Annotated in this window: 58 protein-coding genes, 1 tRNA gene and 1 riboswitch (1 of these 60 only partly in view); of the genes, 26 read left to right on the top strand and 33 right to left on the bottom strand. The window is 44.7% G+C overall.

Going from position 1 to position 56,325, the window contains the following annotated elements; translation table 11 throughout:
• A protein-coding gene (gene cysC, locus F0229_RS16035) for an adenylyl-sulfate kinase (protein WP_171733239.1) crosses the window boundary here: on the top strand, positions 1-342 show its 3' portion. Its footprint begins 279 nt before the window's first position; the window shows 342 of its 621 coding nt (coding positions 280-621); its start codon lies beyond the left edge, outside the window; the stop codon is at positions 340-342.
• A gap of 163 nt (positions 343-505) precedes the next feature.
• Here the strand turns inward: cysC and F0229_RS16030 are convergent, their stop codons facing one another.
• The 7 genes from F0229_RS16030 to F0229_RS16000 form a co-directional block, all read right to left on the bottom strand.
• The gene (locus F0229_RS16030; protein ID WP_017069397.1) at positions 506-1,414 is read right to left on the bottom strand and encodes a TIGR03899 family protein; all 909 of its coding nucleotides are present in this window, start codon (positions 1,412-1,414) and stop codon (positions 506-508) included.
• Positions 1,415-1,928: 514 nt separating this feature from the next.
• Positions 1,929-2,444: a DUF3299 domain-containing protein gene (locus F0229_RS16025; RefSeq protein WP_017058892.1), complete on the bottom strand. Its 516-nt coding sequence runs from the start codon at positions 2,442-2,444 to the stop codon at positions 1,929-1,931.
• 14 nt (positions 2,445-2,458) lie between these two features.
• On the bottom strand, positions 2,459-3,718 hold the full coding sequence (locus F0229_RS16020; RefSeq protein ID WP_171733238.1) for an ABC transporter permease: 1,260 nt from the start codon (positions 3,716-3,718) through the stop codon (positions 2,459-2,461).
• Positions 3,715-4,431 carry an ABC transporter ATP-binding protein gene (locus tag F0229_RS16015; protein WP_017058894.1) on the bottom strand — a complete coding sequence of 239 codons (717 nt, stop codon included), beginning with the start codon at positions 4,429-4,431 and terminating at the stop codon, positions 3,715-3,717. Before F0229_RS16015 ends, F0229_RS16020 begins: the two co-directional genes overlap by 4 nt.
• A gap of 141 nt (positions 4,432-4,572) precedes the next feature.
• Positions 4,573-5,280 carry a DUF2796 domain-containing protein gene (locus F0229_RS16010; RefSeq protein ID WP_136981963.1) on the bottom strand — a complete coding sequence of 236 codons (708 nt, stop codon included), beginning with the start codon at positions 5,278-5,280 and terminating at the stop codon, positions 4,573-4,575.
• A 40-nt stretch (positions 5,281-5,320) separates the two neighbouring features.
• A complete protein-coding gene (locus tag F0229_RS16005; RefSeq protein WP_017063722.1) occupies positions 5,321-5,611 on the bottom strand; it encodes a DUF2607 family protein in 291 nt (96 codons plus the stop codon).
• Between the two features lie 92 nt (positions 5,612-5,703).
• Positions 5,704-6,255, bottom strand: a complete 552-nt coding sequence (locus tag F0229_RS16000; RefSeq protein WP_017063723.1) for a YtfJ family protein — start codon at positions 6,253-6,255, stop codon at positions 5,704-5,706.
• Positions 6,256-6,508: 253 nt separating this feature from the next.
• Here F0229_RS16000 and F0229_RS15995 point away from each other — a divergent pair, with 253 nt between their 5' ends.
• Positions 6,509-6,709: a DUF1107 family protein gene (locus tag F0229_RS15995; protein ID WP_017058898.1), complete on the top strand. Its 201-nt coding sequence runs from the start codon at positions 6,509-6,511 to the stop codon at positions 6,707-6,709.
• A 110-nt stretch (positions 6,710-6,819) separates the two neighbouring features.
• Here F0229_RS15995 and msrA read toward each other — a convergent pair whose 3' ends face one another.
• Positions 6,820-7,449, bottom strand: a complete 630-nt coding sequence (msrA, locus tag F0229_RS15990) for a peptide-methionine (S)-S-oxide reductase MsrA (RefSeq protein ID WP_017058899.1) — start codon at positions 7,447-7,449, stop codon at positions 6,820-6,822.
• 195 nt (positions 7,450-7,644) lie between these two features.
• Here msrA and F0229_RS15985 point away from each other — a divergent pair, with 195 nt between their 5' ends.
• The 3 genes from F0229_RS15985 to F0229_RS15975 are packed head-to-tail and all read left to right on the top strand — an operon-like array spanning position 7,645 to position 13,496.
• Positions 7,645-9,357: an autotransporter assembly complex family protein gene (locus tag F0229_RS15985; RefSeq protein WP_017063725.1), complete on the top strand. Its 1,713-nt coding sequence runs from the start codon at positions 7,645-7,647 to the stop codon at positions 9,355-9,357.
• A gap of 8 nt (positions 9,358-9,365) precedes the next feature.
• Positions 9,366-13,124, top strand: coding sequence for a translocation/assembly module TamB domain-containing protein (locus F0229_RS15980; RefSeq protein WP_171733245.1), 3,759 nt, complete (start codon positions 9,366-9,368; stop codon positions 13,122-13,124).
• 18 nt (positions 13,125-13,142) lie between these two features.
• Positions 13,143-13,496: a gamma-glutamylcyclotransferase gene (locus tag F0229_RS15975; RefSeq protein ID WP_017066918.1), complete on the top strand. Its 354-nt coding sequence runs from the start codon at positions 13,143-13,145 to the stop codon at positions 13,494-13,496.
• A gap of 88 nt (positions 13,497-13,584) precedes the next feature.
• On the opposite strand, the gene fbp is transcribed toward F0229_RS15975, so the two are convergent.
• Positions 13,585-14,595 (bottom strand): class 1 fructose-bisphosphatase, encoded by a 1,011-nt coding sequence (gene fbp, locus F0229_RS15970; RefSeq protein WP_017058903.1) that lies wholly within the window; start codon positions 14,593-14,595, stop codon positions 13,585-13,587.
• Positions 14,596-14,866: 271 nt separating this feature from the next.
• Here fbp and mpl point away from each other — a divergent pair, with 271 nt between their 5' ends.
• The 5 genes from mpl to thiQ all read left to right on the top strand — a co-directional run bounded on the left by mpl (position 14,867) and on the right by thiQ (position 20,506).
• Entirely contained in the window at positions 14,867-16,225 is a 1,359-nt protein-coding gene (gene mpl / locus F0229_RS15965) for a UDP-N-acetylmuramate:L-alanyl-gamma-D-glutamyl-meso-diaminopimelate ligase (protein ID WP_017071296.1), read from the top strand.
• 38 nt (positions 16,226-16,263) lie between these two features.
• Positions 16,264-16,887, top strand: a complete 624-nt coding sequence (locus F0229_RS15960; RefSeq protein WP_016787846.1) for a flavin prenyltransferase UbiX — start codon at positions 16,264-16,266, stop codon at positions 16,885-16,887.
• A gap of 43 nt (positions 16,888-16,930) precedes the next feature.
• A riboswitch (TPP riboswitch) is annotated at positions 16,931-17,050 on the top strand.
• A gap of 53 nt (positions 17,051-17,103) precedes the next feature.
• Positions 17,104-18,096 carry a thiamine ABC transporter substrate binding subunit gene (thiB, locus tag F0229_RS15955; protein ID WP_171733237.1) on the top strand — a complete coding sequence of 331 codons (993 nt, stop codon included), beginning with the start codon at positions 17,104-17,106 and terminating at the stop codon, positions 18,094-18,096.
• A gap of 92 nt (positions 18,097-18,188) precedes the next feature.
• A complete protein-coding gene (gene thiP, locus F0229_RS15950; protein WP_171733236.1) occupies positions 18,189-19,802 on the top strand; it encodes a thiamine/thiamine pyrophosphate ABC transporter permease ThiP in 1,614 nt (537 codons plus the stop codon).
• Positions 19,802-20,506 (top strand): thiamine ABC transporter ATP-binding protein, encoded by a 705-nt coding sequence (gene thiQ, locus F0229_RS15945; RefSeq protein WP_171733235.1) that lies wholly within the window; start codon positions 19,802-19,804, stop codon positions 20,504-20,506. Before thiP ends, thiQ begins: the two co-directional genes overlap by 1 nt.
• A 106-nt stretch (positions 20,507-20,612) precedes the next feature.
• Here the strand turns inward: thiQ and yjgA are convergent, their stop codons facing one another.
• Positions 20,613-21,137, bottom strand: a complete 525-nt coding sequence (yjgA, locus tag F0229_RS15940; protein WP_017069408.1) for a ribosome biogenesis factor YjgA — start codon at positions 21,135-21,137, stop codon at positions 20,613-20,615.
• Positions 21,138-21,255: 118 nt separating this feature from the next.
• Between yjgA and pmbA the strand changes: the two genes are divergently transcribed.
• Complete coding sequence (gene pmbA, locus F0229_RS15935; RefSeq protein WP_171733234.1) at positions 21,256-22,599, top strand: metalloprotease PmbA; 1,344 nt, start codon at positions 21,256-21,258, stop codon at positions 22,597-22,599.
• Between the two features lie 97 nt (positions 22,600-22,696).
• On the opposite strand, the gene mgtE is transcribed toward pmbA, so the two are convergent.
• The 12 genes from mgtE to F0229_RS15875 form a co-directional block, all read right to left on the bottom strand.
• Positions 22,697-24,052 (bottom strand): magnesium transporter, encoded by a 1,356-nt coding sequence (mgtE, locus tag F0229_RS15930; protein WP_017058911.1) that lies wholly within the window; start codon positions 24,050-24,052, stop codon positions 22,697-22,699.
• A 148-nt stretch (positions 24,053-24,200) separates the two neighbouring features.
• Positions 24,201-24,476: an HPr family phosphocarrier protein gene (locus F0229_RS15925; RefSeq protein ID WP_008220439.1), complete on the bottom strand. Its 276-nt coding sequence runs from the start codon at positions 24,474-24,476 to the stop codon at positions 24,201-24,203.
• 2 nt (positions 24,477-24,478) lie between these two features.
• Complete coding sequence (gene rapZ / locus F0229_RS15920) at positions 24,479-25,348, bottom strand: RNase adapter RapZ (RefSeq protein ID WP_171733233.1); 870 nt, start codon at positions 25,346-25,348, stop codon at positions 24,479-24,481.
• Between the two features lies 1 nt (position 25,349).
• Entirely contained in the window at positions 25,350-25,811 is a 462-nt protein-coding gene (ptsN, locus tag F0229_RS15915) for a PTS IIA-like nitrogen regulatory protein PtsN (RefSeq protein WP_004738707.1), read from the bottom strand.
• Between the two features lies 1 nt (position 25,812).
• Entirely contained in the window at positions 25,813-26,100 is a 288-nt protein-coding gene (gene hpf, locus F0229_RS15910) for a ribosome hibernation promoting factor (RefSeq protein ID WP_009847742.1), read from the bottom strand.
• A 62-nt stretch (positions 26,101-26,162) separates the two neighbouring features.
• Positions 26,163-27,623 carry an RNA polymerase factor sigma-54 gene (locus F0229_RS15905; protein ID WP_017058913.1) on the bottom strand — a complete coding sequence of 487 codons (1,461 nt, stop codon included), beginning with the start codon at positions 27,621-27,623 and terminating at the stop codon, positions 26,163-26,165.
• A gap of 54 nt (positions 27,624-27,677) precedes the next feature.
• Complete coding sequence (lptB, locus tag F0229_RS15900; protein ID WP_004735304.1) at positions 27,678-28,403, bottom strand: LPS export ABC transporter ATP-binding protein; 726 nt, start codon at positions 28,401-28,403, stop codon at positions 27,678-27,680.
• 2 nt (positions 28,404-28,405) lie between these two features.
• Complete coding sequence (gene lptA, locus F0229_RS15895) at positions 28,406-28,900, bottom strand: lipopolysaccharide transport periplasmic protein LptA (protein ID WP_004735305.1); 495 nt, start codon at positions 28,898-28,900, stop codon at positions 28,406-28,408.
• Positions 28,881-29,444, bottom strand: a complete 564-nt coding sequence (gene lptC / locus F0229_RS15890; RefSeq protein ID WP_004735306.1) for an LPS export ABC transporter periplasmic protein LptC — start codon at positions 29,442-29,444, stop codon at positions 28,881-28,883. The genes lptA and lptC overlap by 20 nt, the downstream gene beginning before the upstream one ends.
• A complete protein-coding gene (gene kdsC / locus F0229_RS15885) occupies positions 29,441-29,998 on the bottom strand; it encodes a 3-deoxy-manno-octulosonate-8-phosphatase KdsC (protein WP_017058916.1) in 558 nt (185 codons plus the stop codon). The genes lptC and kdsC overlap by 4 nt, the downstream gene beginning before the upstream one ends.
• Positions 29,998-30,969: an arabinose-5-phosphate isomerase KdsD gene (kdsD, locus tag F0229_RS15880; RefSeq protein WP_017058917.1), complete on the bottom strand. Its 972-nt coding sequence runs from the start codon at positions 30,967-30,969 to the stop codon at positions 29,998-30,000. Before kdsD ends, kdsC begins: the two co-directional genes overlap by 1 nt.
• A gap of 34 nt (positions 30,970-31,003) precedes the next feature.
• A complete protein-coding gene (locus F0229_RS15875) occupies positions 31,004-31,969 on the bottom strand; it encodes a calcium/sodium antiporter (protein ID WP_017063737.1) in 966 nt (321 codons plus the stop codon).
• Positions 31,970-32,233: 264 nt separating this feature from the next.
• On the opposite strand from F0229_RS15875, the gene mlaF reads away from it, so the two are divergent.
• From mlaF to F0229_RS15835, 8 genes are all read left to right on the top strand, one after another.
• Positions 32,234-33,028, top strand: coding sequence for a phospholipid ABC transporter ATP-binding protein MlaF (gene mlaF / locus F0229_RS15870; protein ID WP_171733232.1), 795 nt, complete (start codon positions 32,234-32,236; stop codon positions 33,026-33,028).
• A 1-nt stretch (position 33,029) separates the two neighbouring features.
• The gene (mlaE, locus tag F0229_RS15865; RefSeq protein WP_171733231.1) at positions 33,030-33,809 is read left to right on the top strand and encodes a lipid asymmetry maintenance ABC transporter permease subunit MlaE; all 780 of its coding nucleotides are present in this window, start codon (positions 33,030-33,032) and stop codon (positions 33,807-33,809) included.
• Between the two features lie 2 nt (positions 33,810-33,811).
• Positions 33,812-34,303 (top strand): outer membrane lipid asymmetry maintenance protein MlaD, encoded by a 492-nt coding sequence (gene mlaD, locus F0229_RS15860; RefSeq protein ID WP_017058921.1) that lies wholly within the window; start codon positions 33,812-33,814, stop codon positions 34,301-34,303.
• A 52-nt stretch (positions 34,304-34,355) separates the two neighbouring features.
• Positions 34,356-34,985 (top strand): phospholipid-binding protein MlaC, encoded by a 630-nt coding sequence (locus F0229_RS15855; RefSeq protein ID WP_120459707.1) that lies wholly within the window; start codon positions 34,356-34,358, stop codon positions 34,983-34,985.
• Positions 34,985-35,293: a lipid asymmetry maintenance protein MlaB gene (locus F0229_RS15850; RefSeq protein WP_171733230.1), complete on the top strand. Its 309-nt coding sequence runs from the start codon at positions 34,985-34,987 to the stop codon at positions 35,291-35,293. Before F0229_RS15855 ends, F0229_RS15850 begins: the two co-directional genes overlap by 1 nt.
• A gap of 13 nt (positions 35,294-35,306) precedes the next feature.
• Positions 35,307-35,561 carry a BolA family iron metabolism protein IbaG gene (ibaG, locus tag F0229_RS15845; protein WP_017058924.1) on the top strand — a complete coding sequence of 85 codons (255 nt, stop codon included), beginning with the start codon at positions 35,307-35,309 and terminating at the stop codon, positions 35,559-35,561.
• A gap of 8 nt (positions 35,562-35,569) precedes the next feature.
• Positions 35,570-36,835, top strand: coding sequence for a UDP-N-acetylglucosamine 1-carboxyvinyltransferase (murA, locus tag F0229_RS15840; protein ID WP_017058925.1), 1,266 nt, complete (start codon positions 35,570-35,572; stop codon positions 36,833-36,835).
• 152 nt (positions 36,836-36,987) lie between these two features.
• Positions 36,988-37,713 (top strand): 1-acylglycerol-3-phosphate O-acyltransferase, encoded by a 726-nt coding sequence (locus tag F0229_RS15835; protein WP_017058926.1) that lies wholly within the window; start codon positions 36,988-36,990, stop codon positions 37,711-37,713.
• Between the two features lie 124 nt (positions 37,714-37,837).
• Here F0229_RS15835 and F0229_RS15830 read toward each other — a convergent pair whose 3' ends face one another.
• The 5 genes from F0229_RS15830 to arcA all read right to left on the bottom strand — a co-directional run bounded on the left by F0229_RS15830 (position 37,838) and on the right by arcA (position 42,437).
• Positions 37,838-38,227: a RidA family protein gene (locus F0229_RS15830; RefSeq protein ID WP_004735319.1), complete on the bottom strand. Its 390-nt coding sequence runs from the start codon at positions 38,225-38,227 to the stop codon at positions 37,838-37,840.
• A gap of 136 nt (positions 38,228-38,363) precedes the next feature.
• Positions 38,364-38,825 carry an aspartate carbamoyltransferase regulatory subunit gene (gene pyrI, locus F0229_RS15825; protein ID WP_017058927.1) on the bottom strand — a complete coding sequence of 154 codons (462 nt, stop codon included), beginning with the start codon at positions 38,823-38,825 and terminating at the stop codon, positions 38,364-38,366.
• 12 nt (positions 38,826-38,837) lie between these two features.
• Positions 38,838-39,767, bottom strand: a complete 930-nt coding sequence (gene pyrB / locus F0229_RS15820) for an aspartate carbamoyltransferase (protein WP_012604860.1) — start codon at positions 39,765-39,767, stop codon at positions 38,838-38,840.
• A 287-nt stretch (positions 39,768-40,054) separates the two neighbouring features.
• Positions 40,055-41,059 (bottom strand): ornithine carbamoyltransferase, encoded by a 1,005-nt coding sequence (locus F0229_RS15815; RefSeq protein ID WP_017058928.1) that lies wholly within the window; start codon positions 41,057-41,059, stop codon positions 40,055-40,057.
• A gap of 157 nt (positions 41,060-41,216) precedes the next feature.
• Positions 41,217-42,437, bottom strand: a complete 1,221-nt coding sequence (gene arcA, locus F0229_RS15810) for an arginine deiminase (protein WP_017069412.1) — start codon at positions 42,435-42,437, stop codon at positions 41,217-41,219.
• 576 nt (positions 42,438-43,013) lie between these two features.
• Between arcA and rraB the strand changes: the two genes are divergently transcribed.
• Both rraB and F0229_RS15800 read left to right on the top strand, forming a co-directional pair.
• Complete coding sequence (gene rraB, locus F0229_RS15805) at positions 43,014-43,430, top strand: ribonuclease E inhibitor RraB (RefSeq protein WP_017058930.1); 417 nt, start codon at positions 43,014-43,016, stop codon at positions 43,428-43,430.
• Positions 43,431-43,555: 125 nt separating this feature from the next.
• Positions 43,556-44,350, top strand: coding sequence for a hypothetical protein (locus tag F0229_RS15800; protein WP_017058931.1), 795 nt, complete (start codon positions 43,556-43,558; stop codon positions 44,348-44,350).
• Between the two features lie 49 nt (positions 44,351-44,399).
• Here F0229_RS15800 and F0229_RS15795 read toward each other — a convergent pair whose 3' ends face one another.
• The 5 genes from F0229_RS15795 to pepA form a co-directional block, all read right to left on the bottom strand.
• Positions 44,400-44,894 carry a GNAT family N-acetyltransferase gene (locus F0229_RS15795; RefSeq protein ID WP_017066666.1) on the bottom strand — a complete coding sequence of 165 codons (495 nt, stop codon included), beginning with the start codon at positions 44,892-44,894 and terminating at the stop codon, positions 44,400-44,402.
• 47 nt (positions 44,895-44,941) lie between these two features.
• Positions 44,942-45,346, bottom strand: a complete 405-nt coding sequence (locus tag F0229_RS15790; RefSeq protein ID WP_017058933.1) for a DUF2061 domain-containing protein — start codon at positions 45,344-45,346, stop codon at positions 44,942-44,944.
• A gap of 228 nt (positions 45,347-45,574) precedes the next feature.
• The gene (locus F0229_RS15785) at positions 45,575-48,448 is read right to left on the bottom strand and encodes a valine--tRNA ligase (protein ID WP_171733229.1); all 2,874 of its coding nucleotides are present in this window, start codon (positions 48,446-48,448) and stop codon (positions 45,575-45,577) included.
• 102 nt (positions 48,449-48,550) lie between these two features.
• Positions 48,551-49,000 (bottom strand): DNA polymerase III subunit chi, encoded by a 450-nt coding sequence (locus tag F0229_RS15780; RefSeq protein WP_171733228.1) that lies wholly within the window; start codon positions 48,998-49,000, stop codon positions 48,551-48,553.
• A gap of 99 nt (positions 49,001-49,099) precedes the next feature.
• On the bottom strand, positions 49,100-50,620 hold the full coding sequence (pepA, locus tag F0229_RS15775) for a leucyl aminopeptidase (RefSeq protein ID WP_017058936.1): 1,521 nt from the start codon (positions 50,618-50,620) through the stop codon (positions 49,100-49,102).
• 192 nt (positions 50,621-50,812) lie between these two features.
• Between pepA and lptF the strand changes: the two genes are divergently transcribed.
• Entirely contained in the window at positions 50,813-51,913 is a 1,101-nt protein-coding gene (gene lptF / locus F0229_RS15770) for an LPS export ABC transporter permease LptF (protein WP_017058937.1), read from the top strand.
• 3 nt (positions 51,914-51,916) lie between these two features.
• On the top strand, positions 51,917-52,987 hold the full coding sequence (gene lptG / locus F0229_RS15765; RefSeq protein ID WP_017058938.1) for an LPS export ABC transporter permease LptG: 1,071 nt from the start codon (positions 51,917-51,919) through the stop codon (positions 52,985-52,987).
• Positions 52,988-53,051: 64 nt separating this feature from the next.
• Here the strand turns inward: lptG and F0229_RS15760 are convergent, their stop codons facing one another.
• Entirely contained in the window at positions 53,052-53,528 is a 477-nt protein-coding gene (locus tag F0229_RS15760; RefSeq protein WP_017058939.1) for an RDD family protein, read from the bottom strand.
• Between the two features lie 194 nt (positions 53,529-53,722).
• Here F0229_RS15760 and F0229_RS15755 point away from each other — a divergent pair.
• The 3 genes from F0229_RS15755 (at position 53,723) to F0229_RS15745 (ending at position 55,797) form a co-directional block, all read left to right on the top strand.
• Positions 53,723-53,807: transfer RNA gene (locus F0229_RS15755), tRNA-Leu, on the top strand.
• Positions 53,808-54,052: 245 nt separating this feature from the next.
• Positions 54,053-54,460, top strand: coding sequence for a VOC family protein (locus F0229_RS15750; RefSeq protein WP_171733227.1), 408 nt, complete (start codon positions 54,053-54,055; stop codon positions 54,458-54,460).
• Positions 54,461-54,543: 83 nt separating this feature from the next.
• Entirely contained in the window at positions 54,544-55,797 is a 1,254-nt protein-coding gene (locus F0229_RS15745; protein WP_017063746.1) for an HD-GYP domain-containing protein, read from the top strand.
• The last annotated feature ends 528 nt before the right edge of the window (positions 55,798-56,325 follow it).

Genomic DNA, 56,325 nt, shown 5'->3' with positions numbered 1-56,325 from the left:
GGTGAGCTTGCTAAATTGATGGCAGATGCAGGCTTGATCGTGTTGTCAGCCTTTATTTCTCCGCATCAAGCTGAAAGGCAACTCGTGAGAGATTTATTGCCGGAAGGTGAGTTTCTTGAGGTGTTCGTCAATACTCCATTAGAGGTTTGCGAACAGCGTGACCCTAAAGGTCTGTATAAGAAAGCACGTGCCGGAGAGATCCCGAACTTTACAGGTATTAGTTCAGTGTACGAAGCGCCTCAGAACCCTGAGATTGATCTACCTGCAGGTGAGAAGACACTCGATGAATTGGTCAAACTGTGTATTGATGCGTTGGAGAAGCGAAATATCTTAGCCAACTGAGATCGTTGGTATGACTAAGGCTACTCAGCTGTTTATCTGTTTATTCACGACCGATAAATAGTGCAGCCTTAGTTTACCGAGACAAGAAACCTATCCTCTAGATTCTCTTTATTCCTCTCTATACTTCACTTTTTACACCGTCTATTTTAGCTCCGTCGAGTGTCTAGACGGTGTAATTTACGCTGCTTTTCACTTCTGTCTGTACTGTGAATTTCTGGCTCAATAGTGCAATCAGTTGATCGTAATACTGCGTGTTTGGCTTGTTACCGAGCAAGGTACAAAGCTCATTGCCTGTAGGGCTGAATCGGTAGTAAACCAGCTTCACGCCTTTTGATAATGGTGCCAGTGACATGCTCTTACCTTGATAGGTTAGGTGCAGGGCTGGATCGAAATCAATCTCTCCGGATTCTAATTCTGTGCCCAGAATAATCCCGAGCTCTATCAAGTGGAGCAAGCTGGAGTAGGGCAGGTTGTGCCCACCAAGGTTGATGGTGTTGGTGGTGTCCCTTTTGCCAAAGTTGAATAGCCCAGCATGAGATTTAAAGCCGAGTAAGAGCTTTCTGCTGTTATCGCTACCAAAGCTACAACCCAGTGAGGCTGCCCTTTGTAGGGTTAACGCTTCTTTTGGTGTCATGTCTTTTAAGATTTGCAGTGCCTTCATCGACGTCGAGCCTGGGTTGGTGACTTCTCGTTTCAGTACTTGAGCCCATAGCCTCTGCATCGATGTATTGTGGATCTCTTGTGCCATGTCGAAGAAACGGTATAACCAGTCCTGATCCGGGTCTCCAGCCGCTTCATCCTTACATGAAGAGTGCGCCAACTTTAGAATCTGTTCTAGGTTCTTTTGGCGAAGCTCTCTACGTTTTTTCTCTCGCAATAGTGCCCGTTCGATAAGCGTACTCTCAGCTTTATCCTTTGGCTTGGCACTATGACTAATTAAGGAATCGAGGCCGAAGCTTTGTGCGATGTGCAGCATTCTGCTGGCACTGTCGGCAATATGAGGCTTTTTCTCATGCTTATGCTGTGTGTCGCTAGCATGCTCAATGATCACTGGCTGTTTGGTTTTTGACATAAGAGTACCGTTAGGAGACGACTCAAAACCAATCGTAGTAAATAATTGCTCAGCCTAGCTTGTTAAAACGCTTGATAACTGAGCTACAATTTTTGATTGTAGAATAACTACTTATCAAAAAGCTCCGCCTTGTTCTCAAGGCTTTTTCCTACGCTATTTCTGAACACTTACTTATTGTGATTGGTATAACTGTCTAAAATGTAACTCTTTATCTTATTGGTGGCTAGATTTTGCGAGCATAGTTGAAGGTTTCAACAAAATTTTACTTTTGTTAATGATAATAAAATGTTAAATTTGTTGTAATTCTCAAGGAGGAGTTATGAATCAAGTCAATGATAACAAGCTGAAGAAACAGCTTAGTATAGGGTTATTACTCGCGATTTATGTCGCTGTTCTAGCTTACTTATCTAATTACATCGCGTAATTCAGAAGAAAATTATCGTTATTAAACTGTTATTGAATGATCACACTCGTTCAGTGACGGCAGCTCATCCTTGAGCCACCCTTCTAATGACTACATGTCGTCATACTCTTCAATCGCAGTACCTTCAATAAGATAACCGGTTTGCGCTAAGTCATGGCTGATTGACTCAGTTTTCAGCGTTCCGACCAAATAGATCACATCCCATAACTGCTGTATTGGTGCACCTTTCGGGAACTTCACGTAGATGATTTGGTTCGGTGGCGGCGGTGGCACGTGGATACATGCGCCAAAGTACGGTACCAGCAGAAACTCAGTGATCATATTCTCATCACCTTCCAATGGAATCACAAAGCCAGGAATCTTCACTGTGCTGCCATTCAGCTCTGGGCGAACAGCACCAAGTGTCGATTGTTGAGGTTTGTCCATACTATTGTGGTCAACCATCGGCATACCAAATGAATCTAGCTGAGCACGTTCTGATTCTGGAATCAAATCAATCCATTCAAGTGTTAATACCGATTCGTCATTCTGAGTGGTTTCAGCGTGAGCTGTACTGATAAATGGGAACAGAAGTAGCCCAAGTATCAGTAGGAATTTGCGTTGCATCGTAGGTTCCTATTTTAGATTCGAATCGTCATGCCATCAGACAATGACTGGCGGTAAGCCCTGAAAGCGGGAATAAAGCCGATAATGATTCCAGCAACTTGTACCAGCATAAGCAGTTTCCACTCATGCGGTGTGATTGCGGATATCGATATGTTGATACCATAACTTTGTTGCACAATAGGAGCAACCACTGCGATCAGCGCAAACAATACTGCAACACCTAATGTAATGCCAAGGAAGGTTAGCGCACTGGCTTCACTGATCAGTAAACCAAACACATGACGAGGTCTTGCGCCCATCGCACGTAGGATGGCCATCTCTCGGCGCCTTTCTTGCAAGCTAGTGAGTAGGCTACTGAGCATGCCCAATAAACCGGCGACGACAACAAACCCTGAAACAATCAGTAGTGCTTGTTCTGCTACAGCCATCATTCCCCACAATTCGTGAAGCGCAATGCCCGGCATAATGGCGCTTAAAGGTTCTTGGCGGTAGTTATTGATTTCTCGTTGCAGTGCGAAGGTTTGAATCTTCGAATTCAGCCCGAGCATCATCGCGGTAATCTGCTTCGGTTGGAAATCAAAAGTCTTTAAGGTTTCGGCATCCGGCGTATGTCCTAGGTTAGCACCTGACTCCCAGCCAACATGAATCGCTTCAATAGCCTCTAACGAAACGTGTACGGTTTTATCTACTGGTGTCCCGGTTGGCGCGAGTATTCCCACAATTTTGAAGGGCAGATTATCGTGACGGCTAAACGCAACATCACTGATACCGTGCGCAAGAATGATTTGATCACCGATTTTGTAATCTAGCTTCTTCGCAACATCGGCACCAATCACTACATCAAATAGCTGTTCAAATTCTTTACCTTGTTGGAAAGTAAGTAATTGCTTACTTCCATAGCGATAGTTTTCAAAGTAACTATGATTTGTACCCATCACACGGAAGCCTTTGTGTGAATCGCCCAATGATATTGGTATCGCCCACTTTACTGCGTTGTGCTGGCTAAATTCTTCATAGCTTTTCCAGTCGATGTTGTTGGTCGCATTACCGATTCTAAATACGGAATAAAGCAGCAGGTTTACCTGACCAGAGCGGCCACCGACGATAAGGTCAGTACCTGAAATCGTATTGGCGAAGCTGCTCTTAGCTTCGGTTCTTACACGTTCCACACCGAGTAATAGAATAACTGACACCGCCACAGTGAGAATAGTTAGAATGGCTGTGGCTTTACGGTTGAGTACGCTTTTTAAGGCTAAGTGAGTAATTACTTTCATACGACAACCTTAGCTTGGTTAACGGTTTTTAAATCTATGGTTCGAGTGAACAGTTTTTCTAATGTTGGATCGTGACTAACAAAGATCAGGGTAGAACCCGCCTGATTCGCTTGTTCTAGCAACAGTTCGATAAAGGCTTCTCGGTTGTCATGATCCAAAGCCGAGGTTGGCTCGTCGGCAATAATGATTTTGGGTTGGCCGATCAAAGCACGAGCGGCAGCAACACGTTGTTGTTGACCGATGCTCAACTCGGTAACGGGCTTGTCCATTAAAGCTTGAGGTAGCTTTAATCGGAGTAACAACTCTCGAGCCGTCTCTTGTAAGCTTTTCTGGCTTTCAGCGACTTGCTGTTTACGAATCTGTGAAAACTGGCAAGGAAGCGTCACGTTATCGATAACTGATAGATAAGGAAGCAGGTTAAATTGTTGGAAAATATAACCAATATGATCGGCTCTGAATTTATCTCTTTGACGAGGTGTAAGCTGAGTGAGGTCTTGATCAAGGATAGAGACTTCTCCTTGCTCAGCTTGGTTGATTCCGGTCAGTAGCCCTAACAAAGTTGATTTTCCACAACCACTTGGCCCTTTAATAAAAAGGTGCTCTTGGGCTTGGATGTGAAGAGAGGGGATCTCTAGCGTTGGTGGTAATTCAGGCTTCCAACGAAAGCTGATATTTTCGAGTTTGACCACAAGTGATGAACTGTCAGAAGACATGCTAGCTCCAATAATTAAAGCGGTGTATCTACTGGACAGTAATTTGAAACATAAATTCCCAGGAACACACCGATTTGAACAGCCAAGTAAGCGATGACTTACCTGGCTGTTTATTTTACGTTTAATCCGATCTAGGAGTGATTAGAATCGGAAACTAATACGCTCTGCGTTAAGCACTTCTTGTACTTGAGCTGTGTCTGTTAGTAGGTTCACCGTCATTTTTTCAGTGTTGCTGAACTTAGAGAACCACTGAGTGCTAACTGTGTCTAGCTTAGCAACATCTGAACATTCATAGTGGTACTCAACAGTGAACTCACCGTGGCCACCTTCTGAGTGATCGTGGTGGTCGTGACCTTCGTGGTCATCATGATCGTGCTCAGCGTGGTCATGGTCTTTGTGGTCATCATGATCGTGTTCAGCGTGGTCATGGTCTTTGTGGTCGTCATGATCGTGTTCAGCGTGATCATGGTCTTTGTGGTCGCCATAACCGTGTTCCGCATGGTCATGGCCTTCATGGTCGTCATGACCGCCTTCTAACGTGTTTGCTACTGACTTGAACTTCAGAGTACAACTCGCATTGTTAAAACTAAACAGCTCTTCTGGCTTGTTTAATTGTGCGATAGCCTGTTCAAACACTTTCTTCTGTTCTGCAGTTTTTGGAGCATGTTCAAACCCAACCACATCTGCGCCTGGAGCTGTTACTTCAACAAGCAATTCTTGCCCATCTTGCGCGATGTTTACTTCAACTTGGCCATGTACGTGTGCATCATGAGAGCGGAATTCTTCGTTAGCTAGAGCATTTGTAGAGACAGTCATGCCGATAACAACGGCTAAAAAAGTAGGTTTCATGTTTTTTCCTGAATAAAGGTTAATTAAAAAGTAGTGGTAATTAAGCGATATTTACAGGAGGTGAGCGTGCCAAATAAGCGAAATATAGCCGCTGTAGTGAAGTTACTGACTCTGTAATAGCGACAGTAAATTCCGAATGGAACTCTGGAATCTGTGGTAGTGAGTGCGCTGTGATGAACTGATTAAGCGAAAACAGCTCACAATGGTGTGAAGTGTGGTGCTCTGGTGCGATATCCACAATGTGTGTTGCGGCTAACACGCTTAACATGAGCATAAGCCCAAGCAAGAAGCCTGTTTTGCGTTTCACATTGTTGGGTGTGTTTTGCCACATCAGGATGATTAACCACAGAATTAAAAAAAAGGATACTGTTATAATATAACAATATCCTTTGGTTAGGTCTCGAAAAAGACGCGAATATCTTATTAAAGGCTCGCTTTAATCAACTCAATGACTTGAGTGACTTCTGATTCGTTTAATGCACCTTCTTTTACAAACAAGATTTTACCTTGCTTGTCTTGAACGATAATCGCTGAGCTTTCTTCTTTTAGAGCCCATGTTGACGCAACGGCGCCGTCTTCATCTAGGACCATAGAAGACCATGGAAATTCTTCTTTGCTGCTTTCGGCAGAGGACTTAACAAAAGACCCAGTACCCCAAATCGCATCATCTTGGTTGATGATAGTGGTGGTTTGGTAGCTGTCTTCTGAGAATTTCGATGCGGTAATGGCTGCCATCAGTGGTGCGTTGAGCTCTTTAGAGCTGCTGCGGCCAGCGATAGCTTGAACGACGCGAACTTTACCTAGAAGATCATTGGTTGCCCAAGCTTGATATCCAGTATTTCCGTCGTTTAGAACAATCTCACCATAGTTACTCACATCGACGGCAGGCAGGGTAGCGCCTACTGATAGGTTGTGAGCATTGGCGAAAAGTGGAGAGGCTGCGGCTAGAAAAGCCAGTAGAGTTTTGTTTTTCATTATATTTTTGTTCCGCTTATTGGTTTGCACAGGAAGTATAATATGAAATTTGAAAAATGCCTCTTTAACTTTTTTATCGTACGACGTAGAAAGAAGTTGCAGGCTTGTTACCAAAAGGTATAATGCATCAATATCAAGATGAACAATAGATTATCTTGCTGTTTGCTAAAGGAATTAGCGATTAAATGTGCTTTGAACAGCGACGCTGTTCAGGTATGTGACTGTAGTACTCAAATGGAATTGAGGTTGTATTATGTTAAGAAAATTTTCTACTTACCGTCCACGTCAGGTGGCGCGTTTCGTTAAAGTCCTGTTCAAAGGCCAATTTGCTATTGAAGGTGTTGGAGAGTTTCGCTTCGACCAAGGCAAGGTGCTACTTCCTGAAGTTTCAGACAAACAAAAGCTCACTATTTTTAAAGAAGTTAACGGCACCATTGCAGCGTTGCCGGTGTAACTGAGCTTTATCGATTTGTCTTGCACCGAATAGATTAACAATGAAAAGGGCTTCCTGATGGAAGCCCTTTTTTAATGCGTGTCGTTCACGATGGTATGTCGAACGGCACTTTATTGTGGAGGGAAGCACACACCTGTTCCACCCAACCCGCAATACCCATTCGGATTTTTAGCTAGGTATTGCTGGTGGTAGGTTTCTGCGAAAAAATATTTTCCAGCAGGCAGAACTTCCGTCGTGATCTCGTTGCCTAAAGATTCAGTCATTGCTCGTTGATATTCACGTTTAGAGTGCTCAGCGATAGATTGTTGTTCTTCACTGAAGGTGTAAATCGCAGAACGGTACTGAGTCCCTAAATCGTTGCCTTGGCGCATCCCTTGAGTTGGGTCATGACGCTCCCAAAAGGTTTCAAGTATTCGAGCTAGAGAGGTTTGTTCACTATCAAATATGACACGAACGACCTCGGTATGGCCGGTTTGCCCAGTACATACTTGTTCATAAGTGGGATTAACTGTGTATCCGCCAGCGTAACCAACGGATGTTGAAATAACGCCATCCAATTGCCAAAACAAACGCTCAGCTCCCCAGAAGCACCCCATACCAAACAGGACTTCTTGTTGAGAGCCCGTGGGTGCATCGAGCAGGTCGGTTTGATTGACGAAATGGCGCTCAGTGATTCGAATTGGGTCAGCATTTCCCGGTAGTGCGGTTGCTGCAGAAACCAGTTGTTGTTTGTTTAGCATGTTATATTCCTTTTCGCATACGTTTACCGCGCTGGCTTTTATTTAACGTGGGTTCATATTAACTGTTGGTCAATATTGAATAAGTCTTTAAATTAGACCGTGTTATTCCAGGATTTATTACAGACTCAATGCCTATTTAGCGGTATTATTTCTTTTCACTTATTAACGTATTGATAACTTCTTCACCAATTAAACATGATAAGAAAAACTTTACCAGTTCTGATTGGCACTCTATTGTCATCGACGCTCGCTTTCGCTGACGTTTCCCTTGAAATCAAAGGGCTAGATGGAGCGCTTGAGGATAATGTTGATGCTTATCTGAGTGCGATCCCTGAAGAAGAGTATTCGGTTTCACTAAGATTCCAATCCCGCTTGGAATCTATGATTAAAGAAGCCCTGAATGCGTTAGGCTACTACCACCCTAAAATCACATTTACTCACTCCGAAGATGATACCGAAATGACCGTTACGGTTGAGCCGGGAGAGCCTGTTGTTATTTATACTTCAGATATCGTTCTAACTGGTGAAGCCAAGGATGACCCAGACTTTTTAGCCTTGATAGCGAAGAGTAGCTTGTCTAAAGGTTCGACTCTGAATCATGGTAATTATGACTCTTTGAAATCGTCGATCCGCAACCTTGGCTTAGCGAAAGGCTACTTCGATGGTGCTTATGATCTTAGTAAGCTAGAAGTCGCTCCTGAATTGAACCGCGCTTATGTTCGTCTTCATTATAACAGTGGTATCCGCTATCACTTTGGTACTACTCAGGTTACTGGTAGCCAGATAGAAGAAGATAAGGTGCAGTCACTTAAACCATTTGAGGATGGCGAACCTTACTCAATCACCAAAGTCGGTGAGTACAACCAAAACCTGTCCAATACGGATTGGTTCTCCTCGGTATTTGTTGAACCAGATTTAAGCCAGTTAGGCGAAGGCCGAGAGATCCCGATGAAGGTTAGCCTTGCTCCGCAAGCTCGTAACCAAATCGAAACGGGTATCGGTGTATCCACCGACCTTGGCGTAAAAGGCACTCTGAAGTGGAAAAAACCTTGGGTTAATGAACAAGGCCATAGCTTCAATAGCAGCCTGTCGATTTCTAAACCTGAACAGACGATTACCGCTACCTATAAAATCCCTCTGGATGACGTGCTGAACGACTACTATCAAGTTAAGTACGGTATGAAAAACTTGGATAATCGTGATACCAAGAGTTTGGAGTCAAACTTAGCGCTAGAAAGATATTGGCGACTGGATAACGGTTGGCAACGCACGGTCTTCATTCGATACTTGGTCGAAAACTATGAGCAAGGTTTGCAGGATGATTTAGCGCAATTTGTGCTGCCGGGTATCTCTTTCTCACGCACTCGAACGCGAGGCGGTTCGATGCCGATGTGGGGCGATAAACAAACCATTATGGTTGAAGCGGGTGATGATACCTTGTTATCTGAAACTAAGGTTGTTCGTTTTCAAGGTCAAACCGCTTGGATTCGAAGCATTGGCGACAATCACCGAGGCTTAACTCGACTTCAATTTGGCGGCAACTTTGCCGACGAGTTTGATAAGCTATCTCCCTCCCTAAGATTCTTTGCTGGTGGTGACAATAGCATTCGTGGTTATGGTTATGAGTCGATCTCTCCTCGAGATGAAAGTGGCGCACTAACGGGTGCCAAATTCATTGCAACCAGCTCGTTTGAATACCAATACCGCTTGGTTGGAAACTGGTGGGGCGCAGCATTCTACGACATTGGTGATGCATTTAATGACAAACCCGAATGGAAACACGGCACCGGCGTCGGTGTTCGTTGGGCGTCACCTGTTGGTCCAGTGAGTTTGGATTTTGCTTGGGGTCTAGATGCAGAAAAAGGTGATGAGTTCCAGTTACACTTTAGTTTAGGGCCAGAATTATGATCAAAGTGATGGGCAAAGTGATGGGCAAGTGCATCAAGTGGACGTCGATCTCATTGACGTCTATTTTGCTGTTGTTGATAGCCTTGCTAGGTTTTGTTTTGTTCACCAATCCAGGGTTGAACACTGTGTTGTGGGGCGCTGAAAAAGCGTTGCCACAGCTTAAAGTGGAAAGCACTAAAGGGGCTCTGTTCCCGAGCTTTACGCTTAATAATGTTCAGTTTAAAGATGACAGCCTGCATATAGACACCAAAGTTCAAAAGCTGAACTTGGCGATTAATCCTCGCTGTCTGCTCGACCCTAAGTTGTGTGTCGATCGTTTAGCGATTCAAGGATTGGACTTCGCATTTACTGAACTGCCTCCGGCCTCTACAGAAGAAACAGAACCTACTCCGCCCGTAACATCGGTAAAAACACCGTTGCCAATCGTAATCAACCGTATCGCTTTGTCTGATATCAAGTTGAATATCTTAGGGCATGAAATTGAATGGAGCTTGTTCTCTACGGCTTTGAGTATGCAGGGCGAAAAGCTAACTGTATCGCCAACCTTATTCAATGATCTTAAGGTTAAACTCGCGGAGTCGACAGAAGAACCGCAAGCAGAAAAGGTTGAGCCAAAAGCTGCCGTTAAAACGGCTATCGAATTGCCGGAAGTCTGGATTCCTCTGCAGGTTGTGTTGGAGCGTTTTGACCTCAACCGTTTCACCTTAGAACAAGAAACACCAATCGTTGTTAACCACCTTGGGCTAGAAGCTCGCGCGGGCAAACACACGGTTGATGTTTCAACTCTCGAACTCGATATGCCACAAGCAAGCGCCAATCTAACCACGAAGGTTGAGCTCAAGGGCGGTTACCCGCTAGAACTTTCTTTGGATGCGTTGGTGAAAGAAACCGACCTTGTTGGGCAGAAGTTGTCTCTGAAAGCACAAGGCAGCGTGGCTAAGCTAAACCTAGACTCCCAATTTTCTGAGCTGATTGAGGCAAAGTTGTCTGGGGATATTCAACCCTTAGAACCGACTCTGCCATTTGACCTTCTTTTAGAGGGCGGACAAGCACAGTGGCCCCTTACCGGAAAAAGCGATTACCAAGCGACAATTGAGCAATTTAAAGCTGATGGCTCACTAGATGGTTTTAATGTTCTTCTTAAAGGTGAAGCCGATGGTAAGGAAATCCCTGAATTAGCCATCGATCTACAGGGTAAAGGCACGACGGAACAAATTGTTCTCGAGCGTCTAAAGCTCAACACGCTAGGCGGTGAGCTTAACGGTGTCGTTAAAGCGAACTGGAAGAGTCTCGTTAACTGGCAAGCTGACGTGACACTCAAAGATATTCAACCGGGTCTGCAGTGGCCAGAAGCTGAGGGCAACATTAGTGGAAACATCGTCACCTCAGGTGAGTTGACTGAAGCGGGCGGCTGGGCGATTGAACTGCCTAAATTGGATATTGAAGGGATCTTGCGAGAATACCCTCTGGATATCGAAGGTCAGTTGTCAGCGTCGGATCGCAGCGCGAGCGGTGAACCAAAACTGAAAACCAGTGGTTTGAGCTTAGCTCACGGTGTTAATTCGATTAAGGCTCAGGGTGAGCTTGATAAGAAATGGGACATGGGTGTTGAGATTCACTTCCCTGAGCTTGTAAAAAGCGTCCCTGATTTGAAAGGTAAAGTGATTGGTAACATCCAGCTCAGTGGTCCAACGAAAAAGCCTGAAGTCGATCTCGCTCTAAATGTGGATAAGGTAGATTGGAATAACGAAGCAACACTAGAATCCTTGTCGCTTAATGGTTCTGTGGTTCCTCTGCCATTGCCTGAAGCTCAAGCTGATCTTGAATTAAAAGCTAACAACCTAACCTATCAAGATCAGAGCGTAAAAAGCATTGATCTCACGGTGAGTGGTGGTGAGAAGAAACACACAGTGACACTTGATGTGATATCCGACATCGTGTCTACAAGCTTAGCTATTTCCGGAGAGTTGATTCAAAAGCCTTCTATTATTTGGGATGGGTCGTTAGACCGCGTCAAAATAACCACTCAGCAAGGTCCTTGGGTATTAGATCAACCTGTCGCGATAAAGGCGGATGTCGATAAACAGTTTGCCGATGTTCAAGCGCACTGTTGGAAGCAATCTGGTTCGAGTGTGTGTTTGGATGAAGACGTTCGTGTCGGTAAATCGGGTGAGGCCAAGGTGGCCATCAATCAATTCGATTTCGAGCAGATTAAAGCCTTTGTGCCTAAAGAGACGCAATTGCAGGGCTTAGTCAATGCGACCGCTCATGCTAAGTGGTCTGAACAAGGTGAACCTGAGGTTACGGTAAGTGTTGATATGCCGAAAGGTCAGGTTGTTCAACAAGTTGGTGAGCTAATTACACTGGGTTGGGAAAGTATTGCATTGAATGCCCAGCTGAAAGATAACAAATTGGATGCCGATTTTAAGCTGGATGTTTCCGACAATGGTGACCTGTCTGGTACGGTGTCGTTACCGGATATTCTTGCCGAAGACAAAATGGTCGATGCGGCAATTAAGCTGACCACGTTCCATCTTGATTTCTTACAACCAATTCTAGGTGAATACAGCTTATTGAAAGCCGACCTTGAGAGTGATCTTCAAGTTAAAGGCTCTCTGATGCACCCTCAAGTCTTTGGTCAATTCTCTGTTGATGGTATTCAAGTCAAAGGCGATGTTACGCCTGTTGATGTGAAAGATGGCCGCATCGACCTCGACTTTGATGGTTATAGTGCAAAACTGGATGCGAATGTCGAAACACCTGATGGTCACCTTGATATTGAGGGAACCGGAGATTGGCAAGATCTTAAAGCATGGCATTCGAACGTTAGAGTTTTCGCTGATGAGTTGATGGTTGATATCCCACCGATGGTTAAGGTGAAGGTCGTACCTGATATGACTATTGATGTCACACCAGATCTGGCGAAAATCACCGGTGATATTGCATTACCATGGGGACGAATTGTTGTTGAAGATTTACCACCGTCAGCGGTTGGCGTCTCTTCTGATCAGGTTATTTTGAATAAAGATCTAGAGCCAGAAAACGAAGATACGATTCCATTCAATGTGATGACGAATATTAATATCTCCATTGGTGATGACTTTAAACTGTCTGCCTTCGGTCTTGAAGGTGATTTGGTCGGTAAGCTCAACGTGGCTCAAAAAGACCAAGGTCCATTTATTACAGGTGAAGTGAACATCGTCGATGGTACTTATCAATCATTCGGGCAAGACCTCTTGATCGAAGAGGGTAAGATCCTAATGAATGGACCACCGGATCAGCCATACGTAGCCATCAACGCGATTCGTAATCCTGATAATACTCAGGATGACGTGACCGCTGGTATTCGAGTGACTGGCCCTGCGACAGAGCCTACCATCGAGATTTATTCTGACCCAGCGATGCCACAAGCGAACGCACTGTCTTATATTTTGCGTGGCCAAGATATCGACGGTGAGTCGAGCGGTTCGATGACAACGACTTTAATCGGTTTGAGTTTAGCGAAGAGTGGTAAGGTTGTTGGTGAAATCGGTGAAGCCTTTGGTGTAAAGGACTTGCAACTGGATACTGCAGGCTCTGGCGATGACTCTCAAGTGACGGTAAGTGGTTACATCCTGCCTGGCTTACAGGTGAAGTATGGTGTGGGTATCTTTAACTCGTTAGGTGAGTTTACCGTTCGTTATAGATTGATGCAGGATCTCTATGTTGAAGCTGTTTCTGGCCTAGACAGTGCTGTGGATCTTCTCTATCAATTTGAGTTCGAGTAGAGCCGTATGGGAGGGCATATGCAGCATCTTGTTTTTGTCTATGGAACCTTGAGGCAAGGTCAGTCCAATCACCATTATTTGCAGGGCTGCGATTTATTAGGGCAGTTTGATACACCTAAGGAATACGCACTTTTTGATTTAGGTGCCTATCCGGCAATGATTTTGGGAAAGAAAAGTGTCGCTGGTGAGGTCTATATCATTAACGACGAAATTTTAGAGTCGCTCGATCGGCTAGAAGATGTTCCTGTTGAGTATCGTCGCGAGCAAATAGAGACTATATTTGGATTAGCATGGGTATATTTGTATCAGCTTGATCTAACAGCTAATAAAGAAATACTTTCGGGTAACTGGTGTCAGCGGAACAACGCTTAGTCTCTATATCTTCTGAGTTACCAAACAAAAAGCCAGCATGTGAATGCTGGCTTTTTTAATGATGCTATTTTGAGAAATGAACGAGGGTTTAGTCTCGGTTCAGCTCAAGAAACTCTTCTACTTTGCGAACCATGTTTGTTGAGCCAACAAAGAAAGGTACACGTTGGTGCAGCTCAGTTGGTTTGATATCCATGATACGTTGAGCACCGTCTGAAGCGATGCCGCCCGCTTGTTCCATAAGGAAAGCAATTGGGTTGCACTCGTAAAGCAGACGCAGTTTACCTTGAGGGTGACTTTGCGTGCTTGGGTACAAGTAGATGCCGCCTTTCAAAAGGTTACGGTGGAAATCTGATACTAGAGAACCGATGTAACGTGATGTATAAGGGCGGTTGTCGCTTGGCTCATTTTCTTGGCAGTACTTGATGTACTTCTTAACACCCGTAGGGAAGCGGATGTAATTACCTTCGTTGATTGAGTAAATCTTACCTTCGTCTGGAATCATCATGTTTTCATGAGATAGGCAGAAGGTACCCAGTGATGGGTCGTAGGTGAAGCCATTTACGCCAGCACCTGTTGTGTATACAAGCATGGTTGAAGAACCGTAAATCACGTAACCCGCGGCTACTTGCTTGTGTCCGGGCTGTAAGAAATCTTCTTGTGTTGGTGGTGTACCGATCGGTGATACTCGACGGTAGATAGAGAAAATTGTACCAACCGATACATTTACATCGATGTTTGATGAGCCATCTAGTGGATCCATCAGTACAACGTATTTTGCGTTTTTGTTGAGCTCTTTATTGAAGGCGACAGCTTCGTCTTCTTCTTCACTTGCAACACCACAAACTTGGTCACGGGCTTCTAGAGCCGCTTTAAATTTGTCGTTCGCGTAAAGGTCTAGCTTTTGCTGCTCTTCACCTTGCACGTTGTCTGTACCAACAGCGCCAGTGATGTCGACTAGGCCAGCCTTGTTGATCTCACGGTTAACAATTTTTGCAGCAAGTCGAATAGACGACAAAAGGGATGATAGATCACCGCTTGCATGGGGGAAGTCACTCTGTTTCTCAACAATGAACTCACCAAGGGTGCGCATCTCAGACATGTTATTTCCTTAAACTTCTCTCAATATTAGGGGGGATTTGAGCACTGTAGATTCGGCCTCTTGAGTGGGCTTTATTCATCTAGACGCTTACCTAAATTCTAAAGGTTAGATCTTTTTAATGGTAATGAACTAAGCGACACAGATCTCACTTACTATGTCGACTCAATTTGTTTTGCATTGCTGCTCGCTTTTAAGCGTCATTTAATGATAATGAGTACAAGCCGTTTTAATTAGGCACTGTTAATTTAGCCAAGCGTTTTGGAAGCAATTTATGCATATTCATATCTTAGGAATTTGTGGCACCTTCATGGGTGGTGCTGCGGTATTGGCTCGTCAATTAGGTCACAAGGTTACGGGTAGTGACGCGAATGTTTACCCACCAATGAGCACCTTGTTAGAGTCGCAAGGGATTGAAATTATTGAAGGGTTCGACCCAAGCCAACTAGAGCCTAGGCCTGACCTGGTGGTTATCGGTAATGCGATGAGCCGTGGTAACCCATGTGTTGAGTATGTCTTGGATAACAACCTTAGATACACCTCTGGTCCACAATGGCTGCAAGAGTTCTTATTGCATGACCGCTGGGTTCTTGCGGTGTCCGGTACTCACGGTAAAACCACAACTTCCAGTATGTTGGCTTGGATCTTGGAAGACTGTGGCTATGCACCGGGCTTCTTAGTTGGCGGAGTGTTGGGTAACTTTGGTATCTCTGCTCGCCTTGGTGAAAGCATGTTCTTCGTGGTAGAAGCCGACGAATACGACAGTGCTTTTTTCGATAAACGATCTAAGTTCGTTCATTACCACCCAAGAACCTTAGTGATGAATAACCTAGAGTTCGATCATGCGGACATCTTTGACGATCTTGAAGCGATTAAGCGACAATTTCATCATTTGGTGCGTACTGTGCCAAGCAATGGTCGCATTTTCTCACCTAAGCAAGACAGCGCTATTGAAGATGTTCTAGCTCGCGGTTGCTGGAGTGAAACTGAATCGAGTGGCGAGCAAGGCGACTGGGATGCCAAGAAACTGGTCAAAGATGGCTCTCAATTTGAGGTTTACTTCCAAAATGAATGTGTTGGAACCGTAAATTGGGATTTAGTGGGCGACCACAACGTAAATAATGCTTTGATGGCGATTGCAGCTGCACGTCATGTGGGCGTGACACCTGACCTTGCTTGTGAATCACTAGCTACCTTTATTAATACTAAGCGCCGTTTGGAGTTTAAAGGCGAGGTGGCAGGTGTGTCTGTTTATGATGATTTTGCTCATCACCCAACGGCGATTGAACTTACGCTCGGCGGCTTACGTAATAAGGTCGACTCGAAAAAAATCATTGCCGTTTTAGAGCCTCGTTCCGCCACCATGAAACGTGGTGTGCATAAAGAAACCTTGGCTGATTCGCTTAAACAAGCGGATTCTACCTACTTATTCCAACCGGATAACATTGATTGGTCAGTTCAAGATGTTGCAGACGCTTGTCACCAACCGGCACACGTGAGTGATGACATGGATGCATTCGTTGCTAAAATTGTCTCAGAGGCACAAGCTGGCGACCAAATTTTGGTAATGAGTAATGGTGGCTTTGGTGGCATTCATCAAAAACTGTTGGATGGATTGGCACTCAAAGGCTAACGGCATCCACGACCTTATAATTTGAAGTAATTGAGAACATGACAAAACACGATAAAGCGATAACCCTTGCTTTCACTGGCGCATCCGGTGCGCCTTATGGCCTGCGTTTACTTGAATGCCTTTTGGCAGCCGATTATCAGGTCTACTTGCTGATTTCATCGGCAGCGCGAGTGGTATTGGCGACCGAGCATGAACTTAAGTTACCTGCTGGGCCAGATGCGGCGAAACAAGCTTTGGTTAAACATCTTGGCTGCGACCCTGAAAAGCTGGTGGTGTGTGGCAAAGATGATTGGTTCTCGCCGGTTGCCTCTGGTTCAGCAGCACCTAAACAGATGGTCGTTTGTCCATGTTCAGCGGGAAGCTTGGCTTCGATAGCTCATGGTCTATCAGATAACCTGATTGAGCGAGCAGCAGACGTAGTCATGAAAGAGCGAGGCCAATTGTTGTTGGTGGTTCGCGAGACGCCATTTTCGACGCTTCATCTCGAGAACATGCACAAACTTTCGACCATGGGCGTAACGATCATGCCTGCAGCTCCGGGTTTTTATCATCAACCCAAGTCAATTGAAGATCTGGTCGACTTTATGGTGGCGCGTATTCTAGATCACCTTGGTATCGAACAAGGTTTAGTGCCACGTTGGGGTTACGATCAACGTAATTGATCCAAACTTGATAGCTTATTGTTAAAAATCAAATTACAATTCTGAACACTCATCGGGGAGCGAACCATTCAAATAATGAATGCGAGCTGAGATCAAGCAGGTGCTTGGGACCCGTAAACCTGAACCAGATAATGCTGGCGTAGGAATTGAGTTAGGAACAACCTCTACCGTTCTCCTCCCTCAAACCTGTGCCGCTCAGACCATGGAGAGCGTCCAGTGAAATTCACATTAACTACCCTTGCTGTTACTACAGCTATTTCTTTTTCTGCCTTTGCTGCAGACAACACTTTGACTGTATACACCTATGACTCTTTTGCTGCGGATTGGGGCCCTCGTCCTGCCGTTGAAAAAGCATTCGAAGAGAAGTGTGGTTGTGATGTGAATTTTGTCGCTCTAGAAGATGGCGTGTCTATTCTGAACCGTTTACGTCTTGAGGGCGGCAACAGCAAAGCCGATATCTTGCTAGGTCTCGACAACAACCTGATGGCTGAAGCGAAAGCGACGGGCTTATTGGCTGAGCATAATGTTGATACGTCATCGGTAACGCTTCCTAATGGTTGGAACGACAGCACTTTTGTACCCTATGACTTTGGCTACTTTGCTTTTGTTTACAATAAAGAGAAACTGGAAAACCCGCCGAAGAGCTTGAAAGAACTGGTTGAGCAGCGTGATGATCTTAAGGTCATCTACCAAGATCCACGTATATCAACACCAGGCCAAGGCATGATGCTTTGGATGAAATCAGTATACGGTGATGAAGCGACAGCAGCATGGAAGAAGCTTGCTCAGAAAACAGTGACTGTAACCAAAGGCTGGTCTGAAGCTTACTCTATGTTCCTAGAAGGCGAGTCGGATTTAGTGTTGTCTTATACAACGTCTCCGGCTTACCACATTATTGCTGAAAGCGATTCTAAGTATGCAGCAGCAAGCTTCGAAGAAGGGCATTACACTCAAGTGGAAGTGGCCGCTAAGGTTAAAGGCAGCAAGAACGAAAAGCTTGCTGATGAGTTTATGGCGTTTATCCTAAGTGATGAATTCCAATCGGCGATGCCAACAGGCAACTGGATGTACCCAGTGACCGATATTGAGCTTCCAAAAGGGTTCGAGCAACTTACGGTTCCTCAGAAAGCGCTAAGCTTTACGCCCGAAGAAATTGCAGCTAAGCGTAAGCCATGGATTCGTGAATGGCAGAGTGCACTTACTTTTTAATTTGCTTTTAAAAAATTAGCTTTCTAACTTTCTGTATTTAAAGGTTTGTTCGATGTTAACTGAGCGAACCATTTACGGTAAAAAATCAATCTATGATAAAGAAAACACCTAAGGTTGGGATTTGGGTAGCGATACTCATTACCGCCTTCGTGGTTTCAGCAGTTGGGGCATTGCTTAGCAATGCCCCTTCTCTTGATATCAGCCAAGTATGGTCCGATCCCTACTATTGGCATGTAACGAAATTCAGTTTTTATCAGGCGACACTCTCAACGGTGCTGAGTGTTGGCTTTGCTATACCTATTGCTCATGCGCTGTGTCGTAGACAATTTTTTGGACGCGCTTTGTTGTTAAGGCTGTTCGCGTCGACCTTAGTCCTGCCAGTGTTAGTGGGTGTATTTGGCTTACTTGCGATCTATGGCAATAGTGGTTGGTTAGCTAAGTCTTTGGCGAACTTCGATATTGAATTGCCATTTTCCATATACGGATTGAATGGTATTTTGCTGGCGCACGTTTTCTTCAACTTGCCTTATGCCAGTCGCTTACTTCTGCAAGCGTTAGATACCGTGCCTGCCGAGCAACACAAGCTTTGTGCTCACTTGGGTATGAGTCATTGGAACAAATTCAGATGGGTTGAATGGCCTCGTTTAAGACAGCAATTACCACATGTGTGTGGCTTAGTCTTCATGTTGTGTTTTACCAGCTTTGCTACCGTGATGGCGTTAGGCGGTGGACCCAAATCAACTACTATCGAGCTCGCTATTTATCAGGCGATTAAATTCGACTTTGACCTTCAAGCTGGTGCCTTGCTCGCGATTTGGCAAATGCTGCTGTGTGGTGTGCTAGCAGTGAGCATTCAACGGCTATCGAAACCTATTTCAGTGACGGCCAGTCAGTTGTCTGAAGAGAAATATTTGGTTAAGGACAGCTGGTGGTCAAAAGCTTGGGATAGCTTTTGGATCATCATAGTCTCAATGCTGGTATTGCCGCCATTAGCTATGGTTATCGTCAGTGGAATTAACTCACAGGCATTAACCGTACTCAGCAGCGAGCCGTTTTGGGCGGCGTTAATGACCTCGGTTAAAGTCGCGTCATTAGCAAGTGTTATCGCAGTTGGTATTGGTATCGCCATACTGCTGACTAGCCGAGCATGGCGTTTACAGAACAAGAATTTTCGAGCCGATAAAATCGAGCTGATTGGCACTATTATCTTAGTGACTCCGGGGCTGGTGATCAGTACGGGTATCTTCTTATTACTGCGTTCATTCACCGATGTATTCAGTTTAGCTTTCTTTGTCGTGATTGCCGTCAACAGTTTAATGGCGCTGCCTTACGTAATTAAAACCTTGGCTCAACCTATGCTGCACCTGTCTCAGCAGTATCAGTATGTGTGTGCAAGCTTGGGAATGACAGGTTTCACGCGTTTTAGGTTAGTGGAGTGGCGCGCATTGCGTAAGCCGATGGCGCAAGCCTTCTCGATCAGCTTTATGTTGGCGATGGGTGATTTAAGCGCGATTGCTTTGTTTGGTAGCCAAGATTTTAGAACTCTGCCTTTGTACCTATTCCAATTGTTAGGCAGCTATCAAATGGAAGCGGCGGCGGTAGTTTCTGTGAGCTTACTGTTATTGAGTGTCGGCAGCTTTAGCTTAATAGAATTCTTATTTACTCGAAGATCTAAGCTCGATGCTAAAGAATTAAGGAACCGATGATGTTAGTGATGAAAGATGTGGATTACCACTATCACAGAGAGTTGTTTAGCTTTGATTTTCAAGCTGAGCAGGGCGATATTGTTGCGCTTATGGGGCCGAGTGGTGCGGGTAAGTCTACACTGTTGGCGCTAGTTGCTGGTTTCATCGAGCCTACATCGGGTGAGATATCAGTGGCTGGGCAGTCGCTTATTGGTAAAGAAGCACATCAGCGTCCGTTGGCGATGTTGTTTCAAGAGCACAACCTGTTTGCTCACCTTACGGTGCGAGAAAATATTGGTTTAGGTCTGCATCCAGGTTTAAAGCTTACTGCAACCCAAAAGCAAGCTGTGGAGCAAGCCGCAGCGCAAGTTGGCGTCGCTGAGTATTTGGATAGGTTGCCTGAGCACTTATCCGGCGGTCAACGCCAGCGTGTTGCGTTAGCGCGTTGTTTTGTCCAACCTCATGATATTTGGCTGCTTGATGAACCTTTCTCTGCGCTTGATCCTTTGCTGCTTGAAGAGATGCTTAGCTTAGTGAAGCGATTAGCGGCAGAGCGAAATATTACGGTCTTGATGGTGACTCACCATTTAGGTGACGCACGCAGTATCGCGAATAAGTTTGTGTTTGTGGCGCTAGGTAAGGTGTTGGTTGAAGACTCGATAGAGGCACTGACGGCGGATCATCCACAGCCAGAGTTAAGCTCATTTGTTAAAGCGGGTGAGTGACGATTCATCACTCTTGTTTAATCTCTCTGATATTGAGTACGTAGAAAACAAAAAGACCTAGCATGCGCTAGGTCTTTTATTGTCTTACAGAATAAAGCGACAAAGATTAGTCTTCTAGCTTTAGCTCTTTTAAGATTTGGAAGATTTCACGAGAAGCCTTTGCTGGCTTGTTCGCTGATTTCTCTTTGTTAGCTTGGCGAGCTAGCTGACGAAGACGCTGACGGTCTGCTTCAGGGTACATGTCCATGACTTCTGAAATGGCAGCATCGCCTTCAGCAACAACGCGATCACGCAGTTGCTCAAGCTTGTGCAGTTCAGCGGTTGCTTGCGAGTGCTTGTTACGTACTTTATCCAAAGCCGCTTGAATTGGCTCAGGATCAACATTGCGCATTACTTTACCAATGTATTGAAGTTGACGGCGCTTCGCTTCATTTTTAAAGCGTTGTGCATCTTTAATCGCTTGTGCCAAATCTTCAGACAGAGGAAACTTGTCTAATACAGAAGGCTTCAGGGAAACAAGTTCTTCCCCCAGTTTTTGTAGCGCTTCCATGTCGGTTTTCATTTCTGTCTTACTTACCCAGATGATTTCTTCTTCTGGTTCCCATGGGGCTTTTTGGTTTTTGCGAGCCATCTTTTCTGCCTATGTCACTATCTCAAACGAATATATTGCCTATTTTAGCAAGAATCTTGGGGAGAAAGCGAAATTCTTGTTATCCTACGTAATATTGACCTAAAAAATTAGAATAGATATGGATGTAAAACAGCAAGTCGCCCAGCAAAGAGTTGAGCTAGAAGCCGCAGTAGCAAAAGCGTTGGACATGGCCTCTGTGAGTGCCGACGCCGCTGAAGTTGCTATTACTAAGTCAACGGGTTTAAGTGTTTCAACACGTATGTGTGAAGTGGAAAACGTTGAATTTAATAGTGATGGTGCACTTGGTATTACTGTTTATCGCGGCCAGAAAAAAGGCAGCGCATCTACATCTGACCTGAGTGAGAAGGCTATTGCTCAAACGGTAGCAGCCGCGCTTGATATCGCTCAGTACACATCTGAAGACCCGTTTTCAGGTCCTGCAGCAAAAGAATACATGGTAAAAGAAATTCCAGACTTGGATCTTTTCCACCCTGACGAGCCTAACCCTGACTATGCCGCTGAGATTGCGATTGCAGCTGAGAAGCAAGCGCTCGCTTATAGCGATAAGATCAAACAGAGTGATGGCGCGAGCTACGACAGTCACTACGGTGTTAAGGTTTACGGTAACAGTCATGGCTTACTAGCCAGCTACGCTTCAAGCCGTCATAGCACGAGCTGCTGCGTGATTGGACAAGGCGCTAATGGTGAAATGGAACGTGACTACAGCTACACCGTTGCACGTCACCGTGACGAACTGTGGACGCCTGAGCGTGTAGGTCAGGAAGCTGCAGAAAAGACGATTAGCCGTTTGGATGCGAAAAAGCTACCAACAGGCCAATACCCAATTATGTTCGCTAACGATGTTGCGACAGGTCTTATCGGTCACCTTGTGATGGCGATCAGTGGCGGCAACCTTTACCGTAAGTCATCTTTCTTATTGGATCATTTAGGTCAGAAAATCCTACCTGATTGGTTCAATATCTCTGAGCGTCCTCACATCCTACGTGGTTTGGCTTCAAGCCCATTTGATAGCGAAGGTGTGTTCACTCAAGATCGTGAAATCATCACTGACGGTGTGCTAGCAACTTACCTACTAACGAGCTATGCCGCACGTAAGATGGATATGACGCCAACCGGTCATGCTGGTGGTATTCATAACTGGTTCGTTAAATCGACCGGTCAAAACTTTGAGCAGATGCTAAAAGAGTTGGGTACTGGCTTCCTAGTCACTGAAGTGATGGGCCAAGGCGTAAACACCGTAACGGGTGATTATTCACGTGGCGCTGCGGGTTTCTGGGTTGAAAACGGAGAGATCCAATACCCAGTATCAGAAGTAACAATCGCAGGTAACCTAAAAGACATGTTTACTCAGATTGTTGCGGTTGGTAATGACGTAGAAACACGTTCGCAAATTCAAACGGGTTCTATCTTGCTTGAGTCAATGAAAGTCGCAGGCGAGTAATTCAATTAACACTAATTGATTGAATTAAAAAAGGGAGGCAATGGCTCCCTTTTTGTTTTCTGTATGTCGCCAAAAATTGGCTAGCTGCTTCTGCTAACTAGATCAGTATGGTCGCTAAGCCTAGGAACACCGATAGGCCAATAACATCGGTTACTGTGGTCAGTGCCATACCGCCAGCAAGGGCTGGATCGATATTCATCTTCTTCAACATCACTGGGATAGTTACACCAGCAATACCTGCGACAATCAAGTTGGTCATCATCGCCGCTGAGATGATGCCTCCCAGTATCCAGTTACCTTTCCAAGCCACCACGATACCACCAATGATAACGGCCCATAGAACGCCGTTTAGGAAGCCGATGGCTGCCTCTTTGAGTAGCAGTTCGCGTTTGTTACTGTCACCGATATGACCGAGTGCCAAACCACGAATCACCAGAGCAACGGTTTGGTTACCCGCAACACCCCCCATCGAAGGCACGATAGTCATCAGAACCGCAATCGCTGCCATTTGATCGAGCGTTGCTTCAAACATGTTTGATACAGATGCTGCCGCCAGTGCTGCGAGTACGTTAGCACCAAGCCACACACTACGACGACGAGCAGATTTTACGACCGGTGCGAAGGTATCTTCGTCATCGTCCATACCCGCCATACTCATCATTGAGTGTTCGGCATCTTCACGGATAACATCAACCACGTCATCGATGGTGATACGACCAACAAGGTGCTGGTTACTATCGATGACAGGCGCAGAAACCCAGTTACGACGTTCAAACAGGCTCGCGATATCTGACGCACTGGTTTCTACCGCGATCGCTTCGTCGGCATCATCCATCACTTCTGAAACAGGGACATCAGGTTGAGTCGTTACTAGCGTGGTAAGTGATAGGTTACCGATAAGACGTTCTTCTTCATCAATAACATACAGAGCATCAGTTGCATCCGGCAGTTCGCCACGCATACGCATGTAGCGCAATACAACGTCAACATCGACATCACCACGAATCGTGATTACGTCGGTGTTCATGATCGCACCCGCTGAATCTTCAGGGTACGACAGGGCAGTTTCAACTAATGCACGATCGACGGAGTCCATTTGAGAAAGGACTTCGCGAGAAACATCGTCGGGTAGGCTTCGAAGTACGTACGCGACGTCATCGGTTTCCATACCTTCGGTTGCTTCTGCCAAGGTCTCAGGTGCCATTTTCGACACAAGAGCATCTTTGACGTCTTCGTTTAGTTCATCAAGAATTTCACCGTAGTCTTCAGGATCGGTGAGTTGCCAGAGTACGTCACGACTTTTGCGAGGGGAGGCTTCTAAAAGGTGTGCAATATCTTCAGGCTCCATATCCTGAAGTTGTCGGCGTACGTGAACAAATCGGCCGTTTTCTAGGGCTTCGCTGACTTCTTGGAGGGTTTGGTGAGCTTGGTCGAATTCTAATTGCTCTGCCATATTTTCCTCCTATCTCATTATTCTTACAATGCTTGGAATAGTAACTTAATTCTAGGGCTTATTTAAATCATAAACTTAGGTAGAACTAAGATTTAATATAGGTTGGTTCACCGTTTGAGTTTGCGGTGTTGTGAGTAAAGCGTCTTAGCTACTCACCCTCATCAAATTTATCTTCGATAAGGTGGCAAACGGCATCAAGTGCTTGTTGTGAATCAGTACCCGAAGCTTGAATCGTGATGTGTTGGCCTTGGGCTGACTCCAGCATCAATAGTCCCATTACGCTGTCTGCGGTGGCACTTTTATCTTCTTCACTATGAATTGTGATAGTGGCATCAAAGCTTTGTGCAAGCTCAACCAACTTTACGGCCGCTCTAGCGTGAAGACCCAAACGGTTTTGGATCAGTACAGTTCGAGTTAATTCCATGGTTAGCCCTGTTGGTGCGTCTCTAAAGAGGCATGTCTGATTTGAACTTGATGACCAAGTTGTTCGAAGTACTCACCAATTTTCTGGGTTAGATAGACCGAGCGGTGTTTGCCGCCAGTACAGCCAATCGCGACCGTTAGGTAACTGCGATTGTTCTTCTCTAACATTGGTAACCACTGTTCAACAAAGCCTTGGATCTGTTGCTTGAGTTCCAGAACTTCTGAGTGTTCTTCTAGAAAGGAGTGAATTGGTGCATCTAGCCCGGTTAGTGGTCGTAGTGCAGGTTCCCAGTGAGGGTTCGGCAAAAAGCGAACATCAAACACGTAGTCGGCATCACTTGGCAAGCCATACTTAAAACCGAAAGATTGAAAGACGATGATCAGCTCTTGCTTCTCTTTGCCTTCGACTTTAAAGCGCACTTTTTCACTCAACTCGTAGAGGTTGCAGTCACTGCTATCAATCACAATGCTGGCTTGCTCTGCTAGAGGACTGAGAAGTGTCTTTTCTAAATCAATCGCTTGCTCAAGAGATAGCTTTTCTTGGCCAATTGATAAAGGGTGGATTCTGCGGGTTTCGCTGTAGCGCTTAAGGAGTGTTTGCTTGCTGGCATCGAGGAACAATACATCAACATCGATGTTTGTAGCTGACTCGAGTTGCTCGAGCGTGTCGGTGACTAACTGAGGCTCTTTCGGTAGGTTACGTATATCAATACTTACCGCAACGTTTTGGTTGCTTTCGCGTACCGATTCGACAAAGTTGTTGAGCAGGTTTACTGGTAGATTATCGACACAGTAATACCCCAAGTCTTCTAGGACTCGTAACGCAACACTTTTACCGGCCCCTGATTGGCCACTAACCACGATTAATCGCATGTTATTGCTCGCAAGTTGGCACTTGAATCATGATGTCGTAAAGCTCTTGATCGCTCTGAGCATTACGCAGCTGTTTAAGAGTCTGCTTGTCGTTTAGTCGTTCTGCCATACAAGAAAGGGTTTTTAGATGCTCTTTGCATTGTTCGCTAGGAACAAGCAGGGCAAATAGTAGGTCGACAGGACGATTATCAATCGCATCAAATTCGATAGGATCTTGGCATTGCAGTAATACAGCTATCGCTTTATCACTGACATTCATACGAGCATGGGGAATCGCGATACCATTACCAATACCGGTACTGCCCATCTTCTCACGGCTCAACATACACTCAAATAGCTCTGTTGAATCTTGACCGCAGCTCTCAGCTGCTATCTGGCTGATGAGCTCAAGGGCTCTTTTTTTGCTTGTGCATTGGACTGCACTTTTGGTGCAGTCCAATGAAAGTACTTCGCTTAATTGCATGTTAGTGACTACTTAGCTTTTCTTTGTGCTTGTTGAGTTGGCGGACGAGTTTATCAACCAATGAATCAATCGCGGCATACATGCTTTCATCTGTTGCTGTCGCATGGATTTCCCCCTGATTTATATGCAGGGTAGCTTCTGCGATTTGATTGATTTTCTCAACTTTTAAAACAACCTGAACGCTATTGATATGATCAAAGAAGCGCTCAAGTTTGTCGAATTTGGTGTGAACATAGTCTTGCATTGAATCGGTAAGATCAACGTGATGGCCTTGAATATTGATTTGCATAGACTTTCCTTTTCAGTTGGTTGCCTGATCATAGTTGCTAAGTAACTAGCGACTAAATGAGCTTATAGCAGGCGTTTACGCTGACTCGATGGGGCAATGCCCAGAGACTCACGGTATTTCGCTATGGTACGTCTAGCTACCTGAATTCCTTGGTCAGCCAGTAAAGCAGCAATCTTACTATCACTTAGAGGCTTCGCGGTATTTTCCGCTGCGACAAGCTTCTTGATGAGTGCGCGAATTGCTGTAGATGAACATTCACCGCCATTGTCAGTGCTGACATGGCTTGAGAAAAAGTATTTGAGCTCGAAGATGCCACGTGGCGTATGCATGAATTTTTGAGTCGTCACACGAGAGATCGTGGATTCGTGCATATCAACAGCTAACGCAACATCATTAAGAACCATTGGCTTCATCGCTTCTTCGCCATGTTCGAAGAAATCACGCTGATGTTCAACAATGCATCGCGCAACTTTGAGTAGCGTCTCATTTCGGCTCTCTAGGCTTTTAATTAACCACTTTGCTTCTTGCAAATTTGAGCGGATGTATTGATTGTCGGCGCTGTTGCCTTTACTGCCCAGATCAGCGTACTGCTGATTCACTTTCAACTTAGGCACGCTATCAGGGTTAATGGTCACTAACCATTTGCCAAGGTCTTTGAAGACAGATACATCTGGAACCACATACTCAGTTTCATCCGGAGTAATCTTACTGCCAGGACGAGGGTCCAGCTGTTGAATCAGTTGCAAAACTTCACGTAGTTCTGCTTCTTTCAACTTGGTCTCTTTGATAACCAGTTTGTAATCGCGATTGCCGAGTTGGTCGATATGGCTAGTAAGTACTAACTTAGCTTCGTTAAGCCAAGGCGTATCTTGGGGAAAGGTTGCCAGTTGCAGTAACAAGCAATCTTGCAGGTTGACTGAACCGACACCTAGCGGATCAAACTGCTGAATTCGTTTACGTACCGCTTCAATTTCATCAAGCTCGATCTCTTCATTGTCGAAGTTTTCAAGGATGTCTTCACAAGTTACAGTGAGGTAGCCGTAGTCGTCGATGGCATCGATTAATGCAAAAGCGATGCTTCGGTCGGTGTCAGTGAATGGCGTTAAGTCGAGTTGCCAAAGTAGGTAATCGTGCAGGCTTTGAGTGGTTTCGCCTTGATAAACCGGCATGTCGTCATCAATCGCAATACCCGTGTTACCGGTGTTCGCGCTGTAGACGTCTTCCCAAGTTGTGTCGATTTCTAGTTCGTTGCCAATCTCTGATTTTTCGATTAAGTCTGAGCTATCAGGTAAGTCTTGCTCTGTGGCTTCAACAGTTTCTTTTTCGTCACTGCTAGGTTTTTCTTCCGATGTTGGCGTATCTTCATTGCCTTCTTCGACATCGAGTAGTGGGTTAGATTCAAGTGCTTCTTGAATCTCTTGCTGCAAATCTAAAGTAGACAATTGCAACAAACGAATCGCTTGCTGCAATTGAGGAGTCATTGCTAACTGTTGGCCTAGCTTAAGTTGTAATGAGGGTTTCATTCAGTGTGACTTACCTAGTTATTATTCTTAGAACTCTCGATACTCTCTATATAATCATAGACGGAATTGTTCGCCTAGATAAACTTGTTTAACTTGTTCGTTATTGAGAACATCTTCAGGAGTACCCTCAGCGATCAGGTGTCCTTGGCTTACGATGTAAGCTTTTTCACACACGTCTAATGTTTCACGAACGTTGTGGTCGGTAATCAAAACACCCAAGCCGCGATCACGCAGGTGAACAATGATTTTTTTGATATCGATTACTGAGATCGGGTCAACACCGGCGAATGGTTCATCCAATAGAATGAACTGCGGGTTTGCTGCTAGTGCACGAGCAATCTCTACACGACGACGCTCACCACCCGACAGAGCCATACCATTGCTGGTGCGGATATGTTGGATGTGGAACTCTTCTAGCAGGTCTTCCAGCTTATCTTGGCGTTGTTCGTTGGTCATTTCATCACGGGTTTGTAAAACCGCCATGATGTTGTTCTCTACGGACAACTTACGGAAAATCGATGCTTCTTGAGGCAGGTAACCGATACCAAGACGAGAGCGGCTGTGCATTGGTAAGATACTGATGTCTCGGTCATCAATGCTGATGGTACCTTCATCACGCGCCACCAAACCAACAATCATATAGAAAGACGTGGTTTTACCTGCACCGTTAGGCCCAAGCAGACCAACGATCTGGCCTGACTCTACCTGCAAGCTTACATCGGTAACAACTTTGCGCTTGCTGTAGGTTTTCGCTAGGTTTTTTGCTTTAAGAACAGCCATCGTTACTTATTCACTTCCGTTGGTTGTAAAACCGTTGACACTCGTTTGTTTTCACCACTGTCAGCGACTAATTTCTGAGAACCGATCTGGTAAGTGATCTTAGAGCCGCGAATGATACTGCCGTCTTGAGATAGCATCGCATTCTTGGTCATGATCAGTTTGTCGGCAACAAGCTGGTAATGCAGGTCGTCAGCTTCACCGTAGAGTGTCTTACCATCGTCAGTAAGCTGAGAGAAGGTTGCTGGCTTACCGAAGCCTTGAATTTCTTCAATCTCGCCGTTTACGGCGTTGCGGGTAACAATAACCTTATCGGCATTGATATTGATGCTGCCTTGTTTAAGGTTTACATCACCAAGAAAGGTTACTTGATTACTTTTCATATCCAATTGCTGGCTGTCTGAGTCAATGTAGACAGGTTGCTCGCTATCCGAAGAAAGGGCATAGACATTTGGTGCCGCAAGGGTCAAAGCGAATAAACTAAGGTGTAAGAGTTTCATATCTACCTTGAACAGAATTAAAGAGGGTTGCATTGTTGGTACCGAAGTTACCTTTCATTGCTTGTCCCTCAGTTTCAAAAAATGTACCGATCATATGGACCGGAGTCTCTGAATAAAAATCTCGGCTAGGCAGCTCAACAACCATTTTATCTGTGGTCATTGTATCGAAGCTGGCTTCTGGCAACAGGTTCTTTGCCACGACGTTGTCATAAAACGTGACAACTTGATTCTCATCCATAATCGCGCGATCAGCGGTGACTTGCCATTCAATCGTGTGCCCTTCACGGAATACCGAAAGAACTGGGTTTTGAAAGTGCGTATCGCCAACTACTGAGTAGTGTTCTAAATACGTCGATTCAACCTGATAGCTGCGAATACCGCTTTCGTCGTAGCTAATGTTGTTCAGGCTTTTGCCACTAAACGCGGGCAGCTCCAAATTTGGAGCCACTTGTATCGTTGATGTTTGCTCTTTGTCGTACAAGTAATAGGTCGACCAAGAGGCAATAAATATGAGTATTAAATAGATAATACGAGTAAAACTCATATGCTTAAACCTTTATGCACGTCGAGTTCATTTCTTGCTTGTAAAATAAGGTCACAGACTTCACGTACCGCGCCATGACCACCGTTAATGGTTGTCACGTAGTTTGCACGCTTTGCAAGTAGCGGGTGCCCATCTGCCACACAGACCTTCAAGCCAACTTTTTCCATTACAGGCCAGTCAATCAGATCGTCTCCGATGTAACCTGTATTTTCAGGGTTTACAGAAAGCTTATCGCAAATATCTTGGTATGCCTTAACTTTATCGTCTTGACCTTGATAAATCAGCTTAATGCCTAGAGCGGTCATACGATTCTCAACAATTTGAGATTTGCGACCCGTGATGATCGCGATTTCAATGCCTGCGTTCATCAGTGATTTGATACCGTAACCGTCACGAGTGTGGAAGGTTTTCAGCTCTTCACCGTTGTTGCCCATGTAGATGCGACCATCAGAGAAGACACCATCGACATCGCAAATCAGCAGTTTGATCTCTTTTGCAATCGCAAATACATCTGAATTAACAGTGCCGTATAGAGTTTCGACTGTCTGTGTCATTACATTACTCCTGCTTTCAGTAAGTCATGCATGTTTAACGCTCCGACTAATTTACCTTCTTGGCATAACATCAGGCCATTGATGCTCTTCGCTTGCATCAAGTTTAAGCCCTCAACCGCGAGCATGTTTGGCTCGGCTACCGTCGGGTTTAGCGTCATCACATCACCGATCTGCGTGTTATGGATATCAACGCGTTTGTCTAAGATACGGCGTAAATCACCATCGGTAAAAATACCGGCCATTTGGCCATCTTCACCAACGATTGCTGTCATGCCTAAGCCTTTCTGAGATATCTCTAGTAGAGCGTCTCTTACTAGTGCGTCGGGTGCTACAACAGGAAGTGAATCGCCTGTGTGCATGATGTCGTCGAGCTTCAACAGCAGCTGACGACCTAAAGCGCCACCAGGATGAGACAGGGCAAAGTCTTGAGCGGTGAAGCCTCGAGCCTGCAAAAGTGCAACGGCTAATGCATCACCCATGACCAAAGTCGCCGTGGTGCTTGTTGTTGGTGCTAAGCCCAGCGGACAAGCTTCTTCCGGTACTGAAATTTGTAAATGGATATCAGACAGGGTTGCCATGTTTGATGCTGGCTTGCCTGTCATGCTGATGATCTTGATGCTCAGACGCTTTAACACAGGAAATAGGCTGAGGATTTCTCCCGATTCGCCGGAGTTGGATATTGCAATCACAATATCACCAGGTTCGATCATGCCTAAGTCGCCATGCGCCGCTTCGCCTGGGTGAACAAAGAAAGCCGATGTTCCGGTACTTGCCAATGTTGCTGCGATTTTGTTGCCAATGTGGCCTGATTTACCCATGCCCATCACAACGACTTTGCCTTTGTTGTTCAGGATAAGGTCGCAAGCTTTACAAAAATCATCATTAAAATATTGGTCTAATTGAGTGAGACCTGCAACTTCGGTTTCCAAAACTTGTTTTGCAACGCTGCGGTAATCAAATGGCTGAGACATCAAATACTCCAAGTACGGGAAGTTAAATCAACAATTAAGCCGACATGTTCATTAATAGGTAACTTTGGTAGGCCACGAACGTCACAATTAACACGCCGCCTTCAATACGATTCACACTACGAGATTTTCCTAGTGCCATCACAACAAGTAGTAGCGATACGCCTAGCATTACCCAGAAGTCACGACCCATAGCGAACTCGCTCAAGATCGAAGGGTTTAGGATGCCCGGGATACCCATAACAGCAAGGATGTTGAATACGTTTGAACCAATGATATTACCTACAGCCATATCATCTTCACCCTTCATAACGCCGGCTAGTGATGCTGCAAGTTCAGGAAGGCTAGTACCAACAGCAATGATGGTTAAACCAATGACAAGGTCGCTCATGCCGAAGAACTTCGCGATGATCACAGCGTTATCTACCAGCATATCAGCAGCTAAAGGTAGGACGATTAGACCAATCACGACCCACATTGCAGCCTTAGGGTTACTTACGCCTTCAGGGATCTCTGATTCTTGCTCATCAAGGAAAGCATCGCCGTTCTTTTTCTCGCTGCGGCTGATTTGCAACATAGCAAACAAAAACGCGGCAAAAAGAACAAACAACAACACGCCTTCATAGAAGCCTAAATGGTTATCCCACAATAGGGCGCCCGCTAGCAGAGTGACACCGATCATTAATGGTAGTTCACGACGAATCACTCCTGAGCTAATCGATAACGGCTTGATAAGGGCTGTAATACCTAAAATCAGCGCGATGTTGGCGATGTTAGAGCCCAGTACGTTGCCTACAGCTGTATCTGTTTTGCCATCAAGGGCTGCTGTCGCAGAAACCATCATTTCAGGAGCCGAAGACCCCATTGCTAAGATCGTCATACCGATAACTAGTGGTGAAATACCGAAGTTGCGAGCAAGAGCAGCGGCACCGTAAACCAGCTTATCTGCACTCCACACCAAAAAACCTAGACCGATAATAAGAAACGCAATCGCTTCAAGCATGATGATTCCTAAAAAATTAATAAAAACGGAGAATTAACCGCTAATTTTGACCTGTTGCTAGATAAAAGGGAAGTCACTCGGCAAATTAATTACCAGTTAGCAGGCAAGAAAGAGAGATCAATAGATAATTTCCTAATGCTTTCAAATCCCTGCATAGATTCCTGTTTAATATGAATTAATTGAACAGTGCTTTTAATTCTAAAGTAGACTCATTATTATTGCAGCCATAATTGGCGTTTTTTAAAGCAAGGAAACAACAAAAATATGTTGAACACTGAGCTTGTGAAAGTTAAAAACCTCAGCTTCTCACGTGGTGAGCGCGTTATCTTTGATGACATCAGTTTAGAGGTGCCTCAAGGCAAGATAACCGCAATCATGGGGCCGTCTGGGATTGGCAAAACGACTTTACTGCGTTTGATTGGTGGGCAACTGCCGCCAGATGAAGGCGAAATTTGGTTTGATGGCGACAATGTCCCTGCATTATCACGTCGAAAGCTGTATCAAGCACGTAAGAAAATGAGCATGCTATTTCAATCGGGTGCGCTTTTTACGGATCTCAATGTCTTTGATAATGTGGCGTTTCCGCTGCGAGAGCACACTGAACTTAATGAAAAATTCATTCGTACCATCGTATTACTTAAGCTTGAAGCGGTAGGATTACGTGGTGCTGCGCAATTGATGCCGAGTGAGTTGTCTGGCGGAATGGCTAGGCGTGCCGCACTGGCGCGCGCAATCGCACTGGATCCAGAACTTATCATGTACGATGAGCCGTTTGTTGGCCAAGATCCCATCACCATGGGCGTATTGGTTGAATTGATACGAAATCTCAATCAAGCCTTGGGCTTAACCTCGATTGTTGTTTCTCACGATGTGCCAGAGGTGATGAGTATTGCTGATTGGGTTTACCTCATGGCAGATAGCAAGATTATTGCCGCTGGAACACCTGATGAGTTGTACAACAATAGCGATCCGAGAGTGCAGCAATTTTTGCAAGGCGAAGCCGATGGTCCAGTACCATTTAGATTCCCTGCGAAGAGCTTAGAAAAGGATTTGTTTTAATATGATTGTTAAAACTATTGCGGGTGTCGGTAAGCGTACACTTGCGAGCTGTGAGTCATTTGGTCGAGCAAGCCTGATGTTATTTGGGGCTTTGTTTGGCATCCCGCGACTAAAAAACTTCCCCTTATTAGTAAAACAACTTTATAGCGTTGGCGTTCAGTCATTGGCTATTATTTTAGTTTCGGGTCTGTTTATCGGCATGGTGCTCAGCCTGCAGGGCTATGTCGTGTTAATTGACTACGGCGCTGAGGGAAACCTTGGTCAAATGGTCGCGCTTTCACTGTTGCGTGAGTTGGGGCCTGTGGTGACTGCGTTATTATTTGCAGGTCGAGCCGGTTCAGCACTCACGGCAGAGATTGGGTTAATGAAGGCAACAGAGCAGATCTCAAGCCTTGAGATGATGGCCGTTGACCCTCTTAAACGCATTATTGCACCACGTCTTTGGGCCGGGCTTATCGCAATGCCATTGCTTGCTATGATTTTTATGGCGGTAGGTATTTGGGGCGGTCAACTGGTTGGTGTTGATTGGAAAGGCATTGATCACGGCAGTTTCTGGTCTGCGATGCAGTCTTCAGTAGAACTTGGCCGAGATATTGGTAACAGCATGATCAAATGTATGGTCTTCGCTATCACCGTAACTTGGATCGCACTTTTCAATGGTTATGACGCAGTACCGACTTCAGAAGGTATCAGTCAGGCAACCACACGCACTGTAGTGCACTCTTCTCTAGCGGTACTAGGGCTAGATTTTGTTCTTACCGCATTGATGTTTGGGAATTAATCATGCAACAAACTCGAAAATTAGAATTATGGGTCGGCACCTTTGTTATTGCCGGAATTTGCGCAATCTTAATCATGATCTTTCAAGTCGCTGACGTAAAAGGCATAGGTTCGAACCATACTTACAATCTAAAAGCGACCTTTGACAACATTGGCAGCCTAAAAGTTCGTTCTCCAGTGAAAGTGGGTGGCGTCGTTGTTGGACGAGTTAAAAGCATTGAGCTTGATACCGAGAGCTACCTTCCTGTCGTTGAACTGTCTATTGACGGGAAGTACTCACAATTTCCAGATACCTCTAGTGCTCAAATTTTAACATCTGGCTTAATTGGTGAGCAGTACATTAGTCTGGTTCCAGGCTTCATTTTTGATGATGAAGAGATGTTGGTCGATGGTGATTCAATTGAAGACACTAAGTCAGCATTGGTACTAGAAGATTTGATTGGCCAAGTGCTGTATAGCGTTGGTGGTTCTAATGACAGCGAAGCTAAGGAATAAGATAATGTTGAAAACTATTAGTTATTTAAAAGCTATTGGTTACTTGAAATCAATGTTTATGGCGGCAATGGCGTTGCTTATTTCTACCCAAGCCTTTGCTGCAGAATCGATTGACCGTACTCAGCCTTACCAGATGATGACTCAAGTTGCCGAAGTGGCATTTGAGCGTTTGAAGAGTGAACAAGACAACATCCACCAAGATCCAGAGTTATTGAAGGTCATCGTGGAAGAAGAGTTGATGCCTTATGTGAATGCACAATATGCAGCTCTTAAGTTACTTGGACCAAACTTGAAAGGCGCGGATAGAAAAGACGTGGGCGTGTTTATCGATTCATTCCGTAAATACCTTGTTTCTTCTTATGCCCAAGTGCTGACTCAATACACAGATCAGACGATTGAATTTGGTCCAGAACCAAAAATCAAAGCGGATAGCCGCATTACCAGTATCAAGGTCGACATCATCGATACGCCGCGACCAAACATTAAGCTTGAATTTAAGCTTCGCAAAGACAAGAAATCTGGCGAGTGGAAAGCATTTGATATGGTTGCCGAAGGTATTAGCTTGTTGTCGAGCAAGCAATCGGAGTGGAATACTAAGATTCGTCAAGAAGGCATCTTACAAGTTGCAGACGAACTAGAGAAATTAGCCGCACAACCGATTCGTTTTGAGAGTAACAAATAATGAGCCATTCTCAATGGCAAGCACTAAGCTTTAAAGAGTATCAACTGTTCGGTGATTTAGACCGAGACAGTGTCCCTGCAATCTGGCGTATATTGGAAAAGTGGCAAACGACGGAATCGAGCGTTGAAATTGACCTTAGCCATATAAATCGAGTCGATTCAGCAGGAATGGTGATGCTAATTCACTTATTAGAGCATGCAAAAAATCAAAACTGTCATATAATGCTCAGTTTCGTGCCAGAACAATTACGAACGTTGTTCCAATTGAGCAATATCCAGCCAATGATGGCAGAACACATAAAAAATTAGGCAGGAGCTATTTGTGGACAGCACAAAAGTACAAGAATTATTAGCAGAAGCACTGAACCTTCAGGAAATTTTCGTGAAAGGGGAAGGCAGTCATTACGAAGTTGTTGCGGTTGATCCATGTTTTGACGGCATGAATCGAGTTAAGAAGCAGCAACTAATCTACGGCCCACTAATGGAATACATTCAACGCAATGACATCCATGCTCTTTCTATTAAGGCTTTCACGCCGGAAGAGTGGGAACGTGATAAGAAACTGATGTCACTTTAAGGTTTATGATGGAAAAGTTTCGAGTTATTGGATCGGATAAGCCGCTAAGCGGTGAAGTGACGATCTCAGGCGCAAAAAATGCAGCGCTACCTATCTTATTTGCTTCAATTCTTGCTGAAGAGCCAGTGGAAGTAAGTAACGTTCCTCACCTACGTGACATCGATACTACGATGGAACTGCTTAAGCGTTTAGGCGCAAAAGTATCGCGTAATGGTAGTGTTCATGTTGATGGCAGCGAAATTAATGAATTTTGTGCGCCTTACGATTTAGTGAAAACAATGCGTGCTTCTATCTGGGCTTTAGGTCCTCTAGTCGCTCGTTTTGGTGAAGGCCAAGTGTCACTTCCAGGCGGTTGTGCAATTGGTGCTCGACCTGTTGATCTGCATATCCACGGCCTAGAGCAACTAGGTGCGACCATTAAGTTGGAAGATGGTTATGTGAAAGCAAGTGTTGATGGCCGTCTGAAAGGCGCGCACATCGTGATGGATAAAGTAAGTGTGGGTGCCACCATTACTATCATGTGTGCAGCAACGCTAGCGGAAGGAACAACAGTACTCGATAACTCAGCGCGTGAGCCTGAGATTGTTGATACGGCTGACTTCCTAAACAAACTGGGTGCTAAAATTTCTGGCGCAGGTACAGATACGATTACTATCGAAGGCGTTGAACGTCTTGGTGGTGGCCAACACTCTGTGGTTGCTGACCGTATTGAAACAGGTACTTTCCTGGTTGCTGCTGCTGTTTCTGGCGGTAAAGTGGTTTGTCGCAACACCAACGCTCATCTTCTTGAAGCTGCCTTAGCGAAGCTTGAAGAAGCGGGTGCGAAGGTTGAAACGGGCGAAGACTGGATCAGTCTTGATATGACGGGGCGTGAACTGAAAGCGGTGAAAATCGTAACGGCACCTCACCCTGGTTTCCCAACCGACATGCAAGCACAGTTTACTCTGCTTAACATGATGGCGAAGGGCAGTGGTGTTATCACTGAGACTATCTTTGAAAACCGTTTTATGCACATTCCTGAGTTACAGCGAATGGGCGCAAAAGCGGAAATCGAAGGTAACACGGCTATCTGTGGTGAAACGGAAAAACTGAGCGGCGCTCAAGTAATGGCAACGGACCTTCGCGCATCTGCGAGCCTTGTTATTGCTGGCTGTATTGCTCAAGGTGAAACCATCGTTGACCGTATTTATCACATCGATCGTGGCTACGATAAGATTGAAGATAAATTGTCAGCCTTAGGCGCAAACATTACACGATTTAGTGAGTCGAACTAACCTAGGTTAGTGGATTCATGAATCAGTAAGATGAAAACATAAAAGTCGGAACCTTGGTTTCGGCTTTTTTATAGTTGTATTTACCGCGAGTAAATCTATTGCTCATTTTTGCGCGAATAGATGAATCAACTTGGCGGTCGGTGAGGAACAAAATGATAGCAATATTACGTATTTTCGCAGTGGCGATATTTGCGATTCTTATGTTTGTATTTGGTTGTGGTTACTGCCTATTAAGTCCACGCAACCCGAAACACGTATTTACCTTTGGCCGTTATTTCGGTCGCATGTCGAAGATCTTCGGCATGAAGTTAGAGCTTCGCATCCCAGAAGATGCCTACTCTCGCGGCCAACATGTTTATGTGGCGAACCACCAAAACAGCTGGGATCTATTCACGATTTCATCAGCGGTAACGCCAAAAGTGGTAACTGTTGGTAAGAAAAGCCTAGTGTGGATGCCTCTATTTGGTCAGCTTTACTGGTTGACGGGTAACATCCTAATTGACCGTGCTAACCGTAGCAAAGCGGTAGGTACGATTGATCAGGTCGTGACGAGTCTAAAAGAGAGCGATGTTTCAGTTTGGATGTTCCCTGAAGGCACTCGTTCTCGTGGCCGTGGTCTGCTGCCATTTAAAACAGGTGCATTCCATGCTGCGATTGGTGCTGGCTTGCCTATCATCCCTATCGTGTGTAGCTCAACCGGTGGCGTGAAGCTAAACCGTTGGAACAATGGTCACGTGATTGTTGAAATGCTGCCACCAATCAGCACTGAAGGCTACGACAAGTCTAATGTTCGTGAACTGGCTAACCTAGCTCGTGAGCAGATGGCTGCGAAACTTGAAGAGTTAGACAAAGAAGTGGTTGAGCTTAATAAAAAGTAATTATCTAAGCGAAACGATGAACAATAAAAAAGGTTGCCAACGGGGCAACCTTTTTTGTATCTAATAAACACTCAGCATTACGCTAAGTCGTTTATCCGAAGGTGTTTAATCTAAAGATTAAAACCTATTTGCGAACCGCAATAGCTTCGATCTCGATACCTACATCTTTTGGCAGACGAGCTACTTCAACACATGAACGTGCAGGGTAGTTTGCAACGCCGTGCTCATCGAAGAATTTACCGTAAACTTCGTTTACTGTGCCGAAGTCGTTTAGGTCTTTAACGAATACCGTTAGTTTTACGATGTCTTTTACAGTCAGGCCTGAAGCTTCAACAACCGCTTGAACGTTGTCTAGAGATTGGCGAGCTTGCTCTGCGATATCAGCAGATACTTCACCAGTTGCTGGATTTACTGGGATTTGACCAGAAGTCAGTACCATGTTGCCAAGGTCAACGCCTTGTACGTATGGGCCGATTGCAGCTGGAGCAGATTCTGTGTGAAGTACTTTAGTCATTGGTTTATTCCATCAGTTATTAGATAAAAATCAATTTTCAGTGTGCCTTCAAACTTTGGATAGGTAAAGCGCAAAATACCCCGCACAGGCGAGGTATTTGATAGTTTTTACATTCGGTCTTCTTTGCAGTATGACGTTATCTTTCTGTCACGATCTCGCGAGAGAAGACTTTTTCGCAATACTTACACTTCAATCGAATATCTTCTTTCTTTTCAAAGATCTTAAAGCTGCTTTCAACCGGTTCATTGTGAGTAATACAGTTAGTATTTGGACACTCGAACACATCGTTGATTTGCTCAGGAAGTTCTAGTGGTAGCTTCTTAACTACTTCGTAATCTTCGATTTGATTCACTGTTGCGTGAGGCGCATAAAGTGCCAGCTTGCTCGCCTGTTCTTCTGTGATAAACACATTCTCAATCTTGAGCAGGTCTTTTCCGCCTAGTGCAGAAGACGGTAGATTCAGGCCAATCGTCACGCGCTGATGAGAATTGTGCATGTCGAACAGTTTTAGAACCTTGATCCCGATATTGGCTGGGATATGGTCGATAACAGTACCGTTTCTGATTGCTTCAACTTTTAATTGAGTCTCTTTAGACATTATATCTCTCCTCTACAGCGTTTCGTTAAGAACAAGGGCTAGCAATGCTTCACGGGCGTAAACACCATTCTCTGCTTGCTGGAAGTAGTAAGCGTAAGGTGTTTTATCGACATCGACAGTAATTTCATCAACGCGAGGAAGAGGGTGCAGAACCTTCAGGTTATCGCGTGCATTTTCCAGCATCGAAGCGGTCAGGATGTATGCGGATTTTATGTGCGCGTATTCTGACTCATCGAAGCGCTCTTTTTGAACTCGAGTCATGTACAAGACATCTAGTTCAGGAATCACATCTTCCATGTCCGTCAATAGTTGGTACTTGATGCCCGCTTCATCAAGCTCTTCGCAAATGTAGTCTGGCATCGCTAGTGCTTCTGGAGCCACGAAGTAGAAACAGATGTTGTCGAACTTCGCTAGTGCTTGAGTCAATGAGTGAACCGTACGGCCGTACTTAAGGTCACCAACGAATGCAACGTTTAGGTTGTCGAGGCGGCCTTGTGTCTCAGCGATAGAGAATAGGTCTAGTAACGTTTGTGTTGGGTGTTGGTTTGCGCCGTCACCTGCGTTAATAACAGGTACACCGTTTGAGAACTCAGAAGCCAGACGCGCTGCGCCTTCTTGAGGGTGACGCATCACGTAAGCGTCAACGTATGAAGAGATAACCTGTACCGAGTCCGCTAGCGTTTCGCCTTTCTTTGCCAAAGAAGTGTTACCACCACTGTCGAAACCAATCACATCACCACCGATGCGTTGAATCGCAGTTTCAAAAGAGAGACGAGTTCGTGTAGAAGGTTCGAAGAAGCAGCTGGCAACAACTTTGTTCTTGATGAGTTCTGGGTTTGGTTCAGCCTTTAGCTGACCTGCCGTTTGAACAATTAATTCTAGCTCTTCACGAGAAAGCTCTGGAATTGAGATGATGTGCTTTTGATAGAGCGAGTTCGCCATGATCTTCTTCCCCACAATAATGTATTGGCCATAAAAAAGCCCCCCATAATGGGAGGCTTTAAAAAAGTGCTGAAAAGCAGAATAGACGGCCTGGTAAGCATCTTAGCTTACGAGCAATATTTGGTGTTTTCACAATATTACTATGTGTTTTCACAATATCATTATGTTTTATCACAACATTGCTTGGCGTCATTTTCATTACTCTCAGACAAATTGCCGAGAATTATACGCTTTCAATTTGTGAGCGCAAGCGATTACATCAAGCTTTTGTTTACTTTCAGTATTCGCTATTGACCCAGTGTCGCAACCATTACCGCTTTGATGGTATGCATGCGATTCTCAGCTTCATCAAACACAATTGAGTAATCCGATTCAAAGACTTCATCAGTAACTTCTAAACCGTTCATTCCATACTTATCTGCGACTTGCTGGCCGATCACGGTTTCATTGTTATGGAAAGCGGGTAGGCAGTGCATGAATTTCACTTGAGGATTGCCAGTGAGCTTAATGACATCCATATTCACTTGGTATGGTCTCATTACCGCTACACGTTCGTCCCAAGCTTCAGGGGCCTCGCCCATTGAAACCCAAACATCGGTATAAAGGAAATCACAACCTTGAACACCTTCAGCAACGTCTTCTGTCAGCGTGATGTTGGCACCTGTGCTTTGCGCGATAGCTTGGCACTCTTCAACAAGCTGCTCTTCTGGCCAGAATGCTTTAGGCGCGACAAGGCGAATATCCATGCCCATCTTCGCGGCTCCGACTAACAGAGAGTTACCCATGTTATTGCGTGCATCGCCTAGATAAGCAAAGCTGATTTGGTGTAGATGCTTCCCGCGGCCATGCTCAAGCATAGTGAGGAAATCAGCCAAGATCTGAGTAGGGTGGAACTCATCGGTTAAGCCATTCCAAACCGGCACGCCCGCATAAGCGCCTAAGTCTTCAACGATACTCTGACCAAAGCCACGATACTCGATGCCATCGTACATGCGTCCCAATACACGCGCCGTATCTTTCATTGATTCTTTTTGACCAATCTGAGAACCAGAAGGGCCAAGGTAAGAGACTTGAGCACCTTGATCAAAGGCGGCCACTTCAAACGCACATCGTGTTCGAGTTGATGCTTTCTCGAAGATCAAAGCAATGTTTTTGCCGTTGAGTTTCTTCTGCTCAGTGCCTGCATACTTAGCTTTTTTTAGGTCAGCAGACAGGTCGAGTAAAAACTGAATCTCTTTAGGAGTAAAGTCGAGAAGTTTTAGAAAGTTACGATTGCGAAGATTAAAGGCCATCTCTCGCTCCTTGCGTATATAGAATCAATGAAGAACTTAGTTAAACATAAAAATGCTATATTTGTGAATATTTATTTTATTAATTTGATAAAAAAGGCCAGTAAATGAATACTGGCCTAGATAAGACTATTGAGTCTGTTTAACTGAGCTCTTTGACTTAGATACCGTCTCTTTCGATAGGGCAACTCATACAGCGCGCGCCGCCACGACCACGGCCTAGCTCGTTGCCAGGAATCGTTAGAACTTCGATACCCGCTTTGTCGTATTTCTCATTGGTGTAAACATTACGCTCATAACCAATCACGGTACCAGGTTTCACTGTCAGTACGTTGTTAGCGTCATTCCACTGTTCACGCTCAGCTTCGTAGTTATCACCGCCGGTAGTGATGATCTTCAGTTGATCAAGGCCTAGTGCGCCTTCAATCGCTGACAGGTAGTTTTCAGCTTTCTCGACACGCATTTCGCCGTTTTCTTTTGGCGTTAAGCGCCAAGTGTCGAGGTCTTTACGAACGATCTCTGGATAGACAGAGAACGTGTCGATATCCATGTGTGTCATCACCGTATCAAGGTGCATACAAGAGCGGTGTTTTGGTAGATCGATCGCAATCACTTCGCTCGCTTGGCCTGATCTAAATAGGCTAGCCGCTAGGTTTTCGACACCTTGTGGTTTCGTACGCTCTGAAATACCAACCAGTACCGCACCTTTACCGATAACCAGTACGTCACCGCCTTCAATGTTAGCGTTGTCGTAGTGAAGGTCTTCGTCACCAAAGTACTTAATGAAATCTTGGCCTGCGAACACTGGGTGCCAGCGGTAGATAGCACGCAGGTGGTTCGTTTCACGTTGACGTGCAGGCTTCATCATTGGGTTAAGCGATACACCACCGTAAACCCAGCAAGAAGTATCTCGCGTAAATAGGTGGTTAGGCAGTGGCTCGATAACGAAATCGAGTGGTCGATGCATTTTAGGCAGCATCGATGATGATTTGATAGGAAGCTCAGAGTAGGCCAAGCCACCGAGTAAGATCGTTGCTAGATGCTCATTATCCATTTGAGCAAGGTAGTTTCTTAAGTCACGGGCGAAAGTCGGCCCATAACGGAAATCTGAGATTTGAGTATTCAGCAACCACTCACGAGCCTGAGATACGGCAAGCGTTTCTACTAGCAGGTCATGCAGCAGTAGTACTTCTACGTCTTGGCTGCGCAGCGTTTCTGCAAAGGCATCATGTTCTTCACCAGCGGCTTCAACGGCAAGTACATCATCAAATAGAAGATCATGACAGTTTGAAGGGGTGAGGTGGGTGAGTGCTCTTTCAGGTCTATTTAGGAGAACTCGTCTCAATTGACCGACTTCGGAGCCAACGTACAGCTTACTCATTTTGCATCCTTACTATTAATCCAGCGTCTATTTATGACAAGCTTGTCCGTAATATGCAAGTTTTGTAGATTGATTTAATACAAGGTATTTGGGTAATAATTGGTCATAAAACCTGTGATTTTTAAGTTTATACAGATTAAATTCCAACTAACTGGCTATCGAACGGAACAACGTTTTTGAGGATCTATGCTCAATTCGTGGCTTGTTAGAATTGAATTTTGCTTATTAATCGTGATTTTTTATTCACTATTATGCACTTTTTGATAACAAGCTGAGGATTTATGCACCCCAAAAGCGGTTTAGCGTATGCACCTAACGTGACTAATCACGCAAGTTTTATTCAATAAGCCCTAAAGTGGCCACAAAAACGAAATGCTAAAATACGGCGCAGTTAATAAAATGTTGAAAATTTGTTTCTGTGATTTTGATTTCACTTTTGAATTGATATTGGCGCTGCGATCTCGCGATAAACTTACCTTTCTAGGCCTGATCTGGGTGGCTTTTCTGGACGATCCGTGCCATATTTCGTGACAATCAAATTTGATCTTTTCATAGTCAACACTCTGGAGCAGACACATGTCTCACGAAGATGAATATCTATCAGTAGCGGAATTAATTGAATTTCAAAAGGAAGAGACTCGCGACATCATTACAGCATTAATTGAAGATGGTAGCGATCCTGAAGCTCTATACGATATCGAGCATCACCTATTTGCTGAAGATTTCGATGTGCTTGAGAAAGCGGTTGTTGAAGCATTCAAGATGGGCTTTGAAGTGCTTGAAGCTGAAGAGACAGAAGACGAAGATGGCAATAAGCTACTTTGTTGTGATGCAACGATGCAATGTACTCTGAATGCAGAAGCGATTGATGAGCAAGTTGAGAAGCTTGTAAACCTTGCAGAGAAGTTTGACATTATCTACGACGGTTGGGGCACTTACTACGAGGGTGAAGATGCTATCTACCCAGACGAAGATGATGAAGGCGAAGAGTAATTCTTTCCCAATTTTAAAAAATGCCAGCCTCGAGCTGGCATTTTTTTACCCTCAGAAAAATAAATGTCTTTATATGCATTCATTCATTATAATGCGGTCAAAATTGATCTAGCTCAAGGAATGATATGCGGTTGCTTCTCGATGGTCTTTGGCAAATTTCGCCACTGACGGATCTCTCTATCCCACAAGATGACATCACCTTTCCGGCTCCGTTAAGCTCAAAGCTCCCTGATAGCTTGAGTGAAAGTCAAATTGCAGAGCAAGAGTGGCACCTGATGCACGACATCGAAGTGGATGACGCTATGTTAGCGTGTCCATTTGTTGAGTTAGTGATGGCTGGAGTCGATTATTTTGCTGAAGTTCGACTTAATGGTGTGGCTGTTTTTGATTGTGATGGTAGCCAAGCTGAATACCGTAAAGATATCCGTCCTTATATGCAGTCCGGCCGAAACCGTTTCGAGATCCTTTTCCTTGAAGAAGAGGAGAGCCTATTGCTTGAAGAAGACATGGATGACTCTGTATCTTCACAGGCTATCGCTAAATCTGATTCACGCATCGGGATTTGGCAAGCGCCATACCTGCAGTTCGTTCGAAACGTCAAGCTAGAGCAAGTTGTCACAGAGCAGATCTGGCACCACGGTGGTGGCTGTGAGTTTAAAGTGGATGTTATCTATCAAACGCTAAAGGCGGGGTTAGTATCGGCATCCATCAAGTTTAATGGTATGACTCTCGTGATGCCGATTGATGTACGCGCTGAACATACTGGCGTCGTGTTCCAGGTCGAAGCTCCTATCATTTTTGATATTGAGAATCCTAACCCCAAGTATCTATACCCATTAGAAGTGGTACTTGATGGGCAAGAAGAGAGTTCTTTTGTTGCCTTGAACCCAACTTCTTGCGTCAGTAACTTTCTACGTTAACTCCGTATATTTTAGCGTTATCTTCTTTCGCTATAGCGGCGCATTCTGCTTATAACGACTTGGCCATGACAACCTCACAAGCGTCGTGGCCTGTTTCTCCCCAAGCTGACTCAAGATGCTCAAACCCAAGCTTCTCATAGAGTTTGACCGCAGCACCCAAGCACTTCGTCGTTTCTAAATACATGTGTTGATACCCAAGTTGCTTGGCTTGCTTTAAGCTCAAAGCGACAATTCGCTTGGCCAGGCCATGCCCTCGAGTTTGCGGTAAGAAGTACATCTTTTGTAGCTCACACACATTGGGTTTACCTGCTAGAGGGGCAAAGCCACCGCCTCCGACGATCTTTCCGTTGTGTTCGATAACCCAGTACATTGCATTCGCTTGGCTATAGACAGAGTACATATCGTCGAGTGTTGGATCGGCCACGCCATAACCTTTATCTTCTGTGAGTCCATGCTCAGCCGAAACTTGGCGAATGATTTGTGCGATGCTTGGGTTGTCTTGCGGTGTAATGGGTCTAAGGGTGAACTCAGCAATTTGTTCCATGATCTGCCTATGAAAGGGTCACTAATATGTGACCCAATATATGGTGACTAAGCATGTTGGTGCAAACAGAATTGTTGTTGTGCCATTTGGTCGCCTGATTTACGTAACCAGACTTTCTCGTGGAAGTAGTAAGCAACTGTATTTAAAGTTGGCTCAAGCAAAGCCATCACGCCGCCGATGAAGGCATCGCCAGTCAACAAGTAGACTACGGTAAAGGCAACACTAAAGTGAATGGTCGCAAAGCTTGCTGTTTTTAGTTTTGTCATCCATTGACGAGCTTTAAGCGCTGGAACTTGCGCCCACGCCTTTTCATGAAAATAGAAGGCGACGGTATTCACAGAAGGCTCAATCATAGCGATTAAGCTACCAATTAAGATGTCGCCTGTTAGTACGTAAGCGACACTAAATGCGATAGTAAAATGTAATGCAGCAAAGGTTAGTGTCTTTTTCATGATAATTACTCAGTCGTTGTGTTGTTTCGATAGGCCTATTATTGAGAATTATTATCATTAAGTATAATGGGAAGTAGAGATTAATTTGATAGATGAAACCTATCAATCAGTGCGGCTAGAGTGAGAAGCATTGGAATATTGGAATCAGGGACATAAAAAAAGGCTGGTCACCAAGACCAACCTTTCTATTTAGACCGAGAAGTTTGAAGCCTTCTCGTTCACTCGGTTTTAAAGCGCAGCGATTGTCGCTTTTTGCTCTTCAAGCTTAACAAGAGTTTCCTTGTAGCCTTCAAGCTTTTCACGCTCTTTCGCGATAACTGCTTCTGGTGCTTTAGCAACGAAACCTTCGTTACCTAGCTTACCTTCGATACGTTTAATCTCGCCGTGAGTCTTAGCGACTTCTTTATCTAGACGAGCAAGCTCTGCATCTTTGTCGATAAGACCCGCCATTGGGATCATCAACTCAGATTTGCCAACCAGTTTAGTTGCACAAGCAGGAGTCTCTTCACCATCAGCTAGAACTTTAATATCGTCTAGCTTAGCTAGAGAAGTAAGAACGATCTTGTTCGCTTCGATACGAGAGGCATCTTTCTCATCAGCAACCTTGATCATTACTTCTAAGCCTTGGCTTGGTGCAATGTCGTATTCCGCACGTAGGTTACGGATAGCAGTGATGAAAGTCTTAACCCATTCGATGTCGTCAACGATCTCAGCATTGAAGTTAGCTTCATTAAACTGAGGAAGCGCTTGAGTCATGATTGTCTCGCCTTCAACGCCGTCTACTAGCGGCTTAACGCTCTGCCAGATAGATTCAGTGATGTAAGGAAGAACAGGGTGAGCAAGACGCAGAGTCTTCTCAAGAACCGTGATAAGCGTGTAACGAGTCGCTTGTTGTTGAGCTTCAGTACCTTTCCAAAGAACAGGTTTAGTTAGCTCTAAGTACCAGTCACAGAATTGGTTCCAGATGAATTCGTAAAGCGTGTTTGCTGCCATGTCTAGACGGTAGTTGTCTAGGTGAGCATTAAACTCTTTCGCTGCAACTTCAAACTGAGACTCAATCCACTTATCGGCTAGAGAGAATTCCATGTTTGCACGGTCTTCTACAGACAGTGACATGCCACAGTCGTGCTCTTCTGTGTTCATTAGTACGTAACGGCTTGCGTTCCATAGCTTGTTACAGAAGTTACGGTAACCTTCAAGACGCTTCATGTCCCAGTTGATGTCACGGCCAGTTGAAGCCATAGCAGCAAGAGTGAAACGCAGTGCGTCAGTACCGTAGGGTTCGATACCGTTTTCGAATGTTTTACGTGTGTTCTTTTCGATCTTAGCAGCCAGTTTAGGTTGCATCATGTTGCCACAACGCTTCTCTACTAGCTCTTCAAGGCCGATGCCGTCAATCATGTCGATTGGGTCAAGTACGTTACCTTTCGACTTAGACATCTTATCGCCGTTTTCATCACGGATAAGACCTGTCATGTAAACAGTTTTGAAAGGTACTTGAGCCTTGCCATCTTCGTCTTTCACGAAGTGCATGGTCATCATGATCATACGAGCAACCCAGAAGAAGATAATATCAAAACCAGATACTAGTACTTCAGATGGGTGGAATGTTTTCAGTGCTTCAGTATCTTCAGGCCAGCCTTGTGTGCCGAACGTCCAAAGTGCAGAAGAGAACCAAGTATCCAGTACGTCGTCGTCTTGCTTAAGCACAACAACAGGCGCTAGGTTGTTCTTTTCACGAACTTCTTCTTCAGTGCGACCTACGTAAACTTTACCATCGTTGTCGTACCATGCTGGGATACGGTGGCCCCACCAAAGTTGACGAGAGATACACCAGTCTTGCACGTCACGCATCCACGCGAAGTACATGTTTTCGTACTGCTTAGGTACGAATTGGATTTGACCATCTTCAACCGCTTTAACTGCAGGTTCTGCAAGAGGTGCTGTGCGCACGTACCATTGGTCAGTCAGCATTGGTTCGATAACCACGCCACCACGGTCGCCGTAAGGGACAGTCAAGTCGTGATCTTTGATCTCTTCAAGAAGACCAAGCTCATCGAATTCAGCAACGATAGCTTTACGTGCAGCAAAACGCTCCATACCTTGGTACTTAGCAGGGATACCTGTTGAGTAAACATCGCTTTCTTCGCCGTTAGTCGTGAAGACTTCAGCAGCATCACGGATATCAGCATTGAACGTTAGGATGTTGATCATCGGTAGGTTGTTGCGCTTACCCACTTCGTAATCGTTAAAGTCATGAGCTGGAGTGATCTTCACACAACCCGTGCCTTTTTCCATGTCTGCGTGCTCATCGCCTACGATAGGGATAAGACGGTTTACAACAGGAAGTAGGATTTCTTTGCCGATAAGATCTTTGTAACGAGGATCTTCTGGGTTAACAGCAACACCAGTATCGCCAAGCATGGTTTCAGGACGAGTAGTCGCAACAACGATGTAGTCTTTACCATCTGCCGTTTTAACACCGTTCGCTAGCGGGTAGCGGAAGTGCCACATGAAACCTTTTTTGTCTTTGTTTTCAACTTCAAGATCCGAGATTGCAGTGTGCAGTTTAGGATCCCAGTTTACTAGACGTTTACCACGGTAGATTAGGTCTTCTTCGTATAGACGAACAAACACTTCTTGAGTCGCAGCCGATAGGCCGTCATCCATAGTGAATCGTTCACGATCCCAATCTACAGATGCACCAAGACGACGAAGTTGTTGAGTGATCGTGCCACCTGATTCGCCTTTCCATTCCCAGATCTTGTCGATGAAAGCTTCACGGCCGTAGTCGTGTTTTGTTTTGCCTTCTTCGGCAGCAATCTTACGCTCAACAACCATTTGCGTTGCGATACCAGCGTGGTCAGTACCCACTTGCCAAAGCGTGTTTTTGCCTTTCATACGTTGAGCACGGATAAGCGTATCCATGATCGTATCTTGGAACGCGTGACCCATGTGTAGGCTGCCAGTGACGTTCGGTGGCGGGATCATGATGCTGTAAGCTTCTTTTGATGTGTCACCGTGTGGCTTAAAGTAGCCTTTCTCTTCCCAAGTCTTATACAGAGCTTGTTCGATTGATGTTGGGTTGTATGTCTTTTCCATAGTGCTCTTAAACGGATACTGTGAATGGTTAATCGTGGTCAAACTTCATAAGTGAAGCTTCTTGAATCTAAATCCAAAGATAGCTTTAACTATGAGGTTTGACTATGGATGTTGAATCTCGATAGTTTGTAGCTGATATCCAGCTTGACGGTAAATTTTATACCTTTCTCGAGCGAGTTGCTTAGCTTTTTCTTCGCAAGGGACGAAGTCTATCACCTGAGCAAAGGCGTTCGCAAAGGTTGTATGATTATCGGCCAGATTAATTACTAGCTGACGATTCCAATTATGTTTTACGCCTTGATAGCCAATTTCGATGTTGGTTGAATACTTCGGGCCTTCGCCAACCAAGTTGTGCGCAATAAAATCACAGGGTTCGACTTGCCAGAAAACTTCAGCAATACGCTCGGCATGCTCTTTGTCATTACAGTTGAGATAAAGTTTAGCGCCTTGTTTTGCAAAGTGCTGAGCAAGAAACAGCACATAGTGAGCAAAACCATCTTCGCTGGCTTGCGGGCTGTCTGAAGGCACAATGTAAAATGTAGCAGTCTGCATACTTAATACTCGAACTGAAAATCGTGGATATCAATGTTACTTGGTTAACAGGGTCTAACAAATAGCGCTTATTAAAAAAGGGCCCGTAGGCCCTTTTTATTATTTTGAAGATTGCTCTTCAGTCTCTTGGCCGCTGCGGTTCAATAAGAATTGGACTAGCATTGAGACAGGACGACCTGTCGAGCCTTTCGCTGCGCCTGACTTCCAAGCTGTACCAGCACTGTCGATGTGTGCCCAGTGGTACTTCTTAGTGAATTTAGACAGGAAACAACCAGCAGTGATTGTGCCGCCAGGACGGCCACCGATGTTCGCCATATCAGCGAATGGGCTGTTTAGCTGCTCATGGTACTCGTCTGCCATTGGTAGACGCCATGCACGGTCACTTGCTTGCTCTGAAGCATTAACAAGTTCGTGAGAAAGTGGGTTGTGGTTCGATAGAACGCCACTGATGTGGTGACCTAGAGCGATAACACATGCGCCAGTTAGCGTAGCAACATCGACAACACAGTCAGGTTCAAAACGCTCAACGTAAGTTAGAGCATCACATAGAACCAAGCGACCTTCAGCATCAGTGTTGAGTACTTCAACCGTTTGGCCTGACATTGTCGTTAGGATATCACCTGGACGGTAAGCATTGCTGCCCGGCATGTTTTCACAACCGGCTAGGATACCAACCACGTTAATAGGCAGGTTCAGCTTAGCCAGTGCTTTCATTGTACCGAATACAGACGCCGCACCACACATGTCGTACTTCATCTCATCCATGCCTTCACCAGGCTTAAGTGAGATGCCGCCTGAATCGAACGTAAGGCCTTTACCTACTAATACAATCGGCTTCGCATCTGGATCCGGAGCGCCTTTGTATTCCATGATAGACATCATCGATTCATTTTTAGAGCCACGGCCAACTGCTAGGTATGATGTCATACCCAGTTTTTCCATCTCTTCTTCGCCAATGATCTTAGTCTTCACTGTCTCGTAATCGTCGGCTAAACGACGAGCTTGAGAAGCAAGGTAAGCAGGGTTTGCGATGTTTGGTGGCATGTTGCCTAGATCTTTAGACGCTTTTACACCTGAAGCAATAGCAAGGCCGTGAGATATTGCTTTCTCACCCAGGCTCAATTCGCGACGTGTTGGTACATTGAATACCAATTTACGTAGTGGGCGACGAGTCTCTGGCTTGTTGCTCTTGAATTGGTCAAATGTGTAAAGACCATCTTTAGTCGCTTCTACCGCTTGGCGAACTTTCCAATAAGTGTCGCGACCTTTAACGTGAAGTTCTGTAAGGAAACATACAGCTTCCATAGAACCTGTTTCGTTTAGTGTACTGATGGTTTTTTGGATAATTTCTTTGTATTGACGCTCGCCTAGCTCACGTTCTTTACCACAGCCTACCAGTAGAACACGTTCTGAAAGTACACCAGGTACTTGATGCAGTAGTAGCATCTGGCCAGGTTTACCCTCTAGATCACCGCGACGAAGCAGTGAACTAATGTAGCCATCGCTAATCTTATCTAATTGCTCGGCTACTGGAGAAAGGCGGCGCGGTTCGAATACACCGACAACGATACATGCGCTGCGCTGTTTCTCTGGGCTGCCACTTTTTACACTGAACTCCATGCGTACTCCTACATCCTGAAGACAAATCGAACTAAATGTTAGATAATGGGTTCTTACTTGTTGGATCCTATAATGGAACTAACCTTAAAGAAGAACGCTAACACTTAGCTAAAAATTTAAAAAAATAAAAGGTTCAACGGGAAATTATAGTGATTCAATCAAAAAAACAAGTTTTGTATAGGTAATTTGAGCGTGATTATTGTTAGATATTTGATCCGCGAGACAATCAAGAGCCAATTTGCGATCTTTTTTGTTCTCTTTCTCGTGTTTCTCAGCCAAAAATTCATCAGTGTTTTAGCGGATGCCTCTGATGGTGATATCCCTGCGAGTCTTATATTGTCGATTGTTGGCTTAAATATGCCAGCGATGGGCCTATTGATGCTTCCACTCAGTATCTATATTGGTATTTTGCTTACTTTTGGCCGCCTTTACGCTGAAAGTGAAATAGTGGTCATGAACGCCACCGGTATCGGTAATAAATTCCTGATCCAATCTGCGCTTTACCTCGCTTTAATTACGGCATCTGTTGCAGCCTTTAACTCATTTTGGTTATCTCCTTGGTCACAAGACAAAGTTGAACAAATGTATGAAGAAGTAGCTGCAGAGAACAGCGTTGATTTGCTACCAAAAGGTAAGTTTGAAGGTACGCCGGATGGCTCTTCTGTCGTGTTTATTGATGATATCGACGGTAATAAGTTAGAAAACGTGTTCGTAGCTCAAATGCGTCCGCGTGATTCTGTACTGCCAAGTGTGATGTTCTCGAAGTCAGGTGATGTAAAAGAGCTCAGTGATGGTCGCCAAGTGATCGTAATGTACGATGGTACTCGTCATGAAGGCATTCCGACTCGCCTCGACTACAGGGTGACGCACTTTGAAGAATACGAAGGCCTGATTGGTCAGCGTGAAGTTGAGAAGAAAGGTCGAGACTGGGAAGCGATCCCTACGCTTGAACTGATTGGTAACTCAAATAATAGTGCGAAAGCAGAGTTGCAGTGGCGTATTTCTTTGGTACTTTGTATTCCATTGTTGACCATGCTTGTCGTGCCACTGTCTGCGGTAAACCCTCGACAAGGTCGTTTTGCGAAAATCGGCCCAGCAATACTGATTTATCTCACCTATTTCTTAGCAATCAGTGCAACCAAGTCTTCAATCGAAGAGGGGAGCATTCCTGCGGTAATCGGCATGTGGCCAATCAATGCGTTATTGTTATTTGTCGCGATTGGTGCCAACTTTATGGATAGCGTGCCAGTAAGACGTTTGAAAGAAAAATTCAAGAATAAGAGGTTGGCTTAAGCCGTGTTTAAGATTCTCGATTTATATATAGGCAGAACCATCATCGCAACGACGTCACTGGTATTGGTGACGTTTGTTGGTCTCTCTGGGATCATCAAATATGTAGAACAGCTAAGAAAAGTTGGCCGTGGTACATACGATCTATTACAAGCGCTGTATTTCGTTTTATTGAGTATCCCTCGTGATATCGAAATGTTCTTTCCAATGGCTGCATTGCTTGGCGCATTGATAGGGCTTGGTATGCTTGCTGCAAGTTCTGAGCTTGTCGTTATGCAGGCAGCTGGTTTTTCTAAGTTAGATATCGGCCTATCAGTACTTAAAACAGCTATTCCACTGATGATCGTGGTGACATTGCTTGGTCAATGGGGAGCACCGCAAGCGCAGAAAATGGCTCGTGATTTAAGAACTATCTCGATTGCTGGTGGTAATATTATTTCGACGCAAAGTGGTGTCTGGGCTCGTGATGCCAATGACTTCATCTTCATTGTCAAAATCGATGACCAGAAGCTATATGGAATGAACATGTGGCGCTTTGATGAAAACAAGGCACTTAAAACCGCTATTTATTCTGACGAAGTTGATTACGTTGGAGACAACGTGTGGACGATGAAGGATGTAGAGATCACGTCTTTTGAAAACGAACTTCAAATTACTAAAGAAAGTTTACCGACTTACTCTTGGGAAACGTCATTAGCTCCAGATAAGTTGGCGATAGTAACGGTTAAACCAGAAGAGCTATCGTTAAGTGGGTTGTATGATTATGTTTCTTATCTGAAGGCGTCAGAGCAAGATGCATCACGCTATGAATTGGCGCTGTGGAGAAAGATAACCCAGCCAATTTCGATCGCGGTTATGATGTTGATGGCACTGTCGTTTATCTTTGGTCCTTTGCGTAGTGTGACCATGGGTGCGAGGATTTTGTCAGGTGTTATTGCTGGCTTTACCTTCTATATATCCAGTGAGTTCTTTGGCCCAGTGAGTTTGGTTTATCAAATACCACCCGCCTTTGGCGCAATAGCCCCGAGCGTGGTGTTCCTTGGAATTGCCATCATGCTCTTGAGGCGGAAACTGTAAATAGTAAAAAGGAAGGCATAACGCCTTCCTTTTTTGATCTTGATTGGAGCTAACTTAAATCACATTATCGTGCTTGTGGTAACACAACGACTTCGGTCTTTGCCCAGATATCGTGAAAGCCACGTTTTTCAGGATCGAATGGAACACATAGGTTTGCCAGTCCAAAACCTGAAGTACCTAAACGAATCAGCGCCTGAGTTACTGTGATCGCTGAGCCATCTTTGTTTTGAACGCGCAGCTTCCAAGCTCTCATGCCGAGAGTTTGACCAGCTCTAGTCCAGAAGAACACGAAGAAATATACCCAAACGGCGACTAAGTAAAAGGTATATGCAGGGCTCCAAATCGGATGGTTGGTTAAGAAGTCACTAACATCGGCATAACCGCTGTGGTTAAAAATGCCGAGAGCCATGAGCGCGTGCAGTAGAGCGACAATGACGCCAGCCGCCAACATTTCAATAGCGATTACGATCAGAGCGTCGTAGAACAAGGCACCAAATCGGCGCATGACTCCTGCTGGTGGCAGAGTGTTTGTTGATGTCATGTGTTATTACTTCTTTAAAAATTGAGGCGTCAGAATATAGTTTAAGGCTTAGCCTGAAAAGAGACATGACGCACAGCTTATGACTTAGTGGCGAAATTATCGGCAAACACACATGAATTCAAGTTTTTATACTTGCCACATCAGTTCGCATACGTATAATGCCAAACATCGAAAGGGCAATGCCCCAAGATAATGCCGGTATGGTGAAATTGGTATACACGACGGATTCAAAATCCGTTGCCTTCGGGCGTGGCGGTTCAAGTCCGCCTACCGGTACCATATTTAAATGACAAAGCCTCGACGAAAGTCGGGGCTTTGTTGTATCTGGGATATAGGAAGCGTTGCCTTCGCGGTGGCGGCAGGAATGCCTGTCCAATCAGTCAGATCTTGATGTTTCACTCCTAAATCTCATAATTTCCCTTCGCTATTCGATCTGATAATGAATTAATTATCTTAAATCATGATGTTACCTGTCATTCTCTTTTCTATTGTCTATGTTTAAAGGACTAACAGAGGAGATAGATATGCTGACAGTAACCCCTTACTTGTTTTTTGATGGTCGTTGTAATGAAGCGTTGGATTTTTATCACAAGTGCTTTGGTGGTGTGGTTTTATCTAAGCAGCTTTTTAGTGATGCACCACAGGTAATCGAGGGCGCTCAACCTGATTGGGTTATGCATGCTGAGTTCGAAGCGTTTGGTATGAAGCTGATGATGTCTGATGGTGTTAAGGCAAAAGAACTTGAAGGCAACAATCTCGCTCTCTCTCTTGTGACTGAAGATACCGCGACTCAAGAACAAATCTTTGAAAAGCTCAAGAAGGGAGGGCGGATAATGACTCCACTCGCAGATACTTTTTGGGGGGCTCGATTTGGCAAAGTAGAAGATAAATTCGGTATACGCTGGATGGTGCACAGCGACTCTTTAAGTTGAGCCTGTGAAATTGGATAGTGAAATTGCTGCTTGGTTTTATTAGAATTATAAATAGAGATTAATCATCAATATTATATATAAAAATGGGCAGCATAAAGATTACCGTAGATCGCATTCAGCCCGGTCTGCATATACGACTCCCCGTAAAATGGAATGAACACCCATTTTTATTCAACAGCTTTAAAATCAAAGATGACGCTCAAGTAAAAGTAATTCGACATCTTGGGATTAAGCACGTCTATATAAACCTGAGTCAAAGTGATACCTCACCTTTACCTGTTAATCACGTAGGTGAACAAGAAGTCGATATTGATTCACAGGTAAGCCTTGAAACGGAAAGAATGTGGAAAGATAAGCATGAGCGTATCGAAACCCTTAGCTCTTACCGCCGCAGGGTGAGTCATTGTGAGAGAGAGTTTGAACGTTCGCTTGCTCGAATGCGATCTGTGATGACCAAGATCCGTAACAGACCTTTAGATGCGGTAGGGGAGGTTAAGGCTCTTGTTGATGATATCGTTGAAACTCTAGTGAGCGATGATAACGTCACCTTGCACCTTATGAATGCTAAAGCAGATTTCGAAGATATTTACTTTCATACTCTAAATGTTTCGGTTGTTGCACTGATGATAGGAAAGGCCAAAGGCTATAACACACAGCAATTGAAAGACCTCTCATTCGCAGCGTTGTTTCACGATGTAGGCAAGATCAAAATACCAGTCGCGATACTAAGAAAGCAGAGTGCACTAACGGTGCCAGAAGAGAACTACCTGAAGCTTCATACTAAATACGGTGCGGATATTGTATCGGCAATTGATGACTTTCCTGAAAGTGCTAAAAAGGTGATCGCTCAACATCATGAGATGAATGATGGTTCTGGCTACCCCGAGGGCTTAAAAGAACATGAGATTGATGAATTTGCCAAGATAGTCGCCGTGGCTAATGCATTTGATAACCTTTGCCATGGTAAAACGCAATCTCAACAAATGATCCCGTATTTGGCACTGTCCCACCTATATAAGAGCTGCAAGCATCTATATAGCCAAGATAACTTGGGGCTGTTAGTTAAGTTCATGGGAGTCTATCCACCAGGAACTGTAGTACAGCTTTCAAATGACTCGATTGGGATTGTGATATCCGTTAACGCTAAACATATGCTTTATCCAAATGTACTTATCTATGATCCTAGCGTGCCAAGAACCCAAGCTCCGATCATTGACCTCTTTATTAAAGAGATCAAAATCGTTAATGCCGTTCATCCAAGCAAATTACCTGAACAAGTTCGAGAGTATCTAAACCCTAGGGCTCGTTTATCTTACTTTTTTGATAGTGGAGAGTAGTTATCCACAGGTCGTTGTGGGTAATTTGTTCGAAACTTGGGGTGAAAGTGGTATAAATAAGCCCTTGGTTGAAATGTCTTCGCTTAACCTCTTTTTTTAATAAAAAACGCATTTATTGCTTGCCAATATGAGCGGCATCTCTATAATGCCGCCTCACTGACACGGCAGACGCCACAAGGCTTCAGCGAAGAATGTTAGTAAAGCAACTAGCTTTAAGCGATGATTCGCTTCTACTTTTAGAAAGTAGGAATTAATTCCAAATAAGTGTTTGACACTGAGAATTAAATCGCTAGAATGACCGCCTCTTCCGAAGTGATGTAAGTCACAACGAAGAGAAGCTCTTTAACAATTTAAACCTATCAATCTGTGTGGGCACTCGTTGATGAATATCAAAACGTTTTATCTTCCCTTTTTTAAAGAGAAGTAAAACAGATTCTTCGGAATCAAAATTGATTTCAATGAACTGAGTGACCAATACGTTTAACTACTTGTAGTTATTCGGCACAGTCAATTCATTACCATTCTGTT

This window comes from Vibrio sp. AIC-3 (assembly GCF_013114515.1).
In the GTDB taxonomy this organism is placed as follows: domain Bacteria; phylum Pseudomonadota; class Gammaproteobacteria; order Enterobacterales; family Vibrionaceae; genus Vibrio; species Vibrio crassostreae_C.
Note: the sequence above shows the minus strand (reverse complement) of the source record. Positions and strands in the feature narration are given on the sequence as shown.

Excerpts from the sequence above, each read along its gene's own strand:
- F0229_RS16020 (WP_171733238.1), bottom strand. The coding sequence starts at position 3,718 with ATGAAAGTAATTACTCACTTAGCCTTAAAAAGCGTACTCAACCGTAAA.
- murA (WP_017058925.1), top strand. The coding sequence starts at position 35,570 with ATGGAAAAGTTTCGAGTTATTGGATCGGATAAGCCGCTAAGCGGTGAA.
- F0229_RS15785 (WP_171733229.1), bottom strand. The coding sequence starts at position 48,448 with ATGGAAAAGACATACAACCCAACATCAATCGAACAAGCTCTGTATAAG.
- F0229_RS15960 (WP_016787846.1), top strand. The coding sequence starts at position 16,264 with ATGACAAAACACGATAAAGCGATAACCCTTGCTTTCACTGGCGCATCC.
- F0229_RS15830 (WP_004735319.1), bottom strand. The coding sequence starts at position 38,227 with ATGACTAAAGTACTTCACACAGAATCTGCTCCAGCTGCAATCGGCCCA.
- F0229_RS16005 (WP_017063722.1), bottom strand. The coding sequence starts at position 5,611 with ATGTGGCAAAACACACCCAACAATGTGAAACGCAAAACAGGCTTCTTG.
- pyrI (WP_017058927.1), bottom strand. The coding sequence starts at position 38,825 with ATGTCTAAAGAGACTCAATTAAAAGTTGAAGCAATCAGAAACGGTACT.
- rraB (WP_017058930.1), top strand. The coding sequence starts at position 43,014 with ATGTCTCACGAAGATGAATATCTATCAGTAGCGGAATTAATTGAATTT.
- F0229_RS15905 (WP_017058913.1), bottom strand. The coding sequence starts at position 27,623 with ATGAAACCCTCATTACAACTTAAGCTAGGCCAACAGTTAGCAATGACT.
- F0229_RS15745 (WP_017063746.1), top strand. The coding sequence starts at position 54,544 with ATGGGCAGCATAAAGATTACCGTAGATCGCATTCAGCCCGGTCTGCAT.
- F0229_RS15780 (WP_171733228.1), bottom strand. The coding sequence starts at position 49,000 with ATGCAGACTGCTACATTTTACATTGTGCCTTCAGACAGCCCGCAAGCC.
- pmbA (WP_171733234.1), top strand. The coding sequence starts at position 21,256 with ATGGATGTAAAACAGCAAGTCGCCCAGCAAAGAGTTGAGCTAGAAGCC.
- mlaD (WP_017058921.1), top strand. The coding sequence starts at position 33,812 with ATGCAACAAACTCGAAAATTAGAATTATGGGTCGGCACCTTTGTTATT.
- thiP (WP_171733236.1), top strand. The coding sequence starts at position 18,189 with ATGATAAAGAAAACACCTAAGGTTGGGATTTGGGTAGCGATACTCATT.
- lptA (WP_004735305.1), bottom strand. The coding sequence starts at position 28,900 with ATGAAACTCTTACACCTTAGTTTATTCGCTTTGACCCTTGCGGCACCA.
- F0229_RS15800 (WP_017058931.1), top strand. The coding sequence starts at position 43,556 with ATGCGGTTGCTTCTCGATGGTCTTTGGCAAATTTCGCCACTGACGGAT.
- F0229_RS15985 (WP_017063725.1), top strand. The coding sequence starts at position 7,645 with ATGATAAGAAAAACTTTACCAGTTCTGATTGGCACTCTATTGTCATCG.
- rapZ (WP_171733233.1), bottom strand. The coding sequence starts at position 25,348 with ATGCGATTAATCGTGGTTAGTGGCCAATCAGGGGCCGGTAAAAGTGTT.
- F0229_RS16000 (WP_017063723.1), bottom strand. The coding sequence starts at position 6,255 with ATGAAAAACAAAACTCTACTGGCTTTTCTAGCCGCAGCCTCTCCACTT.
- F0229_RS16030 (WP_017069397.1), bottom strand. The coding sequence starts at position 1,414 with ATGTCAAAAACCAAACAGCCAGTGATCATTGAGCATGCTAGCGACACA.
- F0229_RS15925 (WP_008220439.1), bottom strand. The coding sequence starts at position 24,476 with ATGGAATTAACTCGAACTGTACTGATCCAAAACCGTTTGGGTCTTCAC.
- F0229_RS15760 (WP_017058939.1), bottom strand. The coding sequence starts at position 53,528 with ATGACATCAACAAACACTCTGCCACCAGCAGGAGTCATGCGCCGATTT.
- F0229_RS15875 (WP_017063737.1), bottom strand. The coding sequence starts at position 31,969 with ATGCTTGAAGCGATTGCGTTTCTTATTATCGGTCTAGGTTTTTTGGTG.
- mgtE (WP_017058911.1), bottom strand. The coding sequence starts at position 24,052 with ATGGCAGAGCAATTAGAATTCGACCAAGCTCACCAAACCCTCCAAGAA.
- ptsN (WP_004738707.1), bottom strand. The coding sequence starts at position 25,811 with ATGCAATTAAGCGAAGTACTTTCATTGGACTGCACCAAAAGTGCAGTC.
- F0229_RS15790 (WP_017058933.1), bottom strand. The coding sequence starts at position 45,346 with ATGAAAAAGACACTAACCTTTGCTGCATTACATTTTACTATCGCATTT.
- F0229_RS16025 (WP_017058892.1), bottom strand. The coding sequence starts at position 2,444 with ATGCAACGCAAATTCCTACTGATACTTGGGCTACTTCTGTTCCCATTT.
- hpf (WP_009847742.1), bottom strand. The coding sequence starts at position 26,100 with ATGCAAATCAATATTCAAGGCCATCACGTTGATCTTACCGATTCAATG.
- F0229_RS15855 (WP_120459707.1), top strand. The coding sequence starts at position 34,356 with ATGTTTATGGCGGCAATGGCGTTGCTTATTTCTACCCAAGCCTTTGCT.
- yjgA (WP_017069408.1), bottom strand. The coding sequence starts at position 21,137 with ATGGCTCGCAAAAACCAAAAAGCCCCATGGGAACCAGAAGAAGAAATC.
- kdsD (WP_017058917.1), bottom strand. The coding sequence starts at position 30,969 with ATGTCTCAGCCATTTGATTACCGCAGCGTTGCAAAACAAGTTTTGGAA.
- F0229_RS16010 (WP_136981963.1), bottom strand. The coding sequence starts at position 5,280 with ATGAAACCTACTTTTTTAGCCGTTGTTATCGGCATGACTGTCTCTACA.
- mpl (WP_017071296.1), top strand. The coding sequence starts at position 14,867 with ATGCATATTCATATCTTAGGAATTTGTGGCACCTTCATGGGTGGTGCT.
- msrA (WP_017058899.1), bottom strand. The coding sequence starts at position 7,449 with ATGCTAAACAAACAACAACTGGTTTCTGCAGCAACCGCACTACCGGGA.
- fbp (WP_017058903.1), bottom strand. The coding sequence starts at position 14,595 with ATGTCTGAGATGCGCACCCTTGGTGAGTTCATTGTTGAGAAACAGAGT.
- pepA (WP_017058936.1), bottom strand. The coding sequence starts at position 50,620 with ATGGAGTTCAGTGTAAAAAGTGGCAGCCCAGAGAAACAGCGCAGCGCA.
- mlaE (WP_171733231.1), top strand. The coding sequence starts at position 33,030 with ATGATTGTTAAAACTATTGCGGGTGTCGGTAAGCGTACACTTGCGAGC.
- thiQ (WP_171733235.1), top strand. The coding sequence starts at position 19,802 with ATGTTAGTGATGAAAGATGTGGATTACCACTATCACAGAGAGTTGTTT.
- F0229_RS15850 (WP_171733230.1), top strand. The coding sequence starts at position 34,985 with ATGAGCCATTCTCAATGGCAAGCACTAAGCTTTAAAGAGTATCAACTG.
- mlaF (WP_171733232.1), top strand. The coding sequence starts at position 32,234 with ATGTTGAACACTGAGCTTGTGAAAGTTAAAAACCTCAGCTTCTCACGT.
- F0229_RS15815 (WP_017058928.1), bottom strand. The coding sequence starts at position 41,059 with ATGGCCTTTAATCTTCGCAATCGTAACTTTCTAAAACTTCTCGACTTT.
- F0229_RS15980 (WP_171733245.1), top strand. The coding sequence starts at position 9,366 with ATGGGCAAAGTGATGGGCAAGTGCATCAAGTGGACGTCGATCTCATTG.
- F0229_RS15835 (WP_017058926.1), top strand. The coding sequence starts at position 36,988 with ATGATAGCAATATTACGTATTTTCGCAGTGGCGATATTTGCGATTCTT.
- lptC (WP_004735306.1), bottom strand. The coding sequence starts at position 29,444 with ATGAGTTTTACTCGTATTATCTATTTAATACTCATATTTATTGCCTCT.
- F0229_RS15975 (WP_017066918.1), top strand. The coding sequence starts at position 13,143 with ATGCAGCATCTTGTTTTTGTCTATGGAACCTTGAGGCAAGGTCAGTCC.
- lptB (WP_004735304.1), bottom strand. The coding sequence starts at position 28,403 with ATGGCTGTTCTTAAAGCAAAAAACCTAGCGAAAACCTACAGCAAGCGC.
- F0229_RS15750 (WP_171733227.1), top strand. The coding sequence starts at position 54,053 with ATGCTGACAGTAACCCCTTACTTGTTTTTTGATGGTCGTTGTAATGAA.
- F0229_RS15995 (WP_017058898.1), top strand. The coding sequence starts at position 6,509 with ATGTTAAGAAAATTTTCTACTTACCGTCCACGTCAGGTGGCGCGTTTC.
- F0229_RS16015 (WP_017058894.1), bottom strand. The coding sequence starts at position 4,431 with ATGTCTTCTGACAGTTCATCACTTGTGGTCAAACTCGAAAATATCAGC.
- pyrB (WP_012604860.1), bottom strand. The coding sequence starts at position 39,767 with ATGGCGAACTCGCTCTATCAAAAGCACATCATCTCAATTCCAGAGCTT.
- arcA (WP_017069412.1), bottom strand. The coding sequence starts at position 42,437 with ATGAGTAAGCTGTACGTTGGCTCCGAAGTCGGTCAATTGAGACGAGTT.
- F0229_RS15795 (WP_017066666.1), bottom strand. The coding sequence starts at position 44,894 with ATGGAACAAATTGCTGAGTTCACCCTTAGACCCATTACACCGCAAGAC.
- kdsC (WP_017058916.1), bottom strand. The coding sequence starts at position 29,998 with ATGACACAGACAGTCGAAACTCTATACGGCACTGTTAATTCAGATGTA.